The organism is Streptomyces sp. NPDC001270, assembly GCF_042896695.1.
Taxonomy (GTDB): domain Bacteria; phylum Actinomycetota; class Actinomycetes; order Streptomycetales; family Streptomycetaceae; genus Streptomyces.
Map to the genome: position 1 here is coordinate 230,687 of NZ_JBIAXM010000002.1, position 57,671 is coordinate 288,357.

40 protein-coding genes and 1 pseudogene (2 of these 41 running past the window's edge) are annotated in these 57,671 nt (G+C 71.7%); 19 read left to right on the forward strand and 22 right to left on the reverse strand.

The window, feature by feature from the left end:
• Positions 1-10,314 carry the 5' portion of a hypothetical protein gene (locus tag ACFY2B_RS04915; RefSeq protein ID WP_390761723.1) on the reverse strand. 7,884 nt of this gene lie to the left of the window's left edge, so 10,314 of the gene's 18,198 nt are visible here — the first part of the coding sequence; it begins with the start codon at positions 10,312-10,314; its stop codon lies beyond the left edge, outside the window.
• Positions 10,315-10,497: 183 nt separating this feature from the next.
• Between ACFY2B_RS04915 and ACFY2B_RS04920 the strand changes: the two genes are divergently transcribed.
• Together ACFY2B_RS04920 and ACFY2B_RS04925 are read left to right on the forward strand one after the other, a co-directional pair.
• Positions 10,498-11,415, forward strand: a complete 918-nt coding sequence (locus ACFY2B_RS04920) for a hypothetical protein (RefSeq protein WP_390761724.1) — start codon at positions 10,498-10,500, stop codon at positions 11,413-11,415.
• 88 nt (positions 11,416-11,503) lie between these two features.
• Positions 11,504-11,815 (forward strand): WXG100 family type VII secretion target, encoded by a 312-nt coding sequence (locus ACFY2B_RS04925; protein WP_390761725.1) that lies wholly within the window; start codon positions 11,504-11,506, stop codon positions 11,813-11,815.
• Between the two features lie 82 nt (positions 11,816-11,897).
• On the opposite strand, the gene ACFY2B_RS04930 is transcribed toward ACFY2B_RS04925, so the two are convergent.
• The 4 genes from ACFY2B_RS04930 to ACFY2B_RS04945 form a co-directional block, all read right to left on the reverse strand.
• Complete coding sequence (locus ACFY2B_RS04930) at positions 11,898-16,541, reverse strand: FtsK/SpoIIIE domain-containing protein (RefSeq protein ID WP_390761726.1); 4,644 nt, start codon at positions 16,539-16,541, stop codon at positions 11,898-11,900.
• Positions 16,538-17,986, reverse strand: coding sequence for a hypothetical protein (locus tag ACFY2B_RS04935; RefSeq protein WP_390761727.1), 1,449 nt, complete (start codon positions 17,984-17,986; stop codon positions 16,538-16,540). The genes ACFY2B_RS04930 and ACFY2B_RS04935 overlap by 4 nt, the downstream gene beginning before the upstream one ends.
• Positions 17,987-18,347: 361 nt before the next feature.
• Positions 18,348-19,268, reverse strand: coding sequence for a L,D-transpeptidase family protein (locus tag ACFY2B_RS04940; RefSeq protein ID WP_390761728.1), 921 nt, complete (start codon positions 19,266-19,268; stop codon positions 18,348-18,350).
• Positions 19,269-19,732: 464 nt separating this feature from the next.
• Positions 19,733-20,311: a TetR/AcrR family transcriptional regulator gene (locus ACFY2B_RS04945; RefSeq protein ID WP_390761729.1), complete on the reverse strand. Its 579-nt coding sequence runs from the start codon at positions 20,309-20,311 to the stop codon at positions 19,733-19,735.
• A 201-nt stretch (positions 20,312-20,512) separates the two neighbouring features.
• On the opposite strand from ACFY2B_RS04945, the gene ACFY2B_RS04950 reads away from it, so the two are divergent.
• From ACFY2B_RS04950 to ACFY2B_RS04960, 3 genes are all read left to right on the forward strand, one after another.
• Positions 20,513-21,715: an acyl-CoA dehydrogenase family protein gene (locus tag ACFY2B_RS04950; RefSeq protein ID WP_390761730.1), complete on the forward strand. Its 1,203-nt coding sequence runs from the start codon at positions 20,513-20,515 to the stop codon at positions 21,713-21,715.
• A 102-nt stretch (positions 21,716-21,817) separates the two neighbouring features.
• On the forward strand, positions 21,818-22,390 hold the full coding sequence (locus ACFY2B_RS04955; protein WP_390761731.1) for a flavin reductase family protein: 573 nt from the start codon (positions 21,818-21,820) through the stop codon (positions 22,388-22,390).
• A gap of 186 nt (positions 22,391-22,576) precedes the next feature.
• Positions 22,577-22,939, forward strand: coding sequence for a winged helix-turn-helix transcriptional regulator (locus ACFY2B_RS04960; RefSeq protein ID WP_390761732.1), 363 nt, complete (start codon positions 22,577-22,579; stop codon positions 22,937-22,939).
• 504 nt (positions 22,940-23,443) lie between these two features.
• On the opposite strand, the gene ACFY2B_RS04965 is transcribed toward ACFY2B_RS04960, so the two are convergent.
• Positions 23,444-24,895, reverse strand: coding sequence for an amidase (locus tag ACFY2B_RS04965; protein WP_390761733.1), 1,452 nt, complete (start codon positions 24,893-24,895; stop codon positions 23,444-23,446).
• Positions 24,896-25,030: 135 nt separating this feature from the next.
• Between ACFY2B_RS04965 and ACFY2B_RS04970 the strand changes: the two genes are divergently transcribed.
• Entirely contained in the window at positions 25,031-25,657 is a 627-nt protein-coding gene (locus tag ACFY2B_RS04970; protein ID WP_390761734.1) for a TetR/AcrR family transcriptional regulator, read from the forward strand.
• 255 nt (positions 25,658-25,912) lie between these two features.
• Here the strand turns inward: ACFY2B_RS04970 and ACFY2B_RS04975 are convergent, their stop codons facing one another.
• Positions 25,913-26,599 carry a TetR/AcrR family transcriptional regulator gene (locus ACFY2B_RS04975; RefSeq protein WP_390761735.1) on the reverse strand — a complete coding sequence of 229 codons (687 nt, stop codon included), beginning with the start codon at positions 26,597-26,599 and terminating at the stop codon, positions 25,913-25,915.
• Positions 26,600-26,702: 103 nt separating this feature from the next.
• Between ACFY2B_RS04975 and ACFY2B_RS04980 the strand changes: the two genes are divergently transcribed.
• Positions 26,703-27,836 (forward strand): FAD-dependent oxidoreductase, encoded by a 1,134-nt coding sequence (locus tag ACFY2B_RS04980; RefSeq protein ID WP_390761736.1) that lies wholly within the window; start codon positions 26,703-26,705, stop codon positions 27,834-27,836.
• A gap of 326 nt (positions 27,837-28,162) precedes the next feature.
• Positions 28,163-30,973: an AAA family ATPase gene (locus ACFY2B_RS04985; RefSeq protein ID WP_390761737.1), complete on the forward strand. Its 2,811-nt coding sequence runs from the start codon at positions 28,163-28,165 to the stop codon at positions 30,971-30,973.
• A 173-nt stretch (positions 30,974-31,146) separates the two neighbouring features.
• Here ACFY2B_RS04985 and ACFY2B_RS04990 read toward each other — a convergent pair whose 3' ends face one another.
• Both ACFY2B_RS04990 and ACFY2B_RS04995 read right to left on the reverse strand, forming a co-directional pair.
• Positions 31,147-31,902, reverse strand: a complete 756-nt coding sequence (locus ACFY2B_RS04990) for a response regulator (RefSeq protein WP_390761738.1) — start codon at positions 31,900-31,902, stop codon at positions 31,147-31,149.
• Positions 31,899-33,176 (reverse strand): sensor histidine kinase, encoded by a 1,278-nt coding sequence (locus tag ACFY2B_RS04995; RefSeq protein WP_390761739.1) that lies wholly within the window; start codon positions 33,174-33,176, stop codon positions 31,899-31,901. Before ACFY2B_RS04995 ends, ACFY2B_RS04990 begins: the two co-directional genes overlap by 4 nt.
• A gap of 182 nt (positions 33,177-33,358) precedes the next feature.
• Here ACFY2B_RS04995 and ACFY2B_RS05000 point away from each other — a divergent pair, with 182 nt between their 5' ends.
• Positions 33,359-35,893 (forward strand): FtsX-like permease family protein, encoded by a 2,535-nt coding sequence (locus ACFY2B_RS05000; RefSeq protein ID WP_390761740.1) that lies wholly within the window; start codon positions 33,359-33,361, stop codon positions 35,891-35,893.
• Between the two features lie 151 nt (positions 35,894-36,044).
• Here ACFY2B_RS05000 and ACFY2B_RS05005 read toward each other — a convergent pair whose 3' ends face one another.
• The 3 genes from ACFY2B_RS05005 to ACFY2B_RS05015 all read right to left on the reverse strand — a co-directional run bounded on the left by ACFY2B_RS05005 (position 36,045) and on the right by ACFY2B_RS05015 (position 41,937).
• Complete coding sequence (locus ACFY2B_RS05005) at positions 36,045-38,309, reverse strand: ATP-binding protein (RefSeq protein ID WP_390761741.1); 2,265 nt, start codon at positions 38,307-38,309, stop codon at positions 36,045-36,047.
• A 185-nt stretch (positions 38,310-38,494) separates the two neighbouring features.
• The gene (locus tag ACFY2B_RS05010; protein WP_390761742.1) at positions 38,495-41,203 is read right to left on the reverse strand and encodes an AAA family ATPase; all 2,709 of its coding nucleotides are present in this window, start codon (positions 41,201-41,203) and stop codon (positions 38,495-38,497) included.
• A gap of 302 nt (positions 41,204-41,505) precedes the next feature.
• Positions 41,506-41,937, reverse strand: a complete 432-nt coding sequence (locus tag ACFY2B_RS05015; protein WP_390761743.1) for a DUF3806 domain-containing protein — start codon at positions 41,935-41,937, stop codon at positions 41,506-41,508.
• A gap of 355 nt (positions 41,938-42,292) precedes the next feature.
• Between ACFY2B_RS05015 and ACFY2B_RS05020 the strand changes: the two genes are divergently transcribed.
• Both ACFY2B_RS05020 and ACFY2B_RS05025 read left to right on the forward strand, forming a co-directional pair.
• Positions 42,293-42,670, forward strand: a complete 378-nt coding sequence (locus ACFY2B_RS05020) for a nuclear transport factor 2 family protein (protein WP_376522753.1) — start codon at positions 42,293-42,295, stop codon at positions 42,668-42,670.
• A gap of 23 nt (positions 42,671-42,693) precedes the next feature.
• Positions 42,694-43,257, forward strand: a complete 564-nt coding sequence (locus ACFY2B_RS05025; protein ID WP_390761744.1) for a carboxymuconolactone decarboxylase family protein — start codon at positions 42,694-42,696, stop codon at positions 43,255-43,257.
• A 254-nt stretch (positions 43,258-43,511) separates the two neighbouring features.
• Here ACFY2B_RS05025 and ACFY2B_RS05030 read toward each other — a convergent pair whose 3' ends face one another.
• Both ACFY2B_RS05030 and ACFY2B_RS05035 read right to left on the reverse strand, forming a co-directional pair.
• Complete coding sequence (locus ACFY2B_RS05030; protein ID WP_390761745.1) at positions 43,512-45,092, reverse strand: MDR family MFS transporter; 1,581 nt, start codon at positions 45,090-45,092, stop codon at positions 43,512-43,514.
• A gap of 22 nt (positions 45,093-45,114) precedes the next feature.
• On the reverse strand, positions 45,115-45,615 hold the full coding sequence (locus ACFY2B_RS05035; RefSeq protein WP_390761746.1) for a MarR family winged helix-turn-helix transcriptional regulator: 501 nt from the start codon (positions 45,613-45,615) through the stop codon (positions 45,115-45,117).
• Between the two features lie 541 nt (positions 45,616-46,156).
• Between ACFY2B_RS05035 and ACFY2B_RS05040 the strand changes: the two genes are divergently transcribed.
• Complete coding sequence (locus ACFY2B_RS05040) at positions 46,157-46,729, forward strand: TetR/AcrR family transcriptional regulator (RefSeq protein ID WP_390761747.1); 573 nt, start codon at positions 46,157-46,159, stop codon at positions 46,727-46,729.
• Positions 46,730-46,746: 17 nt separating this feature from the next.
• On the opposite strand, the gene ACFY2B_RS05045 is transcribed toward ACFY2B_RS05040, so the two are convergent.
• Together ACFY2B_RS05045 and ACFY2B_RS05050 are read right to left on the reverse strand one after the other, a co-directional pair.
• Positions 46,747-46,986, reverse strand: a complete 240-nt coding sequence (locus ACFY2B_RS05045) for a hypothetical protein (RefSeq protein ID WP_390761748.1) — start codon at positions 46,984-46,986, stop codon at positions 46,747-46,749.
• A gap of 32 nt (positions 46,987-47,018) precedes the next feature.
• A complete protein-coding gene (locus ACFY2B_RS05050; protein ID WP_390761749.1) occupies positions 47,019-47,390 on the reverse strand; it encodes a winged helix-turn-helix transcriptional regulator in 372 nt (123 codons plus the stop codon).
• A 92-nt stretch (positions 47,391-47,482) separates the two neighbouring features.
• On the opposite strand from ACFY2B_RS05050, the gene ACFY2B_RS05055 reads away from it, so the two are divergent.
• Positions 47,483-48,322, forward strand: coding sequence for an SDR family oxidoreductase (locus tag ACFY2B_RS05055; RefSeq protein ID WP_390761750.1), 840 nt, complete (start codon positions 47,483-47,485; stop codon positions 48,320-48,322).
• Between the two features lie 121 nt (positions 48,323-48,443).
• Here the strand turns inward: ACFY2B_RS05055 and ACFY2B_RS05060 are convergent, their stop codons facing one another.
• The 4 genes from ACFY2B_RS05060 to ACFY2B_RS05075 form a co-directional block, all read right to left on the reverse strand.
• On the reverse strand, positions 48,444-49,733 hold the full coding sequence (locus ACFY2B_RS05060) for a hypothetical protein (protein WP_390761751.1): 1,290 nt from the start codon (positions 49,731-49,733) through the stop codon (positions 48,444-48,446).
• Between the two features lie 147 nt (positions 49,734-49,880).
• A complete protein-coding gene (locus ACFY2B_RS05065; RefSeq protein WP_390761752.1) occupies positions 49,881-51,116 on the reverse strand; it encodes an epoxide hydrolase family protein in 1,236 nt (411 codons plus the stop codon).
• Between the two features lie 274 nt (positions 51,117-51,390).
• Positions 51,391-51,852, reverse strand: a complete 462-nt coding sequence (locus tag ACFY2B_RS05070; RefSeq protein ID WP_390761753.1) for a nuclear transport factor 2 family protein — start codon at positions 51,850-51,852, stop codon at positions 51,391-51,393.
• Positions 51,853-52,323: 471 nt separating this feature from the next.
• Positions 52,324-52,521 (reverse strand): hypothetical protein, encoded by a 198-nt coding sequence (locus ACFY2B_RS05075; RefSeq protein ID WP_376522733.1) that lies wholly within the window; start codon positions 52,519-52,521, stop codon positions 52,324-52,326.
• 358 nt (positions 52,522-52,879) lie between these two features.
• Between ACFY2B_RS05075 and ACFY2B_RS05080 the strand changes: the two genes are divergently transcribed.
• From ACFY2B_RS05080 to ACFY2B_RS05090, 3 genes are read left to right on the forward strand one after another with little or no spacing between them, the layout of a single operon-like run.
• Complete coding sequence (locus ACFY2B_RS05080; RefSeq protein WP_390761754.1) at positions 52,880-53,221, forward strand: ArsR/SmtB family transcription factor; 342 nt, start codon at positions 52,880-52,882, stop codon at positions 53,219-53,221.
• A 3-nt stretch (positions 53,222-53,224) separates the two neighbouring features.
• Entirely contained in the window at positions 53,225-53,731 is a 507-nt protein-coding gene (locus tag ACFY2B_RS05085; protein WP_390761755.1) for an SRPBCC family protein, read from the forward strand.
• Complete coding sequence (locus ACFY2B_RS05090) at positions 53,731-54,351, forward strand: dihydrofolate reductase family protein (RefSeq protein WP_390761756.1); 621 nt, start codon at positions 53,731-53,733, stop codon at positions 54,349-54,351. The genes ACFY2B_RS05085 and ACFY2B_RS05090 overlap by 1 nt, the downstream gene beginning before the upstream one ends.
• Before the next feature lie 240 nt (positions 54,352-54,591).
• Here ACFY2B_RS05090 and ACFY2B_RS05095 read toward each other — a convergent pair whose 3' ends face one another.
• Positions 54,592-55,122: a TetR/AcrR family transcriptional regulator gene (locus ACFY2B_RS05095; protein WP_390761981.1), complete on the reverse strand. Its 531-nt coding sequence runs from the start codon at positions 55,120-55,122 to the stop codon at positions 54,592-54,594.
• Here ACFY2B_RS05095 and ACFY2B_RS05100 point away from each other — a divergent pair.
• Positions 55,087-55,684, forward strand: a pseudogene (locus ACFY2B_RS05100) (SDR family oxidoreductase); the annotation flags it as partial. The gene ACFY2B_RS05095 and the pseudogene ACFY2B_RS05100 overlap by 36 nt on opposite strands.
• 90 nt (positions 55,685-55,774) lie before the next feature.
• On the opposite strand, the gene ACFY2B_RS05105 reads toward ACFY2B_RS05100, so the two are convergent.
• Complete coding sequence (locus tag ACFY2B_RS05105) at positions 55,775-55,954, reverse strand: hypothetical protein (RefSeq protein WP_390761757.1); 180 nt, start codon at positions 55,952-55,954, stop codon at positions 55,775-55,777.
• 496 nt (positions 55,955-56,450) lie between these two features.
• Between ACFY2B_RS05105 and ACFY2B_RS05110 the strand changes: the two genes are divergently transcribed.
• Complete coding sequence (locus ACFY2B_RS05110; RefSeq protein ID WP_390761758.1) at positions 56,451-57,230, forward strand: hypothetical protein; 780 nt, start codon at positions 56,451-56,453, stop codon at positions 57,228-57,230.
• Positions 57,231-57,580: 350 nt separating this feature from the next.
• A protein-coding gene (locus ACFY2B_RS05115; protein ID WP_390761759.1) for a discoidin domain-containing protein crosses the window boundary here: on the forward strand, positions 57,581-57,671 show its 5' portion. Its footprint extends 4,004 nt past the window's final position; the window shows 91 of its 4,095 coding nt (coding positions 1-91); the start codon lies at positions 57,581-57,583; its stop codon lies beyond the right edge, outside the window.

Genomic DNA, 57,671 nt, shown 5'->3' on the forward strand with positions numbered 1-57,671 from the left:
GAAGTCCTTCCGCCGGGGCATCTTGTCGGCATCGACCGTCGGCAGCACATCGGCATTGATCTCGTGCCACTGCTCCCTCTTCAGATCCTTGGTCTGCTGCCCCTCCCCCAGTTCCTTGACCAGAACACGGCTCGGATCGATGCCACTGGCCAGATAGAAGTCGTGGATGTCCGTGCTGCGGTCCCGGAAGTCCTTGGCGTCGCGTATCAGCAGCAGGCGCAGCTCGGGATCGGCGTGCAGGGCGGCGGCGACGCCGAACTGGTCGCCGGTGGCGTACCCGTTCTGGACCAGCATCGTCCGCAGCCGCGGGTCGACGGACTTCGCGTGCTGTGCCGCCTTCGCCGCCTTGTCCGTCTGCGCTCCCTGCGCCTCCTTGACCATGGGGGCCTTGCCCTTCGGACCCTTGCCAGGCGCCTTCATCCCGCTGTCGCTCTCCTCGGGACGGCCGGTGTGCGCGGACGGCTGCGGGCGCGGCGCCCCCGTGTCGCGGGCCGCGGGCGAGTCGGTACGGGCCGATGCGGACGCGGCGTCGTGGGTGCTCGCCGACTGCGCCGGTGCGGGCAGTTCCGGCCGGGCTTGGTGCGGCAGGAGGACCTGGCTGCCGTGCTCGGTCAGCAGCAGTCCGCCGTTCACCCTCTTGACCAGGCCCTTCCCCTCCAGCGCCTTGGAGTGTTTGTCGAAGGCCCTCTTGGTGAGGCCGAAGGTCTTCCCCGACTCGGTCGGTGTGCTGAGATCGCTGTGCTCGGCCAGGCCCCGGGCCACCGGCACCATCTCCTGCGCGGCCTTGTCCCCGAAGAGGGTGGAAAGCGCAGTGTGCAGACGTGTGCCCTCGGCCTCGAACAGCGCGGATGCGGAGTTCTCGGCGGCGGGTGTCGTGGACCCGGACGGCTTGGGTACGGCGGCCTCGGGGACCGGAGCCTTGGCGGCGGGGCCCTTGGCAGTGGAGCCCTTGGGAGTCGAGCCGCTCTGCCAGTTCGTCAGCTTCGCATCGATCTGATCGAAGAGTTCCTGCCTCTTCCGGAGCAGTTCGACGGCCAGGTCATGGCGCTCACCCGTCGAACCTTCCTGGAACTTCTTCGTCAGATCGATCGACTGCTGAGCGTATGTCTTCGCGTCCTTCAGGTGGTCCTTGCCCTTGCCGGCGTGGCCGGTCGCCTTGCTGTTGTCGGCCTGGCGCAGCGCGTCCGACGCCATGTCGTGCTGCTTGCCGGCGGCGCGGGCGACAGGGTCGATGGTGCCGTCGGCGAAGTAGCGCCCGTCACCGTGTTCGTTGAGGACGTGCAAGGGCCGCGGCATCCCCTGGTGGACCACCGCGTTCATCGGGGTGATGGGCAGCCCGGAGCCGAACTTGGCCTCGGGCCGGAAAAGCTGGGAGACGACCTTGCCCAGTCCGTCCATGTCGAGCCCGAGGACGTGGGCCGGGAAGGCGCCGCCGATGCTGTCCACCTCGCGGATGACCGACAGGGCAAGGGCCTCCACCACGTGCTCCCCGTGGAACACCTCCTGCTCGAAGGTGACCGTGCGGGTGATGCCGTTGTTCTGCGGATAGGTCTGGGTCCACTGGGCCCGCTTGCCGATGTCGGTGAAGCCCTGGTCGTACCGCGCGGTCCGGAAGACCTTCGTACCGTCTCCCAGTTCCGGCATCGTCTTCTTGTCCAGCGACAGTTCCTGCATCGTCTTGCGGTCCAGCGGATGCAGCTGGTCGTGCAGCGACACCCAGCCGCCCTGGTCCTTGAGCACCTTGGCGTCGAAGACGACGGTGGTCGGTCCGTAGCGGCTGTCCATGGCTCCGTCTCCGACCTCCATGCGGAAGAAGACGAAGTCGTCGTTGCCCAGATTGCTCGTGTTGTTGGCCGAGCTCTTGCCGGAGGCCAGGTGCTTCACGTTCCGACGGGCCAGGTCGCCCTGGGACGACATCACACCGCTGTTCGCGATGGCGTGGTAGGCCGGTGTGGCATGTTTGATGCGGTACGGAAGGTCCAGCAGCCTTTGTTTCAGGGCGAGGAGGGCCTGCTGTTGGCCGGGGGATTTCCCTGCGATGAGATGGTCGATCTCCTGGCGCAGATTCTTGATGTTCTCCTTGGAGAGGTTCTCGACGAACTTCTCCTTCTCCCTGATCTCCTGGCGCAGGTTCTCCAGTTCGGTCCGCGAGAGATCATGTGCGGGCGTCTTCGGCTTGGACGTCAGCGTCTCGATGTCGCCGAGGACCGCCTTCCACTGACCCTCGGTGCCGGGGAGCACCGCCTGCCATTGCGTTCCCGTCGGGACGTCGGCGTATGCCTTGCCGGTGCGGAACTCACGGAGCCACCGCGGGGCACCGCTCCGCAGGACCTTGGCGGCCCGGTAGGTGTTGAAGTCCTTCTCCAGCCGTACCGCCTCGCCCGGTCCGGCCTTCCGGATGGCGTCCTGCGCCAGTTCGACGAGGTGGCCGGCCGCCAGGACCAGAGGTCCGTGTGCGTTGCGCAGGGCGTAGCCGCCCCCCAGCCGCGAGGCATCCGTGATGAACCCGCCGAGCACCCCGTCCAGCATGCTGACGGACGAGCGCAACCGGTCCACATGGCTCTGGACCTCCGCGGATGTCAGCCCGTCGGAGTCCGTCGCTTTCCCCTTGCCCTTCCCTGGCGTGGGGTTCTCGGGCGCCAGGATCTTTTCCAGCTCCGCGGTCTGGACACGTATCTGGTCGACCTGCTGCTGTACGTCCTGGCCGCGCCAGATGACCTGATCCGGGCGGGGGTCGGGGCCGCCGAGCCCGTCACGGGCCCTGATGTCGAGTTCACGGGCGTGCTGCTGGAGGCGAACGGCGTGATCGAGGTCGGCTGCGGCGGCGAACGTGTCGACGAGGCGGCTCAGCTCCTGCTGGGAGTGCGTACCGGCAGCCACGAGATCGTTCACCGCGCTGTCCAGCGCGTGCCAGGCAGTCGCCGTGTTGGCGGTTGCCGCGTCGAACTCGGCCTCCTTCACCGTCAGCTTGCCCTCGGCCGCGGTCAGGTTCTTTTCCTCCGACTTGACGGCGTTGTGCGCACTGTCGAGCCGCCGCCGCCCCGCCTTGTCCAGTTCAGGCAGGCTTCCGTACGTGGCCTGTTCAGCGGCCAGCTTCTCCTTGGCGTCCTGGACCTTGGCCTTCACGTTGTCGCGCGCGGCGGTGGCATCGTCCAGACGCACCTTCGCGGAGGGCACCTGGCCCGCCTTCTTGGTGTGCTCGGACAGCAGCTTGTCCAGACGGTGCGGCTCGCCCGCGCCGTGCGGGGACGCCTGATGCGCACCGGCGACCGCACGCGGACGCTCCTTCAGGCTCTGCGTGTAGAGAGCCGACAGGTCCCGGTCCAGACGGCCAGGATCAAGACCAAGCCTCGCCAGGTCCTGCTTCGCCGAGTCGAGGTCGGCCTCCGCAGCGGACAGATCCTGTCGGAGCTTCCGCTCATGTGCGCTCGGTCCGCTCGACCCACCGGCGTGCGGCCGCTCGCCTCCCCCTTGCTTCTGAAGCCTGCCGACGTCGTTGCGCGCCTGCGTGAGCCTCCCCCACGCCTCCACACGAGCGTCGTGCAACGGATGCTGCGAACCGCCGAACAGATCGTCGATCCGCTTCGCATCCGCATCCGCATCCTGAAGACGCTGCATCTCATCCGGCGTCAGCCGTCCGGCATCCCCCACGCCCTGGGCGGACGTACTGCCGTCGGCATGGGCACCCGAGGACGAGCCGGAGCCCGGGGGCGGCCCGTCCAGCGCATCCAGGTCCCGGATGCCCGACAACGAGCGACTGCCCGTGGATGTCGACGTCTGCTGCTTGAAGACAGCCGGATTCACCATGTCGGGCCGACGCTCGCCCTTCAGCCCCGCCGACGGTCCGACCCGACCGGCATCATCCGACGCCGCTGCCTTGGAACCCTGCACTGCGGGCACGTCATGAGCGTCTGCCACGGCCCGCTCCGGCACCTGCCCGCCGACCACGGCCTCGGACACCTTCGGCTCGGAGACAGCGGCCTTCGAAACCACCGACTCCGACACCTGCGACTCGGGGACAACGGCCTTCGAAACCACCGACTCCGACACCTTCGGCTCGGAGACAGCAGACACAGCGGGCACAGCGGAGTCGGACGTCTTCGGCCCCGACACCCCAGACGTCGACACCTCGGCCCCAGCCCCCTTCGGCCCGACAGCCTTGACGTCGCCCGCAACCTTGACGTCAACGCCCTTGACGTCAACGGTCTTCACGTCAACGCCCTTGACGTCAACGGACTTCACCTCAACGGTCCTGATGGCGGCGGTCTTGGCGCCGCCGCCCTTGGCGTTCCCGCCCTTCGGCTTGCCGCCCTTGGCCGGCTGCCCCTCCTTGGACCCGGATGCCTGCCCCTTCACGGACGCGTCGCCGTGGAGTCTCCTGACCTCCGTCTCCCAGTTCTGCTCCAGGTGCGTGACCTCCTTGAGGAAGTCCTCCCGCTTCTTCAGGAGACCATCGACCAACTGCTGGCGGGCCGGGGGACTCCCGGCCTTCCACTCCTTCGTCAGGTCGATGGACTTCTGCACAGAGACCTTCGCGTCCTTGAGGTTCTGCGCGATGTTCTTGGTGCTGTTCTCCTGCACACCGTGCTCGGCCGACCGGAACGCGTCGTCTCCCGCATCGAAGTGTTTGCCGGCCCACCGCCCGATCGGGTCCATCGTCCCGTCGGGGAGGTACCGGCCGTCACCATCAGGATCATGAACATGCAATGGCTGCGGGCCGACACCCAAAACCTTCGACTCACCCGCCGAAAGCTCATCCAACGCCTTCGGCGTGATCGGAAGGCCGGAGCCGAACTTCGCCTCCGGACGGAACAGCTTCGACACCAGCCGGCCGAGATCATCAGCCGACATCTTCAGCACGAGATCCGCGTACTCGGAACCCATGTGAATCACCTCGCGCACCACCGACAGCGCGAGAGCATCGGTCACATCACCACCATGGAACACCTCCTCCTCGAAGGTGACCGTCCGCTTGATATCAGGCTCCGCACTGCGCGGATACGTGTAAGTCCACTGTGCGTGCTTGCCGATCCCGGTAAATCCCTCGTCGTACTGCGCGGTGCGGAAGACCTTCGTCGTCGATTCGCCCCCCGGCGCCGACTCTCCCTTCACCTCAAGCTTCTGCATCGCGGGACGGTCCAACGGATGCAACTGGTCGTGCAGGGAGACCCAGCCCCCGTGCTCCTTCAGCACCTTCGCATCGAACACCAGCGTGGTCGAACCGTAGCGGGTGACCATCTTCTCGTCGCCGACATCCATGCGGAAGAAAACGAAATCGTCGTTGCCCAGGCTCGACGTGTTCTTCACCGAACTCTTTCCGGACGCCAGGAACTTGACATCCCGTCGCGCCAGGTCTCCCTGGGAGGACATCAGCCCGCTGTTCGCGATCGCGTGGTACGCGGACGTCGCATGCTTAATCCGGTACGGAAGCCCCTGTAGATCCGTCAACAGTCTGCGGACATCATGCTCCCGGCCAGGATATTTCTTCAGCAGGTCCTCAAAGTCGGAATTCAGCCTCTCCAGATTCTTCCGTGACAGATCACGAACAAAGTTGTTCTGCTGTTCGGGCGTCAACTTGCTCAGATCGCCGAAATGCCACAAGTCCGTCCTTTTACCCGGCAGTACGGCCTTCCACTGGGTTCCCGTCGGAACCTCGCCATACGCCGTGTCGGAACGGAACTTCCGCACCACCTGGGCCAGATCGTGGAAGTCGGCAACGGCCTTCTCCATGCTGAAGACATCCTTGACACGCACCACCTCACCCAGCGATGCGTCCTTGACCGCCTGTTTCACCCGCTGCGCGAGCTTGCCCGCGGTGAAGGACAACGGACCGTGCTCCGCACGCAGCGCGTAAGCGCCACCCACCTCGGCGGCGTCCTTGATAAACCCCTTCTCCAGCATCGACCCGAGATGCCCGGCCGACTCGCCCAGAGCCGTTGCGGAACTCTTGAGTTCCTGGGTCACCTTCACCTCAACGGAAGTCGTGCGGCCCGACTTGGTCACGGGACCGACAAGCAGCTCCTCCAGCTTCGCGGACTGCGACCGCACCTTCGCCGCCTGCTGTTGCACATCCTTGCCGGACAGCGACATCTGATCCCAACGGACCGGACGACCGGAATCCAGTGCTTCCTTCATCGCAAGGTGCAGATCGCCCGCATGCGCCCGCAGTTTTTCCGCGACATCCAGGTGACCGGCCGCAGCGAACTTCTCCACGTACCGATGCACGTCCCGCTGTGCGAGATCACGAGCAGCCACGTGGAGATCCACACCGGCAGCCAGATCGTCGTTGGCCTTCTTCAGGGCATCCCGGACCGTCTGCAAGCCGGACTGCTCCCTGATGTTGTCCGCCAGGGCCTTTTCCTCGGCTTCTTTGGCCCTGGTGTAGTCCTTCTCCGCTTTCGCGATCGCACCCTTATTGGTGCCCTGCTCCACCTGGGCAAGCTTTTCCCTCAGCAGCTGGAGCCTGGCGGCCTTCGCCTCGTACGACTTCCCGGCCAGGGCAGCCTTCGACTCGGCGCTCGGCATGGCCTTCTCCGCGGCCTGAAGCTGCGCCATCAAGTCGTCGAGCTTCGCCGGCTCTCCCGCGGAATTCGACACCGGCCGCTGCACACCGGCCCCGTCCAGACGCGGATGCTCCTTCAGGCTCTGGGCGTGCAGATCCCAGAGCTGCCGGTCCAGGTCCGTGGAGTCGACGCCCAGCTCGTCGAGCCGGCGTTGCAACTCGTCGAGGTTGTTCTTCGCCGCGGACAGGTCCTGCTCCAGCTTCAGCTCATGCGCGCTCGGCCCGCTCGATCCCCCGGCATGCGGCTGATCGCCCCGCACCTGCCCTTCCAGCCGACCCAGGTCATAACGCGCCTGCGTGAACTTCCGCCACACCTCCCGGCGATCACCGGTCAGCGGATCTTGTGGGCCGCCGAACAGCGCGTCGACGCGTTCAGCGTCCAGCTTCCAGAACCGTTCGATCTCGCCCGGCGAGAACGGCAGCGACTTGCCCACCGCCGCGGGAACGCCGGTGCTGCCGGACTTCGTACCGACCGCCGTACCATCGGCGCGGAGTCCGTGCACGGGCAGGGCCTCGGAACGCGTGACACGCGCCGGTCCCGCGTCGCCGCCCGCCTTCGCTGCCGGCACGGCCCCGTGCTCGGCGGCAGTGCCGGACATCCGGCTCGGTCGCGGCCCGGGGATACCCAGGGCGTCGAGGTGCCCCTCGATGGTCTCGGCGTCCATGCCGAGCCGGGACATCTTGCCCTCGGCGATGTCCAGGGCGACCTCGGCCTGCTGTACGTCGAGTTTGGCGGCGGCCTGGTCGACGTTCTCGGAGGGCCGGCCGAGCTTCCCACCCGTGAGGTCGAGTTCACGCCTGGCGCCGGCGAGCTTGGCGCTCGCCGCCTCGAACTCGTCCCAGGCGGCCAGTCGCTCCTTGCCGGTCTTGCCGGTGACGCCGCCGGTGACCGCCTCGAACCTGCTCAGCGGCCCAGGCTTGCCACCTGCGGTCGGACGCGGCTTCGGGGCCGGGGCGGGGGTCGGACGCAGGGCGACGTGCTCGCCGACCAGCACCGCGCCCGAGCCGTCGTCCAGCGAGCGTCCGACGCCGGCCAGGTGTGCGTCGGGCCCGGTCCTGAGGTGGGTCGTGGCGGCCACGCCGGCGGTGTCGCCGGTGCCTTCCCGCCCGCCGAGCAGGTCGAGGTCCTCGCGGGCCGACACCCCGAGGTGGTCGCCCTGCGCGGTGACCGAGGGAGACTCGGGTTCTTCGGCCAGCCGCTCCGGGGAGTTCAGGCTCCTGGTGCCGCCGGAGAGGTCGTCGAGGTCGCGTGCGGCCTTCTTGACGCCGCCGCCGACGGAGTGTCCGATCGGGCCGCCGGTCTTGACCCCACCGGTGGCCGCGGCGCCCGCCGGGCCGGTCTTGACGTCGGCGGTGACCGAGGACGTACCCACGGAACCGACCTTCATGTCGGCGGTGACCGAGGACGTACCGACGGAACCCGCCTTCACCTCAGTGGTGACCGAAGACGTACCCACGGCACCGGTCTTGATCTCGACGGCGGGCGACGAGACCGCCGCACCCGCCTTGGCCTCGACGGTGACCGGAGCCGTACCGGTCGCACCCGCCTTGACGTCGACCGCCGCACCGGCATGGACGTCGACCGCCGTCGCCTTGATGTCCGCCGCCGGAGCATGGGTGCCCAGCGCACCGGTCTTGATGTCCGTCGCCGGAGCATGGGTGCCCAGCGTGCCGGTCTTGATGTCCGCGGTCACCGGCGTCGTGCCCACCGACCCCGCCTTGGCGTCGGCCGTGACCGGGGTCGAGGCGGCCGAACCCGTCTTGACGTCCGTGGTGACGTGGCCGGCCGTGGCCGCGGGAGGCGGCGTCCGGAGGCCGTGGGCAGCACCGTGGGCCGCCACGAGGTCGGCCGTGCCGAGGGCCTGGTGCACCTCGGGGGCGACGACGACCTGCTTGCCCTCGCCGTTGGTCAGGCCCGAGCCGCGGTAGTCCACGTGCAGCGTGGTCGGCGTGCCGTTCTGCGCGCCGACCTGCATGCTGATGCCGTCGTGCGTCATCCGGATGCCGGAGATGTCGCCGTCCACGATGCTGCGCAGTTCGGGGATGCCGAGCGCGTGGAAGTCCTCGACGTGGCCGGTGGCGATCCGCACCGAGGACATGGCGTCGCTGAACGACGCCGACAGCCCGGAGCCGGAGGGCGTCAGGTCGCCCCGCAGGGCGTGCAGGCCGCTGGAGCCGAGGTCCGAGAAGCCGTGCCCGCCGGTGAGGTTCGTCCCGCCCAGGTGGGTGGGCAGCGGCTCCAGCAGGCCGGCGGCGGTGCGCTGGAAGCCGGTGGCGTGGTCGAAGGCGGCCAGGTGGTCGACGGCGTCCAGACCTCCGGCGTTCGCCATCACATTGCCGACGGAGTCCAGATGAGTGCCCCCGTTCAGCGAGTGCAGGGACGTGAGGCTGGTGTTCATGCCGCCGATGTCGGTCCCGAGGTTGATGCCGTGCAGGCCGCCCAGTCGAGAGTCGATCCCGGTGTTGAGGCCGTGGAGACCACCGGAGTCGAAGCCTTGCAGGGCGCCGTGGCCGAGGCCGTTGAAGGAGGCACCGGTCGGCAGCCCGGTGAGGCCGCCGTGTCCGCCGGTCAGCGCGCCGACGTGCAGGGCGCCGCCGAGGGCCGACTGCGGCAGGTGGGCGGTCGGGGTCAGCAGACGGGTGCCGAAGCCCATCTTGAAGGCGCCTCTGAAGCCGGCGCCGAGTTCGAAGAAGTCCACCGGCAGCACGGCGCCGAGCAGGAAGCGTCCGCCGAAGCTGACGGGATAGACGGCCACCTTGCCGATCGTGGTGCTGATGCCGGCGGTGGCGACCTGGAAGTCGGTGCGGAAGGTGTTGGCGAGCAGCTTCAGACCGGCGGCGGTGATCTTGACGCCCTTCATGGCCAGGTCGGCCATTCCGCTCAGTCCGCGCAGGACCAGCCCGGGCAGCGCCGTCACTCCGTTGTAGATGTTCTTGATGGTGATGCCGCTGGTGAGGAGGTGGCCCAGGGTGCCGCCCAGGTTGGTCACACCTGCGGAGAGCGACTTGGGCAGGTTCTTCAGCGCGTTGAACACGCCTTTGGCCAGCGCGCCGACGTTGATGCCCTTGGTGGAGGGGAAGAGGATGCCGACGAAGGCGAGCACCACGTCCAGGATGCTCGCCTTGCCCTCGGCGAACTCGACGAGTGTGCCGATGAAGACGACCATGCCGAGGCCGAAGGCGAGCAGGCCGATCCAGCCACCGAAGATCGCGCCCACGATGGCCAGGATGATCTCCAGGATGCCTATGGCCTGGAGGAACAGCTGCCAGCCACTGAGCGGCTGGCGGATCAGGTGCTCGGCTTCCGTGAGCCTGTGCTGGTACGTCCTGACGGCGGCGTTGTAGTCGTCCTGGGCAGCGTGGGCCTGGTCCTTGAGGCCGGCCAGCTGCGGATCTTCCTTCGACAGTCCCTGAGCGGCGTTCAGCGCCTGCTCGGTCCTGGCCTGGGCGTCCTCGACCGCGGTCCGGTAGACCGAGGTCGCGTCCGCCGCGAGGCCGAAGGACTGGCCGATGGCGTCGATGAACTGCTTGAGGTGCCCGTCGATCTTCTCGCGCAGCGCCTGCGCGGCCTTGCCGACGAAACCGTTGCCCGAGCCCGTCTTGTCGAGGATGCGGTTCAGACCGCTGGTGACCTCGTTGCCCAGCGCCTCGGTGTCGTGCAGCGCCGACTGGAAGCTCGCCAGGACGGTCGGATCGCCAGGTGTGGGGTCGCCGTGCATCCCCAGCACACTCCAGTCCTCCGGCCGTGGCATGCGCACTCTCCGTACAGTCGAACCGCCCCATGACGCGGGGTGCGTGGGGGTGGTTGGTTCACACGTATCACTCCATCGTAGTGTGGGTACCGCCGGGCCCTCGCAGAGGGCGGGACACATGTGCCGCCAACGCACGTGTCAATGGACGGCCGGGTGTCGGTCGGGTGACCGGAGGGAGAGGACATGCCGGACTTCGACGTGGCGATCGACTACGAGTTGCTGAGGGTGCTGGCCGCTGACACGGAGAAACTCAAGGACCAGCTCGCGGACTCCCGGCTGATGGGCCATGAATCCTTCTACAGCCGGGCCGAACTCGGCGGGGCGTTCGGCGCCGCGAACCACTTTCTCTTCCAGTGGCTGGGCCCCTGGGAGAACGCCAGGAAGCTGCTGGAGAGCCTGAGCGGCACCTACAAGGGTGCGTCGCAGAAGTGGTTCGAGCTGGACGCGAGCTTCGCCACCCAGGCGAACATCCAGGCCGCGGCCTGGTATCACAGCGCGTGGGACATGAAGAAGAAGGCCTACGACAGCTGGAAGTGGATGACGGAGCAGGAGATCCTCGTCCACGGCTGGGACGAGAACGGCAACCCGTACCTGAAGAAGCAGAAGCTGGCCGACCCCAATGACCCGAACGCCCCGCAGCCTCCGGGTTTCGAACCCGGTGGCTACGAGTACCTCCACGACGGCGACGGCACGAACAAGGTCCACAACTCGACCCAGGCGACCTTCGTCTCCCACGGCAATCTGAAGTCGAGCGACACCACTATCGACGACATGGGCGGTGGTCTGTCGTACCACGAGCACACCGACCACTGGGACGAGAACAGCTACACGACCACGGTCACGCACACCGACGGGTCGAAGACGGTCATCGAGGTGCACGGCGACGCGAACGGCAAGGGCAGCAAGATCGTGACCAACACCGACAAGGACGGCAAGACGGTCGACACGTCGAGCTACACCGGTTCCGGCCTCAAGTCCGACGACCCGCAGTGGACGAACAACAACCCGGAGGCCACCGACACCGACGGTGACGGCAAGGACGACAAGAACGACCCCGGAGGTTCCCAGCACTCGAACACCTCCGTCGGCAGCACCGTCTGACACACCCCCAGCACACGGACCGGACACCCGCAGACACCCCCAGACATCCCCGGCCGCCCTGGTCGGCGACACGGACCGAGGAACCCTCATGCCCAGCAACAACGTGCAGCTCCAGTACGGCCAGATCGAATCCGTCTCCACCCGGCTGCAACACGCGGTGACGACCATCAACCCGCAGCTCATGGACCTGAAGTCGTCGGTGGACACCCTCCTCACCGACGGTCTGTGGTTGCAGCAGACCAGCCCGGCCATGCAGCACGCCTACGAGCAGTTCACCGGCCAGCTCACCCAGATCGTCGCCAAGATCGAGGACTTCGCCAAGCAGTTCAACGCCATCAAGACCCAGATCGACGACATGGACCAGACGATGGCCGCGCAGATCAGGGGCGACGGCAAGTAGCACCGGCCGGCCCGCCGGGGCACGCAGTAAGGGGCGCCGCGTCGAGCGGCGCCCCTGTCCCGTCCTGCGTTCCCGCCGCGCCTCAGCGCGCGTCGCCTGCCTCGGTCTCCGGCACCAGGACGGTCATCAGGGCCCCCGCATCGTCGACGGTGAGGGCCCGGCCCGGAACCCGGTTCGCCCGGATCAGGTTGTGCGGCAGCCGCACACCGAGCACGTCGCCCTCGCCGATGGTCTGCGGCGACAGCAGCAGCCCCTTGCGCGAGCGCCGCACCTGGCCGATCCAGGTGCTGAGCGGCGACACCAGCGCCTCGGCGGGACCGGCGACGGCCAGGCCGAGGGACCGGTCGCGGCCGGAGGAGGCGATGTCCCGCAGCATGCCGTCCACCGGTGACATGGACAGCAGGTCGGCGTCGTCCACCATGACGACAGCGACGCCGCCGACCCTCTCCAGTGCCGCCCGCAGGTCCTGCTCGCTCGGGGTGGGCGAGGGCAGCACGACCGCCTTGCGGTGGCCTTCCAGGCCGCGCAGCGGCGACTCACGGGGGGTGAGGGCCACCACGCCGGTCCCGGAGCGCAGCAGGGACGCCGCCAGGGAGAGCAACGCGGTGCTGCGGCCGGACCCGGGCGGCCCGACGACCGTGTACGTCGAGGCGACCCCGGCGAAGTCCACCCACACGGGAGCCACGTCGTCGCCGCCCAGTCCCAGCATCGCGGTCAGCGGGCCGCGCGGCGTCGTGCCGACGCGCTCGTACGCCTCCTTGAAGCTGATCGTCATCGGCAGTGTCTCGACGCGGAAGGGCCGCGCCGAGGCCGGCACGCCCAGGTCCCGGGCGGCGGCCTCCTTGCCGATCCGCTGGAGCGCCTCGGCCTGTTCGGGACCGCCGAGACCGCCCGGCAGCACGGCGATCTGCAACTCGCTGCCGGTGTCGGTGCGGAAGCCGCGCCCGGCCGGGATCACGGAGGGGACCTGCTCGCGCGGGATGCCGCTCATGGTGTAGTCGCTGACGTCGTTCATCCGCAGCAGCAGCTTGTTGTCGTTCAGCGCGGCGGTCCGTCCGGCCATCAGGGCGCGTTCGGAGGTGGCGACGACGTGCACGCCGACCGCCGCGCCCTCCCGCAGCAGCATCGCGACCTGGCTGACCATGCGGCCTTCCTCGATCTCGCCGACGAGCGCGCTGAGCGTGTCCCAGCCGTCGATGAACAGCACGAGGTGGGCCGGGCGCCGGTCCGGGGGCAGCGCCGCGCGCAGCTCGGTGATGTTGCCGGCCGAGTGCGCGGTCATCAGCTCCTGGCGGCGTACGAGTTCGGCGGTGAGCCGGTTGAGGAGCCGGCCCATGCGTTCCAGGTCGGCCCGCGGCACCACGGCGCCGGTGTGCGGCAGCGCGGAGAGCGCCGCCAGCGCGCCGCCGCCCGCGTCGATCGCGTAGTAGTGCAGGTCCGCGCAGGAGTTGGCGCGGGCGAGCGCGCTGGCCATGGTGCGCAGCGTCTGCGACCGGCCCGAGCGCGGCATGCCCAGGACGAACAGGTGCGGGAAGGTGTTCAGGTCGAGGAACACCGGCGGCTGCGCCTGGAGCCGCGGCAGGTCCTCGCGCGCCCAGGCGGCCGGGACGAGCCGTCCGTCACCGGTGGGGGCCACAGGTTCCGGCAGGTCGGACAGGGTGAGGCTGTCGGTCAGCGGCGGCAGCCAGGGGCTGGGCTGCGGCTGGTGGCCGGACGCCCGCGCCGCCTCCAGGAGCGCGTCGACGAGCGCCATCAGGTCGGTCGGGCCCTCTTCGTCCGTGAGGAAGGCGAACTCGTCCTCGGCTTCCTCGGGTGCCTGCACATGGCGGCCGAGGCCCTGCCAGGACAGCGGGGTCATCCACAGTGCCGTGTCCTCGTCGGAGATTTCGGGCCGCGGTCCGGTCCGCTCGGCCGGCTCCCGACCGGTTCCGTCCGCCGGGCCGGCGGCGGGCGCGGTCTCGCTCCGCGGGCGCGGGGCGCCCACGTAGGCGGTCTGGAAGCTCATCGCCGAGCGGTGCCCGAGCCGTACGAGGGCCCGCCCCGGGGTGGCCGCGGAGATGCTCGCCGCGTCCGGTACGTCCAGCACGTCGGTGCTCTCGTTGGCGTCGGTGACGCGCAACGAGATCCGCAGGTTGGTGTTGGCCCGGATGTCGCTGGTGACGACGCCGGCGGGCCGCTGGGTGGCCAGCACCATGTGCAGGCCGAGGGAGCGACCGCGCTGGGCGATGCCGACCAGGCCGGGGATGAAGTCGGGGATCTCCCGGGCGAGGGTGGCGAACTCGTCGATGACCAGCAGCAGGCGTGGCATCGGCGGCAGGTTCGGGTCGCGGCGGCGCAGTGCCCGGTACTCGGGGTGGTCCTTCGCGCCCGCCGTGGCGAGCAGGTGCTCGCGGCGGATCAGTTCGGCGGTGAGCGAGGCCAGCGCGCGCTGGACGAGGTGGCTGTCGAGGTCGGTGACCATGCCCAGGGTGTGCGGCAGCCGCACGCAGTCCTTGAAGGCGCTGCCGCCCTTGTAGTCGACGAGCACGAAGGTCAGTTCGTCGGGGCGGTTGACCGCGGCGAGCGAGGCGACGAAGGTCTGGAGCAGTTCGGACTTGCCGGAGCCGGTGGTGCCCGCGATCAGCGCGTGCGGGCCGTCCTTGACCAGGTCGAAGGCGACCGGACGGTCGAAGCCCTGGCCGACCAGCGCGGAGGTGGAGGCCGGACGGCGGTGCCAGCGCTGGACCACCTCCTCGGCGGTGGGGGGCTCCAGGTTCAGGAGGTCCAGCAGCGAGACGTCGTCGGGCAGTCCGCCGCCGGTGTCCGGGGTGACGTCGTGCACCGGGGCGATGCCGCGGGCCAGGCGTTCGGCCCACTCGGGGGTGACGTAGTCCGGGCGGATGCCGGTGATGTCGGGCAGCCCGGTGCGGCGCAGCGTCAGGGTGTCCTTGGCGATGGACACGACCGCGCTGGCCTCTTCGGGCAGCATCCGCTCCTCGCGGTCCAGGCACAGCAGGTGGATGCCGCGCAGCGGACCCTCCTTGAGGACCTGGACCATGCCGGGGACGTCGCGCAGTCCGCGCGCTCCGTCCAGGACGACCAGGACGTCGGGCTCGCTGAGCAGCGCGCCGCGCAACGTGGCCTGCTGGGCCTGGTTGCGGTGGCGGATGACGTTGATCAGTTCGGTGACCCGGTTGGCGACGGTCTCGGGATCGTTGCCGAGCAGGATGACGGGTGCGTTGTCCTGGGAGGCGGACAGCCCGGACCGGGCGTGCGGCAGCCACCGGGCCCATTCCCACGCGTCTGCGGTCTTGGTGTCGGTGAGCACACAGATCTTCAGATCGCGCGGGCTGTGCAGCACGGCGGCCTGGGCCACCGCCCAGCGGGCGAGCGCGCGGGCGGGTTCCTCGGGGCCGGCGACGCCGACGACCCGGCTGCCGGCGAGGTCCACGCCGATGGGCATGTCGGGGATCTGCCAGCAGACGTTGCGGTGGTTGTCCTCGCGGGCGCCGTCGTCGATCTGGAGCAGCGACTGCTGCTGGGTGGTGCCGATGCGCAGGACGAGGTTGTCGGGGTCGGACGGGCGGCGTTCCCACAGCCGGGCGCCGGGGCCGACGGCCATCAGTCCGACGACCGCCGGGTCCGGGGCGGAGGCGATCCGCACGCGCCGCTCGTGGTCGACCTTGGCCCGGACGTCCGTCTCCAGGGAGGCGCGGCGCAGCCGGTAGTTGGCGACGCCCTCCAGGTACTCCTTGCGGCCGCCGCGCCGTCCGCTGATCCAGTTGCCGATGCCCAGGACCGGGCTGAGCACCATGAACGCCATGTAGAGGAAGGAATGGAAGATCCAGACCATGGCCACGCCCATGAACATCGGCGCGATGATCACCAGGAAGGGGAGGGGCCGGCGTTTGGGGGGTCCGGGCGGGCCGGGCAGCCGGAAGGTCTCCGGCTGGAGCGGGGGCAGCAGCCGGGGCGGCCGGTTGAAGTCCAGGACGGCCGTCGGCGACGCGACCACGGCGGCGTCGGCCGGGGTGGGCCGGACCGCGCGCAACAGGTGCTCGCCGACGACGAGTTCACCGTCGAGTTCCCAGAGCGTCCAGCCGCGGGGAAGGTCGTCGGGCTCCTGGTCCTCGGGGTTCGGGTCGGGCTCCGGTGGCAGGGCCGCCACGTCCGCGCGCGGGCGGGGCGGCGGTGCCTCGGGGAGGGAGAGCCGGACCTGTCCGTCGCCGTCGGGCAGCACGGTGAGCACCGTGCCGTCCGCGCGTACGGTCAGACGCAGTCCCTCCGCGGGGACGCCCTTGCCCGCCAGTCGTACGGAGCTGCCCGCCCGGGGTCCGATCAAGTGGGTGCCGATGCCGAGGTGGTGGACCTGGCCGGCCTTCGGGCCGCCGATCACCTGGATCTCGACCACGGGGGCGGAGCCGGGTGCCCGGGGCGTGGGCATCTCGTCACGGGCGGGGCCGTAGACCGATGCGCTGCCGGTCACGGGCCGGCCGAGGCCCAGGGTGCTGCCGTCCCGGATGCCGGAGGAGGCCAGGACCGTGTCGGGGTCGAGCAGCCGGTCGCCCAGGTAGAGCGGGACGTCCTCGGTCCCGTGGGCGGCGTCCGCTTCCTCGGGGGCGGTGCCCCGGTGCGCGGCGAGCAGGTGCGGGGCCAGTCGGCGCACGGAGGTCGCGGCGGCGGCGTTGACGAGTACGTCGCGCTGCTCCCGCCGCTCTGCGTCGACGGTGGTGACGAGGAGCTTCACGACTCGTTCCGCCTTTCGGCTCGGGGGGTGTCGAAGGATTCGGCGTCAGGGGTGCCGGCGGCCGGGACGCCGGTGGTCTCCGGTTCGGCGAACAGGTCACGGACGGCCGGAGCCAGGGGTTTTGGGGCTGGTGCGGGCGGCGCGCCGGCCGGGAGGGAGGGTCGCGGGGCCGCCGTACCGGCCCGGTCGGTACGGCGGGCGCCGGGCGCCGCCGTTCCGGCATGCGGGGTGGGCCGGGCCGCGGGTGCGGGGACGGTGGGCACGGCGGTCAGGGAGGGCCGCGGCGCGGGTACGGCGGGCCGCGGCCCGGGGCGGCGCGGGTCCGGTCCGGCGGGCGGCCACGGCCCTGTCGGTCCGCCCGTCGGTCCGCCTGCGGGTCCGCCCGCCGGCTGTCCGCCGCGCCGCTTGCGCGCGCCGCTCTTGCGCGCGGCGCGGGCCACGGCGGGGCCGAGCGGACCGGCGTCGGTCTCGATGCCCAGGCCGGGTGTCTCGGTCCGGCCGCGCGAGTCGACCCGGATCTCCCAGCGGTGGGCGGACATCGGGCCGACGACGACGGCGCACAGCAGCCCGGCGCCCGCCAACTCGGACAGCCGCGCCGCCTGCTCGTCGTCCGGGGCCGCGCACACCACGACCACCGGCCGGGTGCGCCCGGGTTCCGGCACGGCCAGTGACTCCAGCAGCGAGTCCAGGTCGGGGCCGTCGAACCCCGGCTGCACACCGCGGGTGACCAGCACCTGCGCCGTCCCGCCGGGCAGGTCGAGATAGGCCGCCACCGCCTGCACGAACGCGCGGATGGCCCGGTGCTCGCCGTAGGTGTTCAGGATGCGGGGCCCGCGCAGCAGGTCGAGGAGGACCACGCCGTCGGCGCTCAGACCGAGCGGCACCAGCACCCTGGGCACGGCGGGCGGTCGTCCCGTCCCGTCCGCGCCGGACGTGGCGAGGTTCGCCGCGTCGACGGCGGAGGCGTACCAGACCAGCGGGTCGCCGTCGGTCCGCCACGGCTGTGGTGGCGGCGGCACGTCCCGGCCCGCGACGCGTACGGCGACCTCGCCGGCGTTGCGCCGGGTGGCGGGCCGGACCGCGACCGCGAAGCCGAATGCCTGGGCGGCGGTGGGACGCACCGCGCCGTCGACGCCGTCGAGCGCATGGTGGGCGACGGCTCCGGTGCCCTGGGAGGCCAGCAGGCGGGTCAGCCGCCGTACGGCGGCGCGGAAGCGCAGGAACTCCCGCACCGGTTCGGAGAAGGCCCGGCGGGTGAGGCGCACCTGGCGGCGCAGCCGGCGCCAGGTGCGCCGCCAGCCTCCCTGTCTGCGCGCCAGTCGGCGCAGCAACAGCCACACCAGGAGCAGGAGTTCGGCCAGCGCCAGGATCAGTACGCTCGTGCCCGAGTTCCAGGACAGGGCGATCGTACGGTCGGCCTGCGCCACCGGTATCCAGCCTGCCACCGGGCCCACCTGATGGATGTGCACGAGAACCCCTCGCTCTGTCGCCTACCGGAGAACGACCGGGTCTCGCCACGACCGACGTCTCACAGGCCGTCGAGGACATGGTGAACGCGGTACGACACATGTGCCGGGGGGTGTCCACCGGCCACGTGGCCGTCCCGGCCGCACAGGTGTGACAGCGGTCGTCTCGGCGCCGCTGTCACAGCCGAGTGTAAACAGAAACGTGTCCCCCTGGCGCACCGACCCGGCGCCCGCCGCAGCATCGTGACACGGCCTTGCCCACACGGATATGTGTGAGTACGGGACAACTGTGGACACCTGTTTCCCCGGCCGGCCGCGTGAGCGGTGCCCGCCGCGGCGCTCACTTCGCCAGCGCGGCGGCGTCCCCCATCACGATCACCGGGTGCAGGGCGGGGTCGAGCGTGCGCAGCAGTTCCTTCATGTGTGACTTCGCGAGGCTCACACAGGCGTGCGTGGGGCCGCCGTGGTCGACGTGCAGCCAGATGCCCCCGCCCTTGTCCGCGCCCTGCGGGCGGCCCCAGTCGAGCGGGGAGGTGCCCTTGACGTGGTTGTAGTCGATGGCGATGACGTAGTCGAACGACCCGGCGAGGGATTCGCCGTCGAAGCCGGTACCGCTGACGGAGAATCCGCCGGACCGGTCGTACGGGAGCTTGGCGCCGGGGTCGGCCAGCAGGCCCCCCGCGTCGCTGAGGGTGAACACGCCGATGGGCGAGCGGAGATCGCCGAGGCGGTGGTCGGCCGTCCAGCCCTTGAGGGCGTTGTGCGCGGGCCAGGTCGCGCCGCCCTGCCAGCCGGAGGCGGTCCGCCGGTAGAGCACCACGTGGGAGCGGGAGGAGTTCCTGCCCGCGCCGGTGACCAGGACGACCTGCCGGGCGTCCGCGGGTATCCGGGCCGCCGTCCGGCGGCCGAGACCGGGCAGGTGCGCGGGATCGCCGTGGAGCGGGCCGGCGTCCGGCGCCGCCTGGGGGTCGCCCGGCGCGGACGGCCGTGCGGACGGCTGGGCGTGGGGCGCGGCGTCCGGTGTCCAGGCGGCCCGGACGGCCAGCCGGGCACCGGCGGATCCGGCACCGGTCCCGCCGACCACTCCGCAGCCGCAGACGGAGGCCGCGGTGAGCAGCGCGACGGCGGTGAACGGCAGCCGCGAACCGGAGCCGGCGAACGACAGCCGCGAGCCCGAGCCGGTGAGCGGCGCGAGCAGCCGGTCGGCGGCCGAGGGCGCGCGGTGACGGCCACCGTGCGCGCGTATGTCGGATGAAGCCATGTCTGAGACGCCCCCCGCTTCGTGGCCATGGTCCGGTGTGCCGTGGCAAGCCGCGCAGGCGCGCTCCGACGGCACCACACTCCGCCGGCCCACGGGTGACGTGTCGTCAGCTGGAGACACCCGGCGGCTCCCTCCCCCCGCCCGGCCGCCCGACCGAGGACCGCCTTACATATTCGTTGAGGATACAATCAGTTTGGTTCCGGTGGTACGCCGGTGTGATCCCGGCGCGTCGGCCTACGCGATGTCGTCCCCGGTCAGCACGGGGTGGCCGCGCGAACTCCCACCGTGCGCAGGTGCGTTCACCACGCCGGCGAGGTACCTGTCCGCCCCTCGCCCGCTCGGATCGCCTCGACGCGGCGGCCCTGGGTGGTCTCCGTCACACGTATGCCGCTCGGGGGCGGCCTGGGACGGCGCCGACGGTACGGCGCGGTCGGGACGGAGACGCGCGCTGCCCGTCGACGGGGTCAGGGCCGCAGTGCCCGCAGGGTCATGTCGCCGTACCTGCGCCACAGCGCCGGGTCGCGCTCGGCGAGTGCGAGCAGTTGCAGGGTCATGCCGCACAGCACCACGCGCAGATCGAGCAGCGTCACGTCGGCGCGGACCAGGCCGGCGGCCTTGGCTTCCGTCATCAGGCCCACCAGCCGGTCCAGGAGGGGGCCGGTGTGCGCCGAACGTCCCTCGGCTAGCACTTCCGACAGCAGCCGGTCCCCGGCGAGGGTCTCGAACAGCAGGCGCACGTACGCCTCGAACGCCCGCGCCGGATCGGCCTCGGCCAGCGCCGGCTCCGTCACCCGGTCCAGCTCGACGAGGCGATGCCGGACGACCGCGTCCACCAGGTCTTCCTTGGCGGGGTAGCTGCGGTAGACGGTGGCCTTCCCCACCTCGGCCCGCTCGGCGACCTGCGGCACGGTGCCCTGTAGGCCGAACTCGTCGAAGATCTCCAATGCTGCCGCGAAGATGCGTTCGTGGTTGCGCCGGGCGTCGGCCCGCTTCAGGGGCGTGTCCTGCCCGGTCGGCCGCGGGTTGGTCTGCACGGGAGTCATCCGTCCATTGTGCCCGCCCGGCCGTCCCGCGGTCACGGGCCCACAGCGTCGCCCGCGAAGGCCGGAAGACACCGTTACCGGACCGCGCCCGCCCCGCCCGACTAACCGAACCCTCGGGTCCGGTTATAGTGAACCGTCAAACGGACCCGAGGGTCCGGATAGACTTCGCTTCCCGCACCGACCCACGTCCTGGAGACCGCCATGAACAGTTGGACCGGCACCGAACGTGCCGACCTCGCCGACCCGATCCGCCCGCTCGTCGAGGCTGTCCGCGCCATCGCCCCCGTCCTGCGCCGCGAGGCCGACGAGGCGGAGCGCGACAGCCGGCTCACCCCCGAGGCGACCCGGGCCCTGCGGGAGGCCGGCCTCTTCCGGCTCGGCGTACCCGAGCGGTGGGGCGGCCACGAGGTCTCCCCCGCCGCCAGCCTGGACGTCACCTCCGAGGTGGCACTAGCCTGCCCGTCCAGCGGCTGGGTCGTGATGGTCTCGTACGTCGCACAGCAGATCGCCGCCTCCTTCGGGGAGCAGGCACGGCAGGACCTGTGGGGCGACGGCGCGGACGTGCCCATGTGCGGGGTGTTCGGCAGCGTGGGGGTCGGTGCCGTCCCGGTGGAAGGCGGACTGCTCGTCTCCGGTTCGTGGTCGTGGGCGTCCGGCTGCCACCAGGCCGAATGGGCGCTGCTCGGCGTTCCGTTGGCCGGATCCGAGGGCGCGGAGGCGGAGCGCGGGCTCGCCCTCGTACCCAGGAGCGCCCTCACCGTCGAGCGAACCTGGGACATGGCGGGCATGCGCGGCACCGGCAGCGACACGCTCGTGGCTGACGACGTGTTCGTCCCGTTCCACCGGCTCAGGCGCTTCGCCGACGTGGTGCAGGGCAACGGGCTGCCGCCGGAACCGCTTTACCGGATCGCGCCGGGATCGATGACGCTGACCTGCATGGGGCCCCTGCTCGGCATCGCGCGCGAGGTCTTCCGGCTGACCCTGGAAGCCGTCGACGGCGGCAAGCCGATGGCGATGTCCCTGCACGCCCGGCTCGCCGACTCCCCCAGCGTGCAGGCCGCGCTGGCCGACGCGGCCACGCTGATCGACTCCGCCCACCTCCACCTCGCGCGCTCCGCCGCGTTCATCGGCGCTGCGGCGGCCACGGGCACCACTCCCACCCTCACCGAACGGGCCCGGGTGCGCATGGACATGGGGCACGCCTCCGAATGCCTGCGCGCGGCGGTGCAGTCGCTGCTCACGGTGAGCGGGGCGGGCAGCTTCTCCAGTGCGAAGGCCGTCCAGCGGTACTGGCGTGATCTGGAGACCGGTTGCCGGCACCCGACGCTCAACCCCGGTCTCGCCCGCGAGATGTACGGGCGGGCCCTGGTCGGCGACCAGCGGCCGGTCAGCCCGATGGTCTGACGTGCCCGGACGAGAACAAGGGCCCGAACGAGAGCAAGGACCGGGACGCGAGCAAGGGACGGGACGAGAACGAGGGCCCGAACGAGAAGGAGGAGGGAAGCCATGACCCGACCCAGCGCCCCGGCGGTCGCCGACGGCTCCGCGCGCGAGGTGCTCGGCCACTTCGCGTCGGGCGTCACCGTCGTCACGGCCGCCGGGCCCGCCGGGCCGCTCGGCCTGACCTGCCAGTCCTTCGTCTCCCTGTCCCTCGATCCGCTGCTCGTCTCCTTCGCCCCGGCCAGGTCGTCACGGACCTGGCCGCTCATCCGGGAGGCCGGCGTCTTCGGCATCAGCGTGCTGGCGCAGGACCAGGCCGACGTCAGCGCGGCGTTCGCCCGGTCGGGCACCGACAAGTTCCGGGGAGTGGGGTGGTCGCCCGGTCCCGGCGGGGCACCACTGCTGGACGGCGCCTGCGCCTGGGTCTCCTGCGAACTGTGGCAGGAGTACGACGGCGGCGACCACCACCTGGTCATCGGCCGGGTCACCGCACTCAGGGCGGACCCGGCGCGGCAGCCGCTGGTCTTCCACCGGGGCCGTTACCGGGCGTTGGCGCCGGACGCGGAGTCGGCCGCGGCCGACTCCGCGTCCGGCGGAACGGCGACGATGTCGGCGGCGCCGTTCGCCCGGGTCCGGTAGGAGCAGGTCCGGTACGGGGGCGGGCCGCGGTCCGCCCCCGTCGTCCGGCGGCCGAAAATCGCAGGCCGTGCCGCAGGCAGTGTTGCGAGCCCGCGGCGGCTCCCGGGAGGCAGGACCGGCGGGATACACGCGGCTGGATGACACACGTTTTCAGCCACCGTGCGGCGGGACAAGTACCCTGGGGGCGTGACAGTCGAGCGGAGCCACGACGCGGAGGCGTGCAAGCAGGTCGACTCCGGCATCGCACGAGTCTTCCAACTGCTCGGGAAGCGCTGGACCGGCCCGATCGTGGCCGTCCTCACCGGTGGTCCCGCGTACTTCACCGATCTGCGCCGCGCGATCCCCGGGCTCAGCGAGCGGATGCTCTCCGACCGGCTCACCGAACTCGGCTCCGCCGGGCTGGTCCTGCGCGAGGTGGACGAGGGACCGCCGCTGCGGGTCTCGTACCGGCTGACGGAGGCGGGCGGGGCGCTGGAACCGGCCCTCGACGAACTGGCCGCGTGGGCCAAGCTCCATCTGCCGCCGGACCGACGGCCGGACGAGAGCTGACCGGCCCGAGGCCGCGCCCCGCCCCGGCGGTCCCGACCGGGCCGCCGACGCGCTGAGAAGCCCGATCGTCCGAATACCCGTCACGGGGACGGGCGGACGCCGCGCCCCGTCGGCGTTCCCGCGCCGTCCGACCCGGTTTCGTGGGTCATCGGCGTCTGCGTACTGCCTGTCCTGGCTGTAGCCCGCCCCGCCCTGAGCCTGGGCGGGTACCGCTGGTACAGGCAGTACGCAGACGTCGCCGGCCGACACCAGCACCAGCACCACGGAGCCCGGCCGACCGGCAGCACACGTGTGGGAGTACGCCACCATGTGCCCGCCGCCGCACACCCGCGGGGCGTCCCGCCGCACCCGGCGGCCACCGAACCCGGCACGACCGCCTGGGGGACGGACACACACACTCCGCCGGGCCGACCGGCAGCCCGAGCTGAACACCTGGGGTCATACCTGGTACCACGAGGTGTGAAGAGAGACGTCTGAAGGCGCCGGCCGCACCGGGCCCGCCGCTCAGCCGCGCGTGGGGTGCCCCGCCCACACCATCGGGGTCCGCTCCGCCCACGGGGCGGCCCGTTCGAGTTGGCCGGCGAGGCGGAAGAGGCGGTCTTCGAGCCCGTAACCGGCGGCGAACTGCATACCGATCGGGAGGCCCGTGCCGGCGTCGGCCGTCACGGGCACGGACATGGCGGGCGTGCCCGCCACGTTGAACACGGCGGTGAACGGGGAGCGGTCGAGGACGCGGTCGATCCAGCCGAGGCCGTCGAGCGCCGCCGCGCCCTCGGCATACGTGCCCAAGGGCACGGGAAGCTCCGGCAGGGTCGGGGTGAGCAGCAGGTCGTGAGCGTCGAAGGACCGGGCCAGGCTTCGGGCCACCCGGTTGCGGATGCCGAGCGCATCGACGAACTGGGCGCCGCTGACCCGCTGCCCGTAGCGGTAGCCGGCGAGGGTCACCGGTTCGAGGGTCGAGGAGTCGACGGGCCGGCCGGAGGCGGCGGCCAGCCCGTCCACCGAGGCCGTGAGGTTCGCCGTCCACAGACGGGCGTTGGCCAGGACGAACTCCTCCCAGCCTGCGCCGAGGCCGACCTCGGCCTCCGTCACCCGGTGGCCGAGGGATTCGAGCAGAGCCACGGTGCGGGAGAGGGCGTCGGCGACGGCCGGAGTGGTGCGGCGTCCGCCCCACGCCTGGGTGAGGACACCGATCCGCAACGAGCCCGGGTCACGGGTGACGTCCTGCGCGTACGGCCCCGACGGCCGCTCGGCGAAGTAGGGGTCGCCCGGTTCCGGGCCGCTGATCAGGTCGAGCAGGGCCGCGCTGTCACGTACGGTGCGGCTGACACTGCCCTGCACGGCCAGGCCGTTGAAGACCTCGTCGGCGCCCGGCCCCATGGAGACCCGGCCGCGGGTGGGCTTCAGACCGAAGAGGCCGTTGCAGGCGGCGGGGATGCGGAGCGAGCCGGCGGCATCGGTGGCGTGCGCGATCGGGACCACCCCGGCGGCGACCGCCGCGCCCGCGCCGCCGCTGGATCCGCCCGCGCTCCGCCGCGGGTCCCACGGGTTGCGGGTCGCGCCGTACAGCACCGGTTCGGTCGTGGTGCTGTAGGCCAACTCCGGTGTCGCGGTGCGCCCGAACGTCACGAGGCCGGCCCGCCGGAAGCGCCGCATCAGGGCGGAGTCGGCGTCGGCGACGATGCCGGCCGCGAGGCGGCTGCCCAGCTCCGTACGCCTCCCGGCCATCGTGACCCCGATGTCCTTGATCAGGAAGGGGACCCCGGCCAGGGGTGTGCTGCCGGGGGTGGGCGCGTCGTCGGCCGGCCAGGTCTCCACGACGGCGTTGATCCGCGGATCGACCGCCTGCGCGGCCTCGCGTGCGGCTGCTTCCAGTTCGGCGGGGGTCACCTCGCCCTTCGCCACCAGCTCCGCGAGTCCGACCGCGTCGAAACTCGCGTACTCCGCAACTCTCACTGTCACTCCCAGGGGACTGGACGATACTGTTGAGTACCTGACGATACCCAACGGTATCGAATGGAACGGACTGGTACCGTAGCGGAGGGCGAGTGCCCGCAACGGACCGGACGTCGCACAGGAGTCGGAGCAGGCATGGCATCGACCGCCGGAAGGCCGAGCAGGGTGGCCAAACTGCCGCCCCGTGAGCGCATCCTCGACGCGGCGGAAGAACTCTTCCAGCGCGAGGGGATCCGGCGGGTGGGCGTGCAGGCGATCGCCGATCGGGCCGGGACCACCAAAATGGCGATCTACCGGCACTTCGAGACCAAGGACGCGCTGGTCGCGGAGTGGCTGCGGATCGTCGCCGCCGACTACCAGGCGGCCTTCGACCGGGTCGAGGCCGAACACCCCGGCCGGCCCGGGGAGCAGATCCTGGGCCTGGCGCGGTTCATCGCCGAGGGGCTGCCGGCGATCTCGCACCGGGGCTGCCCGTTCATCAACTCCCTCGCCGAACTGCCCGACCGCTCCCATCCCGCACGGCAGGTGATCGAGACACACAAGGCCCTACAGACCCGCAGGCTGGTCGCCATGTGTGCCGAGGCCGGGCTGCCCGACCCCGAGCAGGCCGCCGCCGAGATCACCTTCGTACTCGAAGGCGCGCAGGTCAGCACGCAGAACGGAAGCATCGACCGGGCCGGCGACCGACTGCTGCGCATCGTCGAGGGGATCGTCGACCGGCACCGCTCTCTCCTCGGCACGTCCCGGGCGACCACCGGCTGACCGCCCCGGCCCGCGGGCGTACGGGTGCGGCGGTCACAGCGGCCACCAGGTCGGCACGGACGGCGCGTTGGCGCCACACCCGGCCGCCGCGCCTCCTGCTCGCGCCGATCCGCCCGCCGCTCCCGCCGCCACACCCCGACTGTCACACCCGGCCGCCCGCCACACCCGGCTGTCACTCCCGCCACCACACCCCCGCCTGCCGGGCCGTGCCGCCGTGCCGGTTTGCCGCGAAGGGTGGTGGTCGCCGGTGGTCGTCTAGCGCAAGTCTGCGATCCCGCTCAGGAAGATGTCGACGCCGACGAGGAATTGTTCGCGGTCGTCGTGCTCGCGCAGTTGCGTCGCCGCCGCGTGCACGAACGGGTACCGGCCGGGGTCGATCTGCGCCCATTGTGCGGCGGCGCCGTCGAGGAAGGCCGCTCGGTCCTTGTCGCTTCCCGTGCGGCGCCGGGCGTTCGCGGCGTTCTGCGCGGCGACGCCGAGGACATAGTTCACGAGCGTGCCGGCCGCGTCGAAACGCGCTCGCTCGGGGACGGCGAGCGCGTCGAGCAGTCTGCCGACGCTCTCGTAGAAGTCCAGTAGTGCGGGCCGCCACGGCTGCCGGGAGAGTTCGGCCCCGACCCAGGGGTGTGCGTCGATCGCGTCGAACAGGCCGAGGGCGAGGCGACGCAGGGCTTCGCGCGGGTCCCCATCGATGCCCGAGCCGGCCAGTACCCGGGCGATGATGTCGTCGGCGGCCGCCGCGAGCAGGTCGCTCTTGTCCGCGACGTGGTGGTAGATCGCTCCGTAGCCGGTGCGCAGGTGAACGGTGAGCGCGCGCAGTGTCAGCGCGCTCTCGCCGCCGCCGTCCAGAAGGTCGGTCGCGGCCTTGATGATCACCTCCCTGGACAGGCCGTCCGTGCGGCGCGGGGTCCGCGCAGATCCCTTCGCAGTTCTCTTCACCATGGTCCTCAGTGTCGCATGCGTGGATCGCCGATCCAGTGTCGTGTTAGCGTTTTGGAGTGACGATCCAATGGGGGTCGGTCCAGCGAGTTCGGGAGGTTGACCCATGACGACTCCGGTCACGATCATCGGCGCGGGTCTGGGAGGTCTGATGCTGGCCCGCGTGCTGCACGTGCACGGCATCCCGGCCACGGTCCATGAGGCGGAGCCCTCGCCGGCCGCGCGCCGCCAGGGCGGACTGCTCGACATCCACCCCGAGAACGGCCAGCAGGCGCTGGCGGCGGCGGGCCTGACCGAGGGGTTTAGCAGGCTCGTCCTGCCCGGCCGCGAGTCGTACCGGGTCCTGGACCGGACGGGGACCGTGCTGCTGGAGCTGCCCGACGACGGCACCGGCCGGCGCCCCGAGGTGCCGCGCGGCGCGCTGCGGCAGATGCTGCTCGACTCGCTGCCCCCGGGCACGGTCCGATGGGGGCACAGGGCCAGCGGCGTGCGGGCCCTCGGCGAGGGCCGCCATGAGGTGAGTTTCGCCGACGGCACCGGCGTCGTCGCGAGCCTGCTCGTCGGCGCTGACGGCGCGTGGTCGCGGGTGCGTCCGGCGCTCTCCGAGGCCGTCCCCGAGTACGTCGGGGTCAGCAGCGTGGAGACGTTCCTGTTCGACGGGGACACCCGCCATCCCGCCGCCGCGAAAGCGGTCGGGGCCGGATCGCTGTTCGCGCTCGCGCCGGGCAGGGGACTGCTCGCCCATCGGGAGGGGGACGGAACCCTGCACACCTACGCACAGCTGAGGAAGCCCCAGGACTGGCTCGCCGACCTCGACACCGCCGACGCCGCAGCCCTGACCGCGCGGGTCGCGAAGGAGTACGAGGGCTGGGCCCCTGAACTCACCGCCCTGATCACCGAGAGCGACACCCCGCCGGTCCTGCGCCGCATCGTCACGCTGCCTGCCGGGCACCGCTGGGACCACGTGCCGGGGGTGACCCTGCTCGGCGACGCGGCCCACCTCAGGGCGCCGAACGGCGAGGGCGCCAACCTGGCCATGCAGGACGGCGCCGAGCTCGGCCAGGCCCTCGCCGCGCACCCCGGCGACGCGGAGGCCGCGCTCGCCGAGTACGAACGGGGCATGGCCACCCGCGCCGCATCCGTGGAAGCGGACGACGACGACTTCTACACGATCATGATCGACGACGACGCGCCCCACAGCGTGCTCGCCCTGATGACCGGAACCGAGCAGGACTCGTGACCCACGGGCCTCGTGGGCCGGGCCCGACCACCGCGGCGACCACCCCGCTGAACTTTTGGCACGACTTGCCCCGTTGTTCCGGGTGGGAGGGTCTTCCGCCGGGACCGGCCCGCCGGCCCTTCGCCGACGCCCGCCGGAAGCCGCCTTCCCCCAGCGAAGAAGGCGTGGCCGTGCGCCCGCCGGCTGGCGATTTCGGCCGGTGGAGGACAAGCTGCATGTGAACTGCCTGGTTCCGCGGACACCTGTCCGCTGGGATGGGGACCAGGCAAGAGCGCGCTCCCCTGTATCCGGTGGGACCGTTCGATGTCCCGGAACGGGGGTCACCCATGAACGCTCGGCGCGAGGTCTTCTCCCCCGCGGCCGATGAGCAGGACCGTCGCACGCCGTCGCCCGTCCCCTCCTTCCCCCGGCGGCCGTCGACCGCCCCCGGACTCGTCGGACGCGATCGTGAGCTGCGCGAACTTCAGGGGTTCCTGCGTACGGCCGTGGCGCACGGAGGGCCCTGTGTCATCCGCGGCGACGCGGGTTCGGGGAAGTCGGAACTGCTGGAGACGGCCGTCGGCCTGGCGACCGCCGCCGGTCTGCACGTGCTGCGCTGCACCGGCGTCCGGGGCGGCAACCCGCCGGAGTACTCCGGCCTGCTCCAGATCGTCTGGCCGGTTCTGAAAGGTCTGCGCTGGTCGCTGGAGGCCCGGCAGTGCCAGCTCCTGGAGAGGCTGCTGGTCGACGGCGTTCCCACGCACGGTGACCGGGGCCGGCTGTCCTTCGCCGTGCTCGGCGCCCTGGAATCGGCCGGCGCCCGGCAGCCCCTGCTGATCGCCGTCGACGACTGGGACGCACTGGACGAACCCAGCAGGGAGGTGCTCTCCTTCGTCGCACGGCGGCCCGGAGGCCAGGCGCCGGCCCTCCTGATGACCTCGCGTCCGCACCGTGCGCACCTGGCGTCCCTGGCCGGGCTCACGGAACTGGACCTCGCCCCGCTGACCCCCGCCCAGTCCGCCGCCCTGCTGGCGGCGGAACGGCCGGACCACGACCCGCAGGGCGCGCACGAGTTGCTGGCGACCGCGGCGGGCAACCCCCTCGTGCTCCTCGAACTGCCCGTGCGGACCGAGGACCCCGTGCCCTACGCGCCCGCCTCGTCCGACCGGCTGGCCGCCGCACTGGCACCCGGTGTCGCACAGCTTCCCCCGGCCACGCGTGACCTGCTGCTGGTGGCAGCGCTCCACCCGGCGGGCGACCTGCCCCTGCTGCTGTCGGCCGCGTCCAGGATCACCGGCGCCGCGGCGGGCTTCGCGGTGGTGGAGCCGGCGGAGCGCGACGGTCTCGTGACGTTCGACGGCACGCGGCTGCGTTTCAGCCACCCCGCCACGGCGGGAGCCGTGGTCCACGACCTCGCCCCGCACCGTCTCCGCGCCGCGCACGCGGCCCTGGCGGCGGCACTGGAGCAGGACCCGGTGCAGAAGCTGTGGCACCTCTCACAGGCCGCGGAAGAGGCCGACCCCGAACTCGCCGGCCGGCTCGAAGCCGTGCACCGCCATGCCCTGCACCGGAGCGAACCGGTCATAGGCGTACGTCTGCTGCGCCGCGCGGCCGACCTGCACCACGCGCCCGAGGACCGGGGCCGCTGCGCGCTGCTGGCCGCCCAGCTCGCCCACGACCTCGGCTGGGAGGGGTTGGCACGGACGACGGCCCAGTACGCGCTGCGCCATCCGCTGGGTCCGCTGGGCACGCTCTGCGCCGAGGCCCTGACCCGCCTGGGCGACGAGGACCGGGACGACGAGGACCCGCGGCGGGCGCCCGCGGACCCCGCCGCCTGGCCCGTGCCGGTCGGCGCCGACGAGCGGACGAACGCGCTGGAACTGGCCCAGCTGACGGCACCCGAGGTCGCGGGCGACGAAGCACGCGTGGACGCCCTGCTGGCCTTTCTCGACGGGCTGCCGGAGCACGCGGACGACCCGCGGCTGCTGCACACCATGGCGGCGGTGGGCCCGGTCCGCCGGGCCGCGGCCGTCATCGCGCGGCTGTCCGCCCTCCCCCGGCTCGCGCACCTGTCGCAACGGGACGTCGAACGCCTCGCCGAGGCCGCCCTGCTGGCCGGGGACCCGCTGCGGGCGCTGGACCTGTACCGGCGGACGGAGCACCGCTACCGCTTCCGTGAGCTGACGGACCAACTGCCCCGGGTCGTGCTCCGGCAGGGCATGGCACACCTGATCACGGGCGACTGGGCCCAGGCCGAACTGTCCTTCCGGCGCTGCGGTGAGCTGGCCGAGGAGAACTTCCACGGTCACCACGCGAGCGCCGCGCGACTCCTCGGGAACGTCGTACGGGGTCTGCGGACCGGTACGGTGCCCGCGGTCGCCGCCCGGGACCTGACGCCCGCCCGGCGCTCGGTGCGCTCGATCGACGAGATCGTCGCCGTCGGCACCGCGTGGGCCCAGGTGGAGAGCGGCGACTTCGCCGCCGGTTTCGCGGCGCTCTCCTCCCTCCTCGCCGACCCGGGCCGCTGCGCCGCGGCCCGGTACGCCCTGGTCCCCTTCGCGGAGGCCGCCGACGCCGTCAACGCGGCCGAGGAGGCGCGCGCGACGCTGGCCGGCCTCGAACGCGAGCTGGGCGCGGAGCACACGCCGCTCGTCTCGGTCGGGCTCACGGTGGCCCGAGCCGTCCTCGCGGACGACGCGGGCGCGGAGTGCCGGTACGCCCGTGCCTTCGCACTGGACCTGTCGCACCGGCCCTTCCTGGAGGCGTCCCTGCGGCTGGCCCACGGACGCCTGCTGCGGCGCCGGCACGAGTTCACCGAGTCCCGGGTCACCCTGCGCCAGGCCGCGGCCACCTTCACCACGATGGGCGCCGAGGCACGTGTCGCGCGGATCACCGCGGAGCTTCGGGCCTCGGGCGAACGGGCCGAGCCGGCCGCGCCGGGCGCATCCCCCTCCGCCCGGCCCGAGGACCTGCTCAGCCCGCAGGAGCTGCGGATCGCCCAACTGGCCGGCCGGGGACTCTCGAACCGGCAGATCGGCGCGGAACTCAACCTGTCGCCCCGGACCATCGGCTCCTACCTCTACCGCATCTTCCCCCTGCTGGGCGTGACGGCACGGGTGCAGCTGGCCGAGGCACTGAGGGATGTTCCTGGCACCTGACGTGGGGCACGTGGTGTGTGCTGCGTGGCGCATCGCGTGTGGCGTGTGGTGTGTGCTGCGTGGCGCATCGCGTGTGGCGTGTGGTGTGTGCTGCGTGGCGCATGGCACCTGAGGTGTGGCACACGGAATGTGTGCGGCGGGCGCGGAGAGATCGTCGATGACGGCCACGGTGGTCAGCTCGGTGACGTGTCCTGTTCGTACCGGGCCGTGCAGACGCCGTTCTCCCAGGCCCAGGCGGCGATCTCCACCCGGTTGCGGGCGGCGAGCTTGCGCTGCACGCTGCCCAGGTGCGTCTTGACCGTGGACAGGCTGACGTGGAGCAAGGTCGTCAGTTCCTCATTGGTGTGACCGCGGGCCACGAGCCGTACCACGTCCACCTCACGTGCCGTCAGCGGAAGCCGGCGCACCGTCGCACGGCTGCTCGGCCGTCCGCCCCGGCCCGTCGCGCGGACCCGCGCCCCCGCCGCGCCGGGCGACGCCGGCGACCCGGCCCCCGCCGCCGCGTCCGCCATGTGCCGCAGCAGCCGGACCGTGACCGAGGGCGAGATGAGGGCGTTGTCGGCGGCCACGGCCCGGACCGCCTCGACGAGCAGCGCGGGGGAGCCGTCCTTGAGCAGGAAGCCGCAGGCCCCGTTGCGCAGCGCCCGGTACACGTACTCGTCCAGGTCGAAGGTGGTGGCGATGAGCACCCGCAGCGGGTCGTCCGCCTCCGGCCCCGCGAGCAGCCGGGTCGCCTCCAGTCCGTCGAGGCCCGGCATCCTGATGTCGAGCAGGCACACGTCGGGGCGCAGCCGCCGGGCCTCCCGGACCGCGGTGGTCCCGTCGGCCACCGAGGCGACGATCTCCATGTCGGGCTGTGAGCCGAGAATCATTCCGTAGGCCGAGCGGATCATCTGCTGGTCGTCGGCGATGAGGATGCTGATCGTCATGCGTCCAGGGTGGCAGTCGCGGGCCCGTCCGTGCGGTCGGGGAGCGGGCCGGGCAACGGGATACGGGCCTCGACGGTCCACCCGACACCCGGTCGCGCCTGCGCGGTGACGGTCCCGCCGACCATGGCGGCGCGTTCGGACAGCCCGACCAGGCCGTAACCGGAGCGTGCCGCACGCGGCCCGCGGGCCGGGCCGTCGCTCCCGGTCGTGGAGCGGGCGGCGGGTCCTGCGGCGTCCGGTCCGTCGTCGGTCACCGACACCCGTACGGCCGGGCGGGCGGTGTCGCCGTCCACCCGCACGTCGACGGTGACCGCCGTCGCACGGCCCGCGTGCTTGCGGACGTTCGTCAGCGACTCGCGTACGACGTGGTGCACGGTGGTGGCGATGCCGGGCGGCAGGCCACCGGCGGCGAGGCGCGGATCGAGGGTGAGCGTGGTGGCCGGACCCGCCGCCGCGAACCGTGCCGTCAGGGCCCGCAGGTCCCCGAGGCCGCCACCCGGCTCCGCCGTGGACGGCGTCCCGTCCGGACTGCGCAGGACCGCCACCATGCCCCGCATCGACTGCATGGCCTGCGAGCCGGCCTCCTCGATGGCCGCGAGCATGCCGTCCAGTTCCTCGGGGCCCGGTGGGCGGCCGGCCGCCGTCGCGAAGCGCACGGCTTTGGTCTGGGCGATGATCGCGGTCACGTGGTGGCCGACGAAATCGTGCAACTCCCGTGCGTAGTCGAGGCGTTGTGCCTGGAGTCCGGCTTCGTGCTGCTGGGCCCGGTACCGGTCGAGCAGCCGCAGGTACAGGCCCAGCACCGCCGCCAGGGTGGCGGCGAACCAGAGGGCCGGGACCACCAGCGACCCCGTCGGACCGTACTCGGCCGACGGCAGTCGCAGGATGATCACCGTCAGGGCGACCAGCGCTCCCCCGGCCAGGGCCGCGGCCCGCAGCGGCGGACGCAGCCGCACGGTACGGACGACGAGCAGCAGGAGAGCGCACGACTCGACCGTGCCGAAGGTCACCTCGGGCCGGGCGGCCACCCGGCTGTTCACCAGGGTCACCAGGCAGGACGCGCAGATCCCCGCGGCGGCCACCGCCCCGAAGCGGTCACGGCGCACGGCGACGGCCGCCAGGACGAGACCGCCGGACAGCGTCCAGGCCGCGGCCAGCGGTACGGAACCGGTGTCCGCGCCCTCGGTCGCCACCGCGGCCAGCAGCAGCACCGCCACGCACACCGCTGCGATCCGCCGCGTGCCGCCCGCCGGGACGTCGAAGAACTGGTTCATGACGATGCAGGTTACGGGGGTTCCGCCGTCCTCCGCCTCGGCCGTTCGGCCGAGGCGGAGCGGTCACCGGTGACGGCATTCGGTCGTCCGGCTGATCCGCCGCGGCCCGGGCTCGGCCCAGGATCGGGGCGTCCGTCTCCGCACGGCGTCGTCTCCCGGCGCCCGCAGCGCTGGAAGGCCCCATGTTCCGTACCGTCGTCCGTTCCCTCCACCGCGACCGGCACCGTTTCGTGCTGCCCGCGCTGGCCGTGCTGATCGGGGTCGCCTGTGTCAGCGGCTCGCTGCTGTACACCCAGGCCCAGTCCCGGGCCGCCGCGCTCCTCCAGCGGGCCTCCCGCCCGGACGTCTCGGTGGAGGTACGCCCGGTGGACCCGGGCGGCCCCGGGCCCGGCGAAGCGGCAGCCGCGCCGGACGAGGCGCTGCGGGGGCGGCTCTCCGCACTGCCCGGCGTGGCCGCCGCGCGGGGCACCTCGCAGGGCACCGCCTTCCTCGTGGCGCGCGACGGCACCTTGGTGGGGCAGGCGTCCGCCGCGGCCGGCGTGGACTTCGTACCGGACCGGCGCGGAGCCGATCCCCGCTACCCCCTGACGAGCGGTCACGGCCCGCACGGCCCCGCCGAGGTGGCCGTCGACGAGTCGGCCGCCCGGCGCGGCGGGTACCGCGTCGGTGACCGGGTGCGGATCGTCGTCGCCGGCGAGGTCCGCTCGGCCCGGCTGACCGGTGTCTTCACCGTGCACGACCCGCGGGTCGCGGCCGGCGGCACGCTCGTCGCGTTCGACCGGCCCACCGCACTGGACCTCTTCGCGCCGGCGCCGGGTCAGTACCGGTCGGTGACCCTCACCGCCGGCACCGGCACCTCCGCCGCGGCGCTCGCCGAGCGGGTCGCGCGGGTCCTGCCGTACGGTCTGGAGGCGGTCCCCCGGGCCCAGCTGGACGCGGAGGCCGCGGCGGCGCCCGACCGCAAGAAGCTCGGCACGCTCCTGCTGCTCTTCGCGGGCATCGCCCTGTTCGTCTCCGCGTTCCTGGTGGGCAACACCTTCACCATGCTGAGCGCCGTACGCGCCCGCGAGCACGCGCTGCTGCGTGTGGTGGGGGCGAGCCGTGGCCGGGTGCTGCGGACGGTGCTCGGCGAGGCGGTCCTCCTGGGCGCCCTGGCGGCCACCGCCGGTTACGCGGTCGGCGTCGGCGTGGCCGCCGTGCTGACCCGGCTGTTCGCGCCGTCCGCCGGTGCCGCGGTACCGGCGGCGCCGGACGTGCTCTCCCCCCTCCCGATGCTGACGGCCCTCGGCGTCGGTGTGGGCCTGGCCGCCGCCGCATACGTCCCGGCGCTGCGGGCCTCCGCCGTCGCCCCGATCGCGGCGCTGCGCACCGAACTCCCCGCCGCGGCCGGGAAGTCGACGCGCCGCGACCTGGCCGGGCTCGGCGCCACCGGCGCGGGCGCGCTGCTGCTCGCCGCCGGGGGCGATCTCGCGGTCCTGGCCCTCGCCCTGCCGGTGCTGCTGGCCGGGCTGATCCTGCTCACCCCGCGGATCGCGCAGCTCCTCGGCGGCGCGCTGCGGGGCCCGCTGCGGCGCCTGGCCGGCGTGCGCGGAACGCTGGCGCTGGCCAACGTGTGCCGCAATCCCCGGCGCACCGCCGCGACCGCCGGGGCGCTCACGGTGTGCGCGGCGCTCGTCAGCGCGGTCGCCGTGGCGCTGTCCTCGCTGGGCGCCACGGCGGGACGGGACGCCGAGGCGGCCATGCCGACGGACCTCAGGATCACCGCGGTGGACTTCGCGGAGATCGGCGCGGACACGGCCGCGAAGGTGGCGCGGCTGCCGCACGTGGCCGCGGTCAGCTCGGTGCGCGAGGCCGGGTTCCGCCTCCCCGGCGATTCCGCGCTGTGGACCGCGGTCGTCGACCCCGACGCCGTGGGCAAGGAGCGTCTCGCCGACCTGACCGTGCACGCAGGCAGCCTGGACGACCTGTCCCGGGGCATCGCGGTCACCCGGGACCTGGCCGCGGAACACGGCTGGCGGCTGGGCGACCTGGTCACCGGCGAGGAACTGACCGACGAGGGAGCGCCGGACGGCCGCAGGCTGCGCCGCAGGGTCGTCGCGATCTACGACGGTCCCGAAGTCCTCGGGCCCGCCCTGCTCCCCGAGAGCGCCGTGACCGGAGCCGGTCCGGCGGGCGGCGGCCAGGTGACCTCGGTGCTGGTGCGCTCCGCACCGGGACACACGCCGGACCTGAAGGAGGAGATCCGCCGGGCGCTGCACAATCCGGTGCTGCTGGTGCAGGACCGGGCGGACGCGGGACGCGACGCGTCCGCGGGGTACGGCCCGCTGCTGTCCGTCCTGTACGCGATGCTCAGCGTCACGGCCGTGATCGCGGCCCTGGGCGTGGCGAACACCATGGGCATGGCGGTGTTCGAGCGGACGCGCGAGATCGGTCTGCTGCGCGCGGTCGGTCTCGACCGCGCGGGTGTGCGCTCCCTGCTGCGGCTGGAGTCGGTGGTGGTGTCGTCGCTGGGTTCCGGGCTGGGCATCCTGGCGGGCGGTGCGGCAGGGGCGGCGGCGGTGGCCGGCCAAGGGGGCGCGGTGATCTCGGTGCCGTGGGCGTCCCTGCTGGTGGTCTTCGCCGGGGCGGGAGCCGTCGGTGTGCTCGCCGCGCTCGGCCCCGGTGTGCGGGCGGCGGCGGTCCCGGTGCCGCAGGCGGTCGGCGGCGAGGTGGGGTGAGGGCCCCTCGCCGTCAGCGCCCTCGCCGTCGTCCGTACCCATCCGCGACCGCCGCCCGCCGCACGTACCCGTCCGCGCCGTCCGCCGTGCGTACCCGTCCGCGCCCGTAGCAACGACCGCTCGCCGCGCCGGAGTCGGCCGGCGGGCCTGCTCAACCGGCGGCCGGATGCGTCTCGGGACGGGGCAGCGGCAGAGCCGCCGCCTTGGAGCGCATCTCCGCGGCGCGTGCGATGCGGAGGACGCTGAAGAGTTCGGCGGCCCGGGTCCAGCTCGCCCTGGCCTGCTCGGTGTCGCCACGCTCCAGGTGCGCGGCGGCGAGGTAGTCCAGTGCCTCCGCCTGGCTGTACGGGTCGTCGACCGCCTCGAAGATCCGCAGCGCCTGGCGGTGGCCGGCGAACGCGGCGTCGAGATCGCCCAGGCACTGCTGGGCGTAGCCGATGTTGCTCCAGGCCACCCCCTGGTTACGGCGGTCCCCGACCTCTCCCAGGACGCTGAGCGCCTCCTCGCACAGGGCGATGGTCCGGCGGTGGTCGCCGAGCATGGCGAGGACCCAGCCCAGCTGGGTCAGTGCGAGGCCGGTCTCGTGGCGCTGGCCGAGCGTACGGGCGATCGACAGGGCCCTGCGGCCGTGCGGCAGCGCCTCCGTATAGCGTTTCTGGTGGGCGCGCGCCCAGCTGACGCTCCGCTCGGCACGGGCCTGGTGCTCCAGCGGGATCCGGTGCAGATGGTTGAGGATCAGGGCGACCGGCTCGTCGGCCAGCCCGAGTTGGCCCGTCTCGCACAGCGCACGCGCCAGCTGCCTGCCGCTCGTCACGACGGCGACCGGGTCGTCGAGCACGAGGGCCGCGTCGAGACCGATGCGGGAGGCCCAGATCTCCTCGGTCCAGCGGCCCGCGACCGCGTTGTAGGCCATCCATTCCTGGGTGACGTTGATGCGGTGGCCCAGCAGCCGGGGATCCACCAGCAGGCGCACGGCGGCGGCAGCGACCGACTCCTCCTGGCGGAACCAGTCCAGCCCTTCCTCGCGGCTGTCGATCGCGACCTGCACCGCTCCCGCCACCGGCGCAGGGGTCGGTTCGGACGTGAACTGGGTGGCGAACCGGTTGGCCGTGCGGGCGTTGTGGTGCAGGTAGTCCAGCAGGCGCGTCTCGGCGGCCAGGCGGTCGTCGTCCTCCTGCTCCATGAGTTCGACGCCGTAGGCACGGACCAGGTCGTGCAGCACGTAGTGGCCCTCGGCGTCCCGGGACAGCAGGCTGGCCGAGATCAGCTCGCGCAGATGCCTGCGGGCCGCCGGCAGTTCCACGCCCGCGAGGGAGGCCGCGGCCTCGGCGGACACCGCCGGGCCGGGGTGCAGGGCGAGGTGCCGGAAGAACCGCGCGGCCTCCTCGGTGAGCGCCCGGTACGACCAGGAGAACACGGCCCGGACGTCGACCCGCCGGTCGTCGGCCGTCAGCGCGTCCAGCCGGGGCCGGGCCTGGCGCAGCTCACGGACGCCCAGCCGCAGCGGCATCCCGGGAGCCGTGCTCAGCTGCGCGCCGACGACCGCGACGGCCAGCGGCAAGTACCCGCACAACGCGACCAGTTCGGCGGCGGCCTCGGGCTCCGCCCAGCACCGCTCCTGGCCGATCCGCGCCGCCAGCGCGGCCACCGCCTCGATCGGCGTCCACACCTCCAGGCCGATCGGCGAGGCCCCTTCGCGGGCGACCAGACCGGACAGCCGGTTGCGCGAGGTGACGATGGTGAGGCATCCCGCGGACGCCGGCAGCAGCGGTCTGACCTGCTGCGAGTCCCGGGCGTTGTCGAGTACGACGATCAGCCGCCGGGACGCGGTCCGTTCTTTGAACAGTGCCGCCCGCTCCTCGGTACCGGACGGGATCTCGCTGCTGGGCACCCCCAGCGCGCCCAGGAACCCCCCGAGGGCCTCCCCGGGCTCCAGCGGCCGGCCCGAGTCCTCGAAGCCCCGCAGGTTCACGAACAGCTGGCCGTCCGGGAAATGCTCCGCGACCTCGTGCGCCCAGTGCACCGCCAGCGTCGTCTTCCCCACGCCGGCCATGCCCGCCACCGCGGCGATCACGACGTGTCCGCCGCCCACCGCGGCGCTCTGCCCGGTGACCCCGTGGGCGGCCCGCAGCGCCTCCGTGCGACCGCGGAAGACGGCGGGGTCGGGCGGCAGTTGCTGCGGCACCTGCCGCACCCGCCGCACCGACGCCTGGACCAGGTGCCGGCGTGCCTCCTCGTCCAGCTCAAGGGCGTCCATCAGGTCGCCGAGGGTCGCCTGCCGGGGCAGGCTGCGTCCCCGCTCCATGTCGCTGATCGCCCGGACGCTCACCCCCGAGACCCCGGAAAGGTCCTCCAGCGTCAGCAGCGACCGCTGCCGTGCCTCACGCAGCAGCCGGCCGAACACCCGCTTGTCCATCCCCGTCCTCCCCCGGTACCGCCGACGAGACCCATGGCCCGCCGCACGTCAGAACGCGGCACAAACCTAACAGTCCGGGATCGAACGCACTCACACACATCTCACACGTTGGACGGTACCGAGGGGGCGACACCTGCGGCACCGAAGCGGCGACACCCGCGGCACCGAGGGGCGACACCCCCTCATCACACCTTCAGTCTCTCGGCCAGTTGGGTACGTGAGGTGACACCCAGCTTCGGGAAGATCTGGTACAGGTGCGAGGCCACGGTACGGGGGGACAGGCGGAGTTGTTCCCCGATGGCCCGGTTGGACAGGCCGCGGGCGGCGAGGCGGGCAATGGTGAGTTGCTGCGGCGACAGCACGCGGGAGACCTCGTCGCCGGTGGGTTCGGATTCCGCTTCCGCCCCGCCGGTCGCCCTCAGTTCCAGGGCCGCCAGCTCGGCGCGGGTGCGGGCACCGAGCGTCCGGAAGACGTGCTCGGCCGTGGCGAGCGGCCCCCGCGACTCGACGACGCGGCGCCCGCGCCTGAGCCACGCGCCATAGCTGAACTGGGTCATGCCGTACAGCAGGGGCCATTCCTCGGCCGCGTCGCCGAGCGCCTCGCGGTAGCGGGCCTCCGCTTCCTCGTCCGGGGCGAGGGCCGCCTCGGCATAGGTCAGGACCTGTGCGAGCAGCGGCCCGCGCCCGGTCCTGGTCAGGCTCTTGACCTGGGCGACGACGGACCGGGCGTCGGCGAGCCGCCCCGCGGGCCGCGCCGCCTCCACCAGGAAGGCGAGTCCCCACAGCTGCTCGAAGGAGTACGGCGTCGTCAGCTCGGTGAACATGGAACGCAGATGGGCGTAGCCCTCGGCGTACCGTCCGGTGCCGGACGCCGTCAGCGCGCGGGTGAGTGCGGCCAGGCGGAGCTGTTTGCCGTGACCGAGGTGCAGGGACGCCTCCTCGACCTCCGCGGCGCACTCCAGCGCCTTGTCGTGCCGGCCCTTCAGCGCCTCGATGACGCCCTGGGCTCCGGTCGCCCTCGCCGCCCACCGCGTCTGTCCGGTCCGCGCGGCGACCGTCCGGGCCTCCTCGGTCATCGCCTCCGTGCTCTGCCACTGGGTGGCCAGCCAGACCTCCACCAGGGCCCGCGCGACGAGGATCTGCGGCAGTTGCAGGTGCCGTCCGGCGGCACGGACGTCCGTCTCCGCCTCCTTCAGCAGCAGCGCCGCCCGGCGGAGGTCGCCCGTGAGGTGTGCCGTCTGGCCGAGCAGGAACCGGTCGGCCGGTCCCGGGGCGGGGTGCGGGGAAACCCGGCTCACCGCCAGCGGATCGACCAACGCCATCAGGGCGAGATCTCGTGCGTTCCACGGGCGCGGGCGCAGGTCCTCGACCGCCTCGGCGACCGTGCGCCGTTCGGCGGGCCCGGCCTGTTGCCACCAGCACCTGCCCGCCGCGGCGTGCAGCAGTTTCTGTGCCAGGTCGGGATGGGAGGCGGCGACGGCGCGCGCCGCGGAGCAGAGTTCGGGTATCCGGTCCCGGCCGACGGAGGAGGTGCTCGGCATCAGATCGTGCAGCCACAACTGCACGGCACGACCGTATTCCCCGAGTCCGGGGACGTCGATCCCCCGGGCGTACCGGCGGGCCTGCTCCTCCAGACCGTGGTACGACGCCAGTTCGGCGGCGCGCTGCAACCGGCACCCGGCCCGCTCCGCGTCCGCGGAGAGCCGCGCCGCGCACTCCAGCGCGGCCAGGCAGGTCAGCACCGCCGGGCCCTGGCAGGCCCCGTCCGCCAGGGCGTCCAGGCGTGCGGCGAGTTCTTCCTCGGCGCCGGCCGTGCACTGGGCCGTGTGCCAGGCCGCGTGGAGCGGGCTCGTGACGCTCTGCCCGAGCGCCGCGTGGGCGGTCATCCGGCGCGCCGCGGACTCCAGGTGGAGGACGGCGACCCGCAGCAGCGGCTGGGCGAAGCGCAGGCGGTCGCCGCGCTCGGCAACCAGCCCGCGCCGCACGGCCTCGGCCAGGCCGCTCCGGGCCGCGGTGGCGCCGTCCAGCAGGCGGGTGCCGGCGCCGAGCACGTCCTGGGTCAGCGGCGACATGCTCAGGGCCGCGACGAGCAGCACGTCGCGGGCCGGTGCCGACAATGCGGCGAGGTCGTCCGCGTACGCCTCGGCCAGGCGCGGCGTGGCCGGCAGCATGCCGAGGCCCGCCGCGTCCATGAGACCGGTGCCGTTGAGCGACAGTTCGGTGAGCGCGAGCGGGTTCCCCGCCGCCACGGCGAGGACGAGTTCCTGTTCGGCGTACGAGGTGACCCGCCCGGACCGTTCGACGAGTTCGCGGGCCTGCGGAGGCGAGAGCGGCCCCAGTGTGACGGTGAGCGCGTCCGGCGCGAGCGGGCCGGCGGGTTGCGTCCGCTGTGCGACGATCATCCCCACCTGTGTGCCGCCGCAGCGCCGGGCCATCTCGCCCACGGTGTCCCGGCTCGCGGCATCGAGCCGGTCGAGGTCGTCCACGCGGACGAGGACCGGCCCCGGTGTCGTCGCCAGCAGCCGCAGCGCGGCCTCGGCCAACTGGTGGGGCGCGGGCCCGGCGGCGCCGCCGAACGCCTCCTCCAGCACCGAGCGGTCCTGGTCCGGCAGGTCGGTCAGCCGGTCCAGAAGAGGATGGAGGAGGCCGTGCAGCGCGGCGTGCCGCAGTCCGCGTTCGGCCGGGGCCCAGGCGGTCGACAGGACGGGCACTCCCCGCCGCTCCGCCTCCGTCCCGGCGCACCGCAGAAGGGCCGTCTTCCCCGTGCCGGCGTGCCCGCTCAGGTGGAGCACCCGGCCGCCGCCGGGCAGCGCCGCCAGCAACGCGGCCACCAGTTCCTGTGCGGACCCGCGGCCGACCAGGGACCTGTCGCCCGACCACATGTGTGTGCTCACCTCGTGCTCTTCCCCGACCGTCCTCGGACCGGCAGCGGGTGTGTCACCACCTGACGAGGTGAACACGCGGAGACCCGATCCGGGTGGCACGGAGGGTTGCCCCGGGACTGACGTGTCCGTCCCGCGCGCCGTCGTACGACGGCGATGCGCTCCGTCCTGAGATATGGGTGTGATTTTAACATCCGGCCGCGGAGCGGCGGGCGTGACGACAGGCCCGGGGCCCGCACCGCGGCGGGTGCGGCAGGCCCCCGGGGCCTCTCCCACCGGGGCGCTCCGAGGTGCGTCCGGGTCCCGGTGCGACCTCAGCCGCGAGGGCGGTCCGCGGTGGGAGTGTGTCCCGGGTCGGCTCCGGCGTAGAGGTCGCGGATGCTGACGTCGGCCCCGTGTTCCAGACGGCGGAACACCCAGTCGATGGGGTGGCATTCCCGGGTGTCGGGCAGTTCCACGACGAGCGGGACGGTGTGCTCGTCGTCGGGCGCCCGGCGCCAGGCTCCGCCCGCGTGCCGGGTCAGGATCTCGCCGACGTAGCAGCCGAAGCCGACGAGGGAGTCGGCCATTTCCTGCCCTGTGGCGCCGTCGGTCCGGAAGCCGTCGACGATGTCCTCCACCAGACCGATGCTGTCGGGGCTGTAGTCCAGCCGGGCGTAGCTGATGTCGGCTGCGGCCTCGACGATGGCAGCCGCACGGCGAGGCGCGCTGTCAGGCTCCACGGGGTAGTTCAGATGCAGCTGCATGTTCGTCCTCGGACCGTTGCCGTCAGTGTCTTCGAGGCTAGCCGGAGAACATCCGTGTGAACATGTCCTTTTGGTCTCGGCGGGTTGCCCGAACAGACACCGCGCGGCCAGGTCTCCACGTGTTCCGGTTGCGTGGTCCGGGCCGGCACGGCCGGCTCCGGCACCGCACACGCAAGTTCCCCGCCCGCTCGACACATGTGCCGCCTCTCCGTGACGGGTGGCGTCGGCCGATATGCCCGGGGTGGCACACACACATGAAACCGGACCCCAGGGTCCGGTACTATCGCATTACCGGACCCTGGAGTCCGCTACTTCTGCTTCCCTCCCCCGCACCGAACCGAAGGGACACCCCGCGATGAATCACGCGCGTATCAGCGAAGCCCTCCGGGCCCTGGTCTTCGAACCGGACCCCGACGTGCCGCTGCACGAAGTCCTGGACCGCTACTACGCCCCGGACTACACCCACCGCAGCGACGGCAGGACGATGGAACGCGCCGAGTTCACACAGCTGGTCGCGCGCATCAGGACCCAGGTCACGGCGGGCACGGTGACCGTGCTCGACGAACTGCGCGACGGCTCCGCCTACGCCGAGCGCCATGTCTTCCGGATCACCCTGCGGGACGGCTCGGCCCAGCACCGGGAGATCGCCGTCTTCGGCACCCTCGCCGAGGACGGCCGCTTCCGCCACCTGAGCGAGACCGGCTTCGACACCGCCCCCGACGAGACCCGCTGATCCCCCGACGATCGGAGTACGACATGCCCCGCCTGACCGACCCGGATCCCGCCTCGTTCCCGGCGGAGGTCCGCGAACTTCTCGACGCCCTGCCGCCCGACCCGATGGTCAGGATGATGTCCCACTCGGCGGGCACCGTGCAGCCGTTCGTCGGCTTCGCCAGAACGCTGTTCACCTCGCTGGAGCTGGGGGACCGCGCACGCGAACTGGTGATCCTCGCCGTGGCCCGGTACACCGGCAGCACCTTCGTCGAGGCCCAGCACACCCCCATGGCGGAGGCCGCGGGGGTCGACGAGCGGACCCGGCGGCTCATCCGCGACGGACAGCTCGACAGCCCCGACCTCTCGCCCGCCGACCGCGCCCTGCTCCGGTTCACGGCCGAGGTGGTCCAGTGGCCCCGCGTCCACGACGAGGTGTTCGAGCGGGCCCGCACGTTCCTCACCGACCGCGAGCTGGTCGAGGTGCTTCAGGTGATCGGCTACTACTGGTCGTTCGGCCGGATCTCCACCGTGCTGGACATCGAGGTGACCAAGGTCTACGGCGACGAGCAGGTGCTGAACACCCCGGACGGCAGCGCCTCCCGCTGAACTCCGGCCCGAGCCAGCCAAGCGGTCGGCTCGGACCGGTGCGGCGTGGGGCGTAGGGCATAGGGCATAGGGCATAGGGCGCAGGGCGCAGGGCTACGGGATGGTGGCGGGCACCCGGTGGCCGCGGAAACCGGACCTGGCCTCGGTGCCGCTCTGCCGCAGGCCGTCCCGCCGGAGGAACGCGTCGGCGGAGACCGGCCCGTGGCGGACACACTCCCGTACGGAGCCTGCCGGCCACGGGCCGGGGGATCCGGCTACTCGCCGGTGCGGCCGGTTCGCAGCGGGACCTCCTTGATGAACAGGGTCACGAGGAAGGCCACGAAGGCGACCGGGGCGACGTACAGGAAGATGTCGCCGATCCCGTGCCCGTAGGCGCTCTCCAGCCAGACGCGGACCGGACCGGGCAGCAGACGCAGATCGGGCAGGTCACCTGTGCCCTGGGCACTCGCCGCCGTCGCCTGGTCCCGCGGTCCGAGCCGCCCGATCGTCTCCCGTGCGTAGTGGCTGATCCGGGCCGACATGACGGAGCCGAGCACCGAGACGCCCACCGCGCCACCGAGCGACCGGAAGAAGGTCACCACGGAGGACGCGGCCCCCAGGTCGGTCGGGGCGACCTGGTTCTGCGTGCAGAGCACGAGGTTCTGCAACGTCATGCCGACACCGAGGCCCATCAGCGCCATGCAGAGCGCGATCTGCCAGTACGGGGTGTCGTGGCGGAGCATGCCCAGCAGGCCGAGGCCCGCCGTCAGCAGCGCGCCGCCCGCCAGCAGCCACCCCTTCCACCTGCCGGTCCTGGTGATGATCTGGCCGGAGACCGTCGACGAGATGAACAGCCCGCCGATGAACGGGAAGGTCATGACACCCGATCGCGTCGGTGAGTCACCGCGCGCCAGCTGGAAGTACTGGCTGAAGAAGACGGTGCCCGCGAACAGCGCGACACCGACGAACAGCGAGGCGATCGAGGCGAGGAGAATGGTGCGGTTGTGGAACAGGCGCAGCGGAATGATCGGCTCGCGGGCCTTGGTCTCGACGAACAGGAAGACCAGCGCCAGCGCGATCGCGCCGCCGACCATCGTGTACGTCTGCCAGGACAGCCACGCGTACTTGTCGTCGGCGAAGGTGACCCAGAGCAGCAGCAGGCAGACGGACGCGGTGACGAAGAAGGCACCGGCCCAGTCGACCTTGGCCTCGCGTCTGAGGACCGGCAGGTTCAGCGTCTTCTGCAGCACGACCAGCGCGATCAGGGCGAAGGGCACACCGATGAAGAGACACCAGCGCCAGCCGAGCCAGCTGGTGCCGGTGATGACACCGCCGAGCAGCGGACCGCCGACGGTGGCGACGGCGAAGGTGGCGCCCAGGTAACCGGAGTAACGGCCCCGCTCCCGCGGGGAGATCATCGCGGCCAGGACGATCTGTGACAGCGCGGACAGGCCGCCACCGCCCAGGCCCTGGATGACCCGGGCGCCGATCAGCGTGGCCGGGTTCTGCGCCAGACCGGCCGCCACGGAACCGAGGACGTAGATGATCAGGCTCGTCTGGACCAGCGTCTTCTTGCTGAACAGGTCCGCGAGTTTGCCCCACAGGGGAGTCGACGCCGTCACCGCCAGCAGGGCCGCGGTCACGACCCAGGTGTAGGCGCTCTGGCCGCCGCCGAGATCGCTGATGATCTCGGGCAGGGCGTTGGTGACGACGGTCGAGGACAGGATGGCGGCGAACAGGCCGAGCAGCAGCCCGGACAGCGCCTCCATGATCTGCCGGTGCGTCATGTCCGCGGCGGAGGAGTCCCCTTCGTGCTCCTCGTGCACCCGCACACCGCCTGGTGTGGTCGTAGCCATGGGCTTCCTTCGCTTGATTCGCTTAAGTGGTGATCGCGGACGGGCGGGTGGTCCGGCCGTCCGCGGACGGTGCGGCGGACGGGGCCGGCTCGCTCCAGGAGTCGTCGAAACTCGCCCGGAGCCGGCACATGAGTCGCGCCAGCTCGCCGACCTCGTCGTCGGTCCAGTCGCTCAGCCGGCGGGCGAGCAGCCGAGCGGTCCGTCCGTGCAGTTCGCCGAGTCGGTACCGGCCCTCGGGCGTCAGACGCAGGATGCGCGACCGCCCGTCCGCCGGGTCGGGAAAGCGGTCGATCAGGCCCCGCCCGACGAGCTGCCCGACCTGCCGGCTGGCGACCGACATGTCCACCGCGAGCAGGTCCGCCAGCTCACCGATGCGCAGGTCGCCGTAGCGGCTGAGCAGCGCCAGCACGGCGACGGAGCCGTTGGAGCAGCCGTCGGGCAGGATGCGGCCCAGCTCCCGCCGCACCGCGCCGAAGGCGCTGAACTGGCGGACCAACTCCTCGTACCGCGCCGTATCGGCCATGTCCGCCTCCAATGTCATTGCTTCAAGCAACCATTCATATGAGCGCCGCAGGCAAGCTGTCAGGTGCCTGAGGACGCATTCTCACCAAGACACCTATCCTCCCGTGATACATGTGCCAGAAAACACATACCGGCGCACGTGTGATGTGTCGGTGACGCCGGACATCGGGACGGCCTTTCGTCGGTCGTGGCCACGTCCGACGGGTCGGACCCGAGCGGTGCGGATGGCACGGGCGCCAGGGCCCGCCCCGCGGACCGGGCCCTGACCAGTGTCAACGAGCCTGCTGCCGCGCACATCCGTCGAATGACTGCGTCGCGCGGGCCGGACACCGCCGGTCGCTGCGTCGGACTACTGTCCCGTCCCGCCCGGCGCCCCGCCTGCCGCACCAGCCCGCCGCGGCCGTAACACGTGTGTACAGCACCCGGCCTCCGCGGCGGGGCCCGCCAAACACATCCCCCGAGATCCGTACGGTGGCACCGCTTAGACTGGTGAACACATGTCTCTTCCAGATACCTCCCTGTGCCCCGATCGGAGGCCGTCGATGACGCAGAGCGCACCTCGCGCGTTGCGGTGCGACGCGCAGTTGAACCGCACCCGCATCATCGAGTTCGCGCGCGAGACCTTCGCGGCGACGCCCGGGGCGACGCTGAAGGCGATCGCCCGGGGCGCCGGAGTCGGCCAGGGGACGATGTACCGCCACTTCCCCACCTCCGACCATCTGCTGCTGGCGGTCTACTGGGCCGAGATCGACGAACTGGTCGACGCGGCCCCGCGTCTGCTGGAGCGGCACGAGCCCGTCCTGGCGCTGCGGCTGTGGCTTCAGCGGCTGGCCGGCTACGGCGGTCTCGGCACGGCGGTGTCCCGGGCCGTGGCGGCCGCCACCCGCGCGGACCCGGACAGACCCGCCTACCAGCAGATCAGTGCCGTGCTCGACGAGTTGCTCACCGCGTGCAGAAGGACGCACCGGCTGCGGAACGGGGTCACCGCGCACGAGGTCCTGCTCCTCATGTCGTACGTCTGGGCCGCCGAGGGCGGGGCCGACCGGCCGGGCGGACCCGACACCGGCCTCCTGGACGTCGTGATGGACGGCCTGTGCGGCCGGACCAACCACTGACGGGCCGCCGGAGCGCCTCAGTTGCTTTCCCCCTGACGGGCCCGCCAGGTCGCGCCAAAGTTGCTTCCCGCCTGACGGCCCGCCAGGTCGCCACCATTACTTCCCGCCTGACGGCCCGCCCGTTCGCGTTCGTGCCACCCGGTGTGGCCGTCGAAGGCAGGCGGATCGACCTTCCTGAGTTCGTCGGCCGGCACGCTGAGTTCGGCCAGCGGGCGCTGTGAGAGCAGGGCCGAAATCTGGCTCAGCGGGTCGGCCATCGCGTCACGGGGCAACAGCCACCACCACCGCGCTATCCCGCGCTGCGCGGCGGCAGCCGCCGTGTGATCCGGTCGAACAGATCCGTCAGCGGCTCGCTGACCTCCCGGCCGAACTCGGTCAGCCCGTAGGTGACCTGGGGCGGCGTCGTCGGCTCGACCTCCCGCCAGACCAGGCCGTCCTGGACCAGCGCGCGCAGCGTCTGGGCGAGCATCTTCTCGCTGATGCCCTGGATGCTCTCGCGCAGCTCATAGAACCGGAGGTCGTTGCTCCGCAAGGAGATCAGTACCCAGATGCCCCACCTGCTGGTCACGTGGTCGACCACATCACGCGCGGGGCAGTCAGTGTGAAACACGTCATACCGCTCCGCCGACCCGACCTGCCTGCGCTGCACGCCTCCCACCATGCCATGAGCTTACCTCAAGGTATGTCCTTACCAAGAGTTAGCCCCTTCTCCTAGCGTGATGGCCACAGAGAACATCCGACAAGGAGCTGATCATGATCACGGTGACCGGGGCTACCGGGAACATCGGCCGACCGCTGACGCAGGCGCTGGCCGAGGCGGGCCAGCAGGTGACGGCGGTGTCACGGCACACGGCAGCGGTGCCGAACGGCGTCCGCCACGTGGTGGCCGACCTGGCCGAGCCGGACAGCCTCAAGCCCGCGCTGGCCGGGGCGAAGGCGCTGTTCCTGCTGCTCTCCGGCGACTTGCACGCCACCGGAGCCAGCCCTGCCGACATCATCGCCGAAGCTGCGGGCAGCGGCGTCCGCCGGGTCGTCCTGCTCTCCACACTGGGCGTGGTGACCAGGCCCTTCGGCCCGACACGGATCGCGATACGCGCACTGGAGGACACGTTGCGGGAGTCCGGCCTGGAGTGGGCCATCCTGCGGCCGGGCGGCTTCGCCTCCAACGCCCTGTGGTGGGCCGAGTCCGTCCGCACGCACCAGGGCGTCGCCGCGCCCTTCGGTGACGTCGGGGTGCCGATCATCGACCCGGCGGACATCGCCGCGGTCGCGGCGGCCTGCCTGCTGGAGGACCGGCACACCGGCGGCGTGTACGAGTTGACCGGCCCGGAGGTGATCACTCCGCGTCAGCAGGCGGAGGCCATCGCCGCCGCGCTGGGTTCGCCGGTGAGGTTCCACGAACTCACCCGCGACGAGGCCAAGGCCGCCATGACCCAGAGCATGCCGGCGGAACTCGCCGACGACACCCTGGACATCCTCAGCTCCCCGACCCCGGCCGAGCAACGCGTCAGCCCGGACGTCCAGCAGGTCCTCGGCCGCGCCCCGCGCCCCTTCGCCGACTGGGCCGCCCGCAACGTCGCCGCGTTCCGCTGAAGTACCCATGTCCGATGCGGACATGACGCGATGATGATCGTGACGCGTCGGCGAACCGCTCGGCAGGCCGGTGTGGAACGGCGGCCGAGCGGATTCGGGCGAGTGCGCAGGTCAGGAGTTCTCAGCGCCCGCGCCTGCCGGAAGGGCCGGGTTGGGGAGGCGATCCGACCCCTCCTCCCCGACCTCGCCCGTGCTGTGGTCCGGCCGACGATCCCTGAACGTACGTGGCGTCCCGGCCCGGGACGCCACTCGGGCTGTACGCGGCGATGGCCGAGGCGATCCGCTGCTGTGATGCGGCAGGCGACAGAGATCCGGGCGGTGACTGAATCTGAAAGTCGTTGGCGAGAGTAGCGGTGAACGCCTCCCGGCTCAGCGTGAGGCCGTACTGCCGACCTTGCTCGCGACTGTTGCTGTCACGGTGGTCGGTCGTGCGGGTGATGAAGTGCGTCAACTCGGCGATACCGTCCATGGCCCGCATGCGAGCGGCAGCCTCTTGCAGCGTGATGGGCGGTATGGGTGCCGGGCGCTCTGGGAGCGGTTCAAGATGGTGCTGTGCCTCCGCACGGAGGTCCCGCCCGTCGGCCACGGCCTCAACGACGGCAAAGCCCTCCTGGATGTTGTCGATCCCGTAGGTTTCCGGGGACGTGACGGTCGGGTTCAGGGGCCAGGTGTCCACATGCGCCGACTCCGGGCGGTTCGGTGGCCCGATGATTACCATTCCGTGCTCCCCCGGGACGTTCGCCATCGTCACGTGGGTGCCCGGCATGGTCCTCATCGCCTCCGTGAAGGCATAGGCGCTGTGCTCGTTGCAGGTGCCGGTCCCGAAGCGAGCGCCGATGACGGCGGATTGGGCGGCCTCCATCTCCTCCGACTCGACGGGCAGCATATAGTTGTCGTCCGTTACGTACTCCGCGTAAAGGTCGTAACTCTGGCCACCGCTCCTGGCGTAGTCGACGATCTGGTTACTTCTGTAGGGGATCGCATCAACGGTACTGCGGGTAATCTGCTCACCGTATTCCCGGCGTGCCTGGTGCAGCTCGTCCTGCTGTCCGGGGATCGACTCGAAACGAGCGAGGTGATCGCGCAGGCCGCTGGCGGCAGCCGGGGCGTCCGGGCGTGTGCTCTCCGCGTACGCAATGACTCCCGAGAGCGTTGAGACCACTGCTGCGCGGTCCTGCTGCTCGTATGCACGCAGCTGCTTGAATCTCTCGTTGCCCGCCGGGTCCTGCTCGGTCCACCCGATCCCCCTGCCCCGGTATTCGTTCAATTCGACAAGTCTGCCGGCGGCGTCGGTGAAAAGGGCGATCTGGGATTCGTCGTAGCCGAAGTTCCGTTGCTGTTGTGCGACATAGTCGCGAGTAGCCGGAAGTGTGTCACGGTCAGCGTCCAGACGTCTTTGCATGACGTCCATCTCTTCCGGAGTCCTCACGGTCGCTTCCTCTCGTATCGGCTGGCGCACAGACACTACGGGTGGAGGCTTCCTGCGGTTCACCGCTGTGGCTGGCCTCCCGCACCGGTCCGGTCCGGTCCCGGAGCAGGAGGCCCGCCGGCTGCCGGGTCAGCGGAGCTTGCGGAACGTCGTCCGGAGGTCCGAGGTGAACGCCTCGGGGTTCTCGTAGTGGACGAAGTGGCCGCCCTTCCTGTGGGCGTTGACGTTGACCACGTTGAAGGAACCGCGCGTGGGACCGTTCTCGAAGTGGGCGATGCGGTCTTCGACGGTGTTGACGCCGGGCGGGTAGGCGTCGCCGAGGAGGAAGGTGAAGCCGGCCGGGGGCTCGACGACGGGCTGACGGTCGTGCGAGGGCACCCACGGGTAGCGCGCGGCGTTGCGGTACATGCGGATGGACGAGCCGATGGACTGGGTCACCCAGAAGGTGGTGGCCTGGGTGAGGATGAAGTCACGGGGGAAGTTCGCGTCGAAGTCGCCCCGCTTGTCGCTCCACTTCTTCCACCGCTGCAACAGCCAGGCGAGCATGCCGACGGGCGAGTCGTTCAGACCGTGGCTGAGGGTGGACGCGTCCAGCATGTGGACGGCGACGTGTGAGGCGTACGTCCTGACGAAGTTCTCCAGGCCCGCCCGCAGCTCCGGCGAGGCGTCCTCGGGAATCCGGGCGCCGTCGGTCAGGTCCCAGAACCGCTCGTTGGCGAACTGGCCCGGGGGCAAGTCGTGACCGTAGTGCAGACCGATGATGCTGTCGCCGTACTTGTGGCCGAGCGCGCTGGTGACGAGCGCGCCGTAGTCGGAGCCCGCCACCGCGTACTTCTCATGCCCCAGGACCTCGGTCATGAGGCTGTGCATGATGTCGGCGATCTTCCAGTAGTTCAGGTCGCCCCTGCCGACGGGGGTCGACCAGGCGAAGCCGGGCAGGTCCGGGATGATGACGTCGAACGAGTCGGCCGGGTCGCCACCGTGGGCGGCGGGGTCGGTCAGCGGGCCGATGAGCGAGTAGCTGAACTCGCCCGGCCACGGCCAGCCGGGGAGGACGATGAGCGGGATCGGGTTCGGGCCCGTGCCGCGCTCGTGGACGAAGTGCACGGGAGCGCCGTCGATCTCGATCTTGTGCTGGTCGAAGGAGTTGAGCCGCTGCTCCTGCGCACGCCAGTCGAAGCCGTCCGCCCAGTACTCCACGAGCGGCTTGAGGTAGGCGGTGCTGATCCCGTAGTACTCCTCCTCGTTGTCCAGGTCGTCGAAGAAACGGGTCCGCTTCAGGCGGTCCTTGAGATCGTCCAGGACGTCCTGGGACACATTGATCTTGTACGGTTCCAGCGCGCTGGTCTTGCTGTCGTCACTCACGGCGAGGCTGCTTTCGGGTAGGGGTGCGATGAGGGCTGAGAGAGGAACTGCCGCCCCGGGCAGGTGTCATCGCCTGCCGGACTGCTGGACCTGCCAGATTTGCCGGACTGCCAGATTTGCCAGGCTGCCGGGCTGCCGGGCTGCCGGGCTGCCGAAGGCGGGACGCGGCGTGGCGTGGCGTGGCCACGGCCGGCGCCGTCGGTCGAGGTGTCGGGCGAAGTGTCGGGCGAGGCGTGGGGCGGGTCGCGGACGCGTGGCCGCAGGCGTCGACCGGTCAGTCGGTGAAGTCCAGGCGGAGCCGGGTCTGCTTGAGTTCGGCGATGTACCAGGAGCCGTCGGTCTTGACGAAACGTGCGTGGTAGTGGCCGAAGCCGTGCATGCCCCGGAAGTGAATGGCCTCGGAGAGTTCGGCGTCCGCGGGCCGGGTGACGATGTCCTCCATCGCCCATACACCGTGGGCGGTGGTCGCCGAGTCGACGTCGATCTCGTCGGAGAACAGGTGGTGGACCAGGGTGACACCGGGGCCGCCGCTGGCGCCGACCGTGGCGGCGATCTTTTCCCGGCCCGCCATCCGGAGCCACACCGAACCGTCGGGCTTGTGCGGCGTGAAGGTGCCGTCGGGTGTGAACAGGTCCGCCAGGTCCTGCCAGCGTTGGTGATCCGCGTAGCGGACGTAGCGCGCCATCAGGCGGCGAAGATCCTCGGTGATGCTCAGGCGCTCAGTGGTATCCATCATCAATCGTCCGTCGTCCTTGCTCCAGTGAGGCAGACGGTCGTGCCACCGATCCGGCAGTCCGGCGATCCGGCGGTCCGGCGGTCCGGCCGGATTCCTGACGCGGCCGAACCGTCCCGGGGCGGACATGTGACCGGGAGTCGACACGTATTCCGGTGTCGACATGTGTCCCGGTGGCGGGTCGTCGGTCGACCCGCTAGGCGATGAGAGATCACCGGAGAACCCGAGGTACCCGAGGAACCCGAGGACTTGGAAAGCCCGAGGACCCGGGGAACCGAGGTCCCGGAGGACTCCCATCTGGACCGTCTGGTCCATTCATTATGGAGTCCGATCGAATGGACCCGCAAGTCCAGAAGGAGTGAGGCCGATCATACTTCGGACCGTGCGGTCCAGTCACCGTCACTGGAGGACGAGCCGAGGGCCGGCGCAGGTCGGGCGCCACGCGCCCGGCCGCTGCCGCTGCCGCCCTCAGACCTACAGCCCCAGGTCAAGGGCGAGGCACGAGTAGTAGTTCCAGGCGCCTTCGGGGTTGTAGGAAGCCTTCGTTCCACCAGTCGGCTCGGCCTCCACCTCCTGGACCATCTCCTCGAAGCGGATGCGCTCGGGGAGCTTGCCGTACCGCGCGTGCCGTACCGCCGCGGCGGCGGCGTCCGTCGTCAGTGCCTCGTTCATGGCAGGTCTCCACTTCATCGGTGGGTGCTTCACGTCCTGTTCGTCACCCTGACGACAGTCAGCTTGCCCTCACATGCGTAACCTGTCAAGACGGTGACGTGAAGGGCTCGGCGTGCACCGGATCGACCTCGGATGGCCCGCGCCCTGAACACATGTGGGATGGGGTGCAACTCGAATAGGCCAGAAACCCGACACAGGCTTGACGGTTTCCGCCTGGAGCAGGCCAGTCTCGCCGGCCGCCGGCATCGGTCGGCGCTCAGTTTCCGCAGCCGTCGACAAGGGTCACGATCGCCATCTGGCATGACCCGCCTGATTCCTTCCCACTTGACGCATGCCCATATCGGAATACGATGGCCCCATGGCACGAGCAGCGACGACGTCGGACGTCTTCAACGCGATCGCCGAGCCGCAGCGCCGGGAGATCCTGGTACTGCTGCGGGCGGGTGAGCGGTCGGTGACCGAGTTGGCCCAGGAGTTGGGGATGACCCAGCCGGGGGCGTCCAAACACCTGCGGGTGCTCCGGGAGGTCGGGCTGGTGCGCGACCGCCAGGCAGGCAAGCAGCGCCTGTACGCCCTCGACGCCGGCGGGTTGCGGCCCGTCCACCAGTGGACCGGCGGTTTCGAGCAGTTCTGGAACGAGAGCTTCGACCGACTGGACGCCTACGTGCAGGACCTGAAGCAGACAAGGAAAGCGGAGTAGCTGATGAGCACGACAGAACAAGGAACGCCGGAGCAGTCGGCGACAGCCGACCGCGAGATCGTCATCTCCCGGATCATCGACGCCCCACGGGAGCTGGTGTTCGAGGCGTTCGCCGACGTCCGGCACCTGTCGCGATGGTGGGGACCGGATGGGTTCACCACCACCACGCGGGCGTTCGAGTTCCGCGTCGGCGGGGAGTGGGACTTCGTGATGCACGGACCGGACGGGACGGACTACCAGGAGTGGATCACCTGGACCCAGCTCGCCCCGCCGGAGCGGATCGCGTTGCTCCACGGCGAGTCCCGCGGCGACCCGAACGCCTTCGAGTCGGTCCTGACGTTCGAGCCCGACGGCACGGCGACCCGGATCGAGATGCGCACGCTGTTCCCCACCAAGGAGCTGCGCGACGAGGCGGTCGAGAAGTACCACGCGATCGAGGGCGGCCGGCAGACCCTGAGCAACCTGGCTGCGTACGTCACCGAGATCGTTCGGAACGGAGCGGAGCGCTGATGGCCGGGAAGGTGTTCTTCAGCGTGTCGATGTCGCTGGACGGGTTCATCGCGCCCGAGTCCTCCGAGGACCTGATGGGGCAGCAGTGGCTGGAACTACAGCAGTGGATCTTCCCGCTGCGGTTCTTCCGGGAGAACCTGAAGCTCGGCGAGGGCGGCGAGGAAGGGCGCGACAACGACATCGCGCGGGAGACGTTCCAGCGCACCGGGGCGAGCGTGATGGGTAAGCGCATGTTCGACGCCGGCGAGAAGATGTGGCCGGAGGAGGCGCCGTTCCACACGCCGGTGTTCGTCGTGACGCACGAGAAGCGTGACCCCTGGGAGCGGCCCGGCGGGACCACTTTCCACTTCGTCGACGACGGCATCGAGACCGCGCTCGACCAGGCCCGCGAGGCCGCCGGCGACCGCGACGTCCGCATCGCGGGCGGCGGCGCGACCATCCTGGAGTACGTGAACGCGGGCCTGATCGACGAGTTCTCGATCGCGCTGGCACCCGTGCTGTTCGGCTCCGGAATCCGCCTGTTCGAGGGCGTGGACGCGGGCCGCGTGGCCCTGGAGCCGGTCCGCGCGGAGCCCTCCCCAAGGGTGACGCACCTGACCTACACCGTCCGGGGGCGGTGACTGTCCCGACCTCAGCGCTCTCCCGCCGAGGTCAGCTGCCCGCGGACGGCCCGGCGCGCCCTGGCGGCGACGCCGGATGGCGGTACGTGCTCACCTACGGGGGCGGGGAGCCGGCCAGGTACGCCGACACGGTGTCCGAACGACCCGGAAGCCCCCGAGCTGGACGAGGACGAGACCGGCGAGGGACGAACCGGACGAGGCCCTGCGGCACCGGGACGCGGCTTCGTTTCATGACCTCCCTCATGGACGGGTCTTCAGGCCGTCCAGGGTCAGGTCGAGCAGACGTTCTGCCCGCTGCCGTTGGTCGGGGCTCGCCGAGGTGAGGGCAATGCCTTCGAGAGCGGCGCCGATATCGGTGGAACCGATGTCGGCGCGGATCGTCCCGGCGGCCGCGCACGCGTCCATAAGGGTGCTCAGGGCGGCCTGGATCATTTCCCGGCTGTGGCCGTACGGATTGTTCCCCGTGGCGGCAATGGCGCGCAGGGCCTCGATCATGCCGTACTTGGCAGTCACGTAGTCCAAGAACGGGCGCGTCCAGGCACGCAGGGCCTCAAAAGCCGGCTGTGTTGCCAGCAGGGTGGGTGCTGCGTCGCAGAGTTGGACCACCTCGTGGCGGTAGACGGCCTCGACCAGTGCTTCGCGGACGGGGAAGTTGCGGTACAGCGTGGCACTGCCCACCCCCGCTTCTTTGGCGATGCGCTCCAAGTGGGCGTCGAGCCCCTCCACTGCGAAAACGCGCAGGGTGGCTCGGCCGTCGGGCTCGTCGTCGATGTCACGCGCCGCGAAGACCTGAAGCGCCTGACCGACGCGGCACTCGACCGCGTCGGCCGACTCGATGTCCTGGTCTCCAACGCCGGCCCGATGGCGGTCTCGCCGTTCGACGAGCTGCGCCAGGACGACTGGGACGCCATGGTCGCCACCCACATCACGGGCCTGTTGAACGGCATCGGGGCCGCGCTGCCCATCTTCCGGCAGCAGCGCTCCGGGCAGTTCGTCAACGTCGCCTCCACCGCGGCCTATGTCGTGAAGTCCCCCCAGGCCGTTTACGCGGCCACCAAGACGGCGGTGAAGGTGCTGACCGAAGGGCTGCGACAGGAGTCCGGCCCCGACTTGCGCGTCACCCTCGTCTCGCCGGGCTTCACCCACACCGAGGGGTTGGGTGGGCAAGGGAGCGAGCCCGGCGGCAGCGGCGGCGATCGCCCAGCAGCGCGACGAGATCGCCATGCCGCCCTCCGCCATCGGTTACGCGATCGAGCAGCCTGATGGCATCGACGTCAGCGAGATCGTCGTCCGCCCCACGGTGCAAGCCTGGCGACCAGCCCGGGACGGCTAGGGAGCCCCCTGGCCGGCAAACGAACGGCGGCGTCAGTCGCGGCGCCATCCGCACGGCCGTCGCCGGCCTCATGGCCGAACACACCATCACTCACCAGAACGCGCTCCGGCCCTGGCCCGGCCGGTCACCCTCGACGTGCCGGGCAAGGTCGCCGACTTCCTCCGCGCCGCCGAGCCAGATCCCGCCGAGCGGACCGCGCTCGACCAGGGCGTGACCGTACGGCGCGGTCAGCGCCACACCCTGCGCGTCACCGCCGTCCCCGCGATCCACCGCCGGCTCCTCGATCTCAGCCGGCCCCGCGGCGGCACCCCGGGGTCCTCGGCGGTCCCGGCACAGCAAAAGGCCCGCCGCGAGTACGCGAACACTGTCAGCGTCCTCGCGGGCGACACCGCGTGGCGAGTCCCCGGACTCCAAGATCATCCCGCGGCGGGTTCCTGGCGTATCCGGGTCACGCCCCGGATATCGCCGTGAGTTCCGACCGGGGCCTCTGCGCCGCCCCCTGATCCGGCCTCTCTTCCACCCTCTGCACCGACCCCGGGCCGCCCCCGGCGCCGACCCGACCCCCGCGCCGACACCGACGTCGCTCCGGCCCGTCCCGCCGTCCGGAAGGGGTACGGAAGCGGTCCGGGCCACCGGATCCGTCGGCACACGTGTCCCCGGCCGAATCGCGCCCTCATCCAGACAACCCAACGGGCATGCCGCCCTGTTGACCTGTCGGGACACCTCGTCCCCCGCCCCGGACCGGGGCAGTGACAGGAAGGTTTCCATGAGAAGACTCAGAACGGCGGCGCTGCTGCTGGGAGTCGGCACGCTGGCGGGGCTGGTCGTCGCGCCCGCCGACGCGTCACCCCCGAAGCCCGACGCCGGACACGCGGGCGGGACGGCCGCCGGACCCGTCGAAACGGTCACCCTGATCACCGGTGACACCGTCCGCTACCGGCGCGCGGGCGACACCGTACAGGTGATCGCCGGCACACCGGCCGCGCGGCGGCCCGAGACGGCCTTCGTCCAGTTCACCGAGCACGGCCACGCATACGTCGTACCGAGCGACGCCTGGGACGCGCTCACCGGCGGACAGGTCGACGAGGCGCTGTTCGACATCACCGGACTCGCGGCGCAGAAGCTCGACGACCGGCACACCGACCGCATCGGAGTGATCGTCACCGGCACGCCGGGCACCGCCCCGAAGACGGCGACGCCGGCCACCGCCGAGGTCACCAGGACCCTGCCCCGGCTGGGCGCCCGGGCGCTGTCCACCGCGAAGTCCGACGCCACCTCCCTGTGGGCGGCCCTGACCGGCGAAGCGGGCGGCCCGGCGGGCGCGACGGGAACCTCCCCGGTCCGCGCGGTCGGCGTCGACGTGTCCTACGACGACGGCAAGAGCTGGCGTCCCGCCGCCGTCAAGGCGGCCGGGGACGGCAGTTGGTCGCTGGTGATACCCGCGGGCAACCGGGCGGGCGACCGGGCCACCCTCCGGGCGAGCGCCGCCGACGGGGCCGGCCACCAGGTACGGATGACCCTCACCCGGGCCTACGGCCTGCGCTGAGCAGGCGACGTGTGTCCGGTCCCGGCCACACCGGGATCGGGCACACACCGAGACCGGACACACGTCCACGTCCGGCCATCGGTCACCTGCCGGGCGGGTGTCGTGGATAACACGTGTGAGGCGTGCCCCCTGGTCACCCGCCCCTGGACCCGCCCCTGGACCGGCCCCACTTGGCCCGCGCCGGCCGCGCGGCGGGTGCCGTGCCGGGTGCCCCGCGTGTGCATGAGTCTTGACACGGCGGCCTCTCTCGCCACAGCCTATGGCAACGTTGTCAAAGCCGCCTGGACGGCACGGTCGCACCCGAACCGGTCGTCCCGTCGGCATGGTCTCCTTGATTGGACGTTTTGCTCATGGACGAGCAGCAGAGTCCGTCGCGCCGTCCCTCCCGGCGTGCCGTCGTCACCACCGGCACGACCCTGCTGGCGGGCTTCGGACTGGGCG

Excerpts from the sequence above, each read along its gene's own strand:
- ACFY2B_RS04945 (WP_390761729.1), bottom strand. The coding sequence starts at position 20,311 with ATGACTCCCGTGCAGACCAACCCGCGGCCGACCGGGCAGGACACGCCC.
- ACFY2B_RS05035 (WP_390761746.1), bottom strand. The coding sequence starts at position 45,615 with ATGGCCGATACGGCGCGGTACGAGGAGTTGGTCCGCCAGTTCAGCGCC.
- ACFY2B_RS05020 (WP_376522753.1), top strand. The coding sequence starts at position 42,293 with ATGAATCACGCGCGTATCAGCGAAGCCCTCCGGGCCCTGGTCTTCGAA.
- ACFY2B_RS05045 (WP_390761748.1), bottom strand. The coding sequence starts at position 46,986 with ATGGCCGACCCGCTGAGCCAGATTTCGGCCCTGCTCTCACAGCGCCCG.
- ACFY2B_RS04990 (WP_390761738.1), bottom strand. The coding sequence starts at position 31,902 with ATGACGATCAGCATCCTCATCGCCGACGACCAGCAGATGATCCGCTCG.
- ACFY2B_RS04985 (WP_390761737.1), top strand. The coding sequence starts at position 28,163 with ATGAACGCTCGGCGCGAGGTCTTCTCCCCCGCGGCCGATGAGCAGGAC.
- ACFY2B_RS04995 (WP_390761739.1), bottom strand. The coding sequence starts at position 33,176 with ATGAACCAGTTCTTCGACGTCCCGGCGGGCGGCACGCGGCGGATCGCA.
- ACFY2B_RS05025 (WP_390761744.1), top strand. The coding sequence starts at position 42,694 with ATGCCCCGCCTGACCGACCCGGATCCCGCCTCGTTCCCGGCGGAGGTC.
- ACFY2B_RS05030 (WP_390761745.1), bottom strand. The coding sequence starts at position 45,092 with ATGGCTACGACCACACCAGGCGGTGTGCGGGTGCACGAGGAGCACGAA.
- ACFY2B_RS05000 (WP_390761740.1), top strand. The coding sequence starts at position 33,359 with ATGTTCCGTACCGTCGTCCGTTCCCTCCACCGCGACCGGCACCGTTTC.
- ACFY2B_RS05085 (WP_390761755.1), top strand. The coding sequence starts at position 53,225 with ATGAGCACGACAGAACAAGGAACGCCGGAGCAGTCGGCGACAGCCGAC.
- ACFY2B_RS05080 (WP_390761754.1), top strand. The coding sequence starts at position 52,880 with ATGGCACGAGCAGCGACGACGTCGGACGTCTTCAACGCGATCGCCGAG.
- ACFY2B_RS05110 (WP_390761758.1), top strand. The coding sequence starts at position 56,451 with ATGAGAAGACTCAGAACGGCGGCGCTGCTGCTGGGAGTCGGCACGCTG.
- ACFY2B_RS05055 (WP_390761750.1), top strand. The coding sequence starts at position 47,483 with ATGATCACGGTGACCGGGGCTACCGGGAACATCGGCCGACCGCTGACG.
- ACFY2B_RS05005 (WP_390761741.1), bottom strand. The coding sequence starts at position 38,309 with ATGGACAAGCGGGTGTTCGGCCGGCTGCTGCGTGAGGCACGGCAGCGG.
- ACFY2B_RS04940 (WP_390761728.1), bottom strand. The coding sequence starts at position 19,268 with ATGGCTTCATCCGACATACGCGCGCACGGTGGCCGTCACCGCGCGCCC.
- ACFY2B_RS04970 (WP_390761734.1), top strand. The coding sequence starts at position 25,031 with ATGGCATCGACCGCCGGAAGGCCGAGCAGGGTGGCCAAACTGCCGCCC.
- ACFY2B_RS04955 (WP_390761731.1), top strand. The coding sequence starts at position 21,818 with ATGACCCGACCCAGCGCCCCGGCGGTCGCCGACGGCTCCGCGCGCGAG.
- ACFY2B_RS05040 (WP_390761747.1), top strand. The coding sequence starts at position 46,157 with ATGACGCAGAGCGCACCTCGCGCGTTGCGGTGCGACGCGCAGTTGAAC.
- ACFY2B_RS05070 (WP_390761753.1), bottom strand. The coding sequence starts at position 51,852 with ATGATGGATACCACTGAGCGCCTGAGCATCACCGAGGATCTTCGCCGC.
- ACFY2B_RS04950 (WP_390761730.1), top strand. The coding sequence starts at position 20,513 with ATGAACAGTTGGACCGGCACCGAACGTGCCGACCTCGCCGACCCGATC.
- ACFY2B_RS04925 (WP_390761725.1), top strand. The coding sequence starts at position 11,504 with ATGCCCAGCAACAACGTGCAGCTCCAGTACGGCCAGATCGAATCCGTC.
- ACFY2B_RS05060 (WP_390761751.1), bottom strand. The coding sequence starts at position 49,733 with ATGGACGTCATGCAAAGACGTCTGGACGCTGACCGTGACACACTTCCG.
- ACFY2B_RS05050 (WP_390761749.1), bottom strand. The coding sequence starts at position 47,390 with ATGGTGGGAGGCGTGCAGCGCAGGCAGGTCGGGTCGGCGGAGCGGTAT.
- ACFY2B_RS04920 (WP_390761724.1), top strand. The coding sequence starts at position 10,498 with ATGCCGGACTTCGACGTGGCGATCGACTACGAGTTGCTGAGGGTGCTG.
- ACFY2B_RS05015 (WP_390761743.1), bottom strand. The coding sequence starts at position 41,937 with ATGCAGCTGCATCTGAACTACCCCGTGGAGCCTGACAGCGCGCCTCGC.
- ACFY2B_RS05075 (WP_376522733.1), bottom strand. The coding sequence starts at position 52,521 with ATGAACGAGGCACTGACGACGGACGCCGCCGCCGCGGCGGTACGGCAC.
- ACFY2B_RS05090 (WP_390761756.1), top strand. The coding sequence starts at position 53,731 with ATGGCCGGGAAGGTGTTCTTCAGCGTGTCGATGTCGCTGGACGGGTTC.
- ACFY2B_RS04980 (WP_390761736.1), top strand. The coding sequence starts at position 26,703 with ATGACGACTCCGGTCACGATCATCGGCGCGGGTCTGGGAGGTCTGATG.
- ACFY2B_RS04975 (WP_390761735.1), bottom strand. The coding sequence starts at position 26,599 with ATGGTGAAGAGAACTGCGAAGGGATCTGCGCGGACCCCGCGCCGCACG.